The sequence below is a fragment of the Corallococcus sp. BB11-1 genome (assembly GCF_026626625.1).
Taxonomy (GTDB): Bacteria; Myxococcota; Myxococcia; order Myxococcales; family Myxococcaceae; genus Corallococcus; species Corallococcus soli.
The window spans coordinates 57,672-115,342 of record NZ_JAPNJY010000002.1 but is presented as its reverse complement, the minus strand read 5'-3'; the positions used below and the strand labels follow the sequence as shown (position 1 = coordinate 115,342).

At 70.9% G+C, this 57,671-nt stretch carries 43 protein-coding genes and 1 tRNA gene (1 of these 44 only partly in view); 23 read left to right on the top strand and 21 right to left on the bottom strand.

The genetic code is table 11. From position 1 onward, the window contains the following. Positions 1–128: 128 nt before the first annotated feature. On the bottom strand, positions 129–1,652 hold the full coding sequence (gene hutH, locus OV207_RS04335) for a histidine ammonia-lyase (protein WP_267552874.1): 1,524 nt from the start codon (positions 1,650–1,652) through the stop codon (positions 129–131). A gap of 143 nt (positions 1,653–1,795) precedes the next feature. On the opposite strand from hutH, the gene OV207_RS04330 reads away from it, so the two are divergent. Both OV207_RS04330 and OV207_RS04325 read left to right on the top strand, forming a co-directional pair. Continuing rightward, positions 1,796–3,073 carry an aspartate kinase gene (locus OV207_RS04330; RefSeq protein WP_267552872.1) on the top strand — a complete coding sequence of 426 codons (1,278 nt, stop codon included), beginning with the start codon at positions 1,796–1,798 and terminating at the stop codon, positions 3,071–3,073. A 32-nt stretch (positions 3,074–3,105) separates the two neighbouring features. Next, positions 3,106–3,492 carry a ComEA family DNA-binding protein gene (locus OV207_RS04325; protein WP_267552870.1) on the top strand — a complete coding sequence of 129 codons (387 nt, stop codon included), beginning with the start codon at positions 3,106–3,108 and terminating at the stop codon, positions 3,490–3,492. Between the two features lie 104 nt (positions 3,493–3,596). On the opposite strand, the gene OV207_RS04320 is transcribed toward OV207_RS04325, so the two are convergent. After that, entirely contained in the window at positions 3,597–3,920 is a 324-nt protein-coding gene (locus OV207_RS04320) for a hypothetical protein (RefSeq protein WP_267552868.1), read from the bottom strand. Between the two features lie 571 nt (positions 3,921–4,491). Between OV207_RS04320 and OV207_RS04315 the strand changes: the two genes are divergently transcribed. Both OV207_RS04315 and OV207_RS04310 read left to right on the top strand, forming a co-directional pair. Continuing rightward, positions 4,492–5,703 (top strand): hypothetical protein, encoded by a 1,212-nt coding sequence (locus OV207_RS04315; RefSeq protein ID WP_267552866.1) that lies wholly within the window; start codon positions 4,492–4,494, stop codon positions 5,701–5,703. A 155-nt stretch (positions 5,704–5,858) separates the two neighbouring features. Then, positions 5,859–7,049 (top strand): glycosyltransferase family 2 protein, encoded by a 1,191-nt coding sequence (locus OV207_RS04310; protein WP_267552864.1) that lies wholly within the window; start codon positions 5,859–5,861, stop codon positions 7,047–7,049. A 243-nt stretch (positions 7,050–7,292) separates the two neighbouring features. Here OV207_RS04310 and OV207_RS04305 read toward each other — a convergent pair whose 3' ends face one another. Further along, positions 7,293–8,177 carry a CHAP domain-containing protein gene (locus OV207_RS04305; protein ID WP_267552863.1) on the bottom strand — a complete coding sequence of 295 codons (885 nt, stop codon included), beginning with the start codon at positions 8,175–8,177 and terminating at the stop codon, positions 7,293–7,295. A 134-nt stretch (positions 8,178–8,311) separates the two neighbouring features. Between OV207_RS04305 and OV207_RS04300 the strand changes: the two genes are divergently transcribed. The 7 genes from OV207_RS04300 to OV207_RS04270 all read left to right on the top strand — a co-directional run bounded on the left by OV207_RS04300 (position 8,312) and on the right by OV207_RS04270 (position 15,345). Further along, complete coding sequence (locus OV207_RS04300) at positions 8,312–9,997, top strand: HEAT repeat domain-containing protein (protein WP_193430768.1); 1,686 nt, start codon at positions 8,312–8,314, stop codon at positions 9,995–9,997. 45 nt (positions 9,998–10,042) lie between these two features. Continuing rightward, positions 10,043–12,106 (top strand): ATP-dependent helicase, encoded by a 2,064-nt coding sequence (locus OV207_RS04295; protein ID WP_267552861.1) that lies wholly within the window; start codon positions 10,043–10,045, stop codon positions 12,104–12,106. 186 nt (positions 12,107–12,292) lie between these two features. Further along, positions 12,293–13,915, top strand: a complete 1,623-nt coding sequence (locus OV207_RS04290; RefSeq protein ID WP_193430766.1) for an Hsp70 family protein — start codon at positions 12,293–12,295, stop codon at positions 13,913–13,915. A gap of 7 nt (positions 13,916–13,922) precedes the next feature. Beyond that, positions 13,923–14,348: an SCP2 sterol-binding domain-containing protein gene (locus OV207_RS04285; RefSeq protein WP_193430765.1), complete on the top strand. Its 426-nt coding sequence runs from the start codon at positions 13,923–13,925 to the stop codon at positions 14,346–14,348. Positions 14,349–14,369: 21 nt separating this feature from the next. Then, the gene (locus tag OV207_RS04280; RefSeq protein WP_193430764.1) at positions 14,370–14,654 is read left to right on the top strand and encodes a hypothetical protein; all 285 of its coding nucleotides are present in this window, start codon (positions 14,370–14,372) and stop codon (positions 14,652–14,654) included. A gap of 85 nt (positions 14,655–14,739) precedes the next feature. After that, positions 14,740–14,811: transfer RNA gene (locus tag OV207_RS04275), tRNA-Val, on the top strand. A gap of 243 nt (positions 14,812–15,054) precedes the next feature. Then, positions 15,055–15,345 (top strand): hypothetical protein, encoded by a 291-nt coding sequence (locus OV207_RS04270; RefSeq protein ID WP_267552858.1) that lies wholly within the window; start codon positions 15,055–15,057, stop codon positions 15,343–15,345. Between the two features lie 105 nt (positions 15,346–15,450). Here the strand turns inward: OV207_RS04270 and OV207_RS04265 are convergent, their stop codons facing one another. Beyond that, positions 15,451–16,386 (bottom strand): TerC family protein, encoded by a 936-nt coding sequence (locus OV207_RS04265; RefSeq protein ID WP_193430762.1) that lies wholly within the window; start codon positions 16,384–16,386, stop codon positions 15,451–15,453. Positions 16,387–16,797: 411 nt separating this feature from the next. Here OV207_RS04265 and OV207_RS04260 point away from each other — a divergent pair, with 411 nt between their 5' ends. Both OV207_RS04260 and OV207_RS04255 read left to right on the top strand, forming a co-directional pair. Then, complete coding sequence (locus OV207_RS04260) at positions 16,798–17,853, top strand: carbohydrate-binding protein (RefSeq protein ID WP_267553157.1); 1,056 nt, start codon at positions 16,798–16,800, stop codon at positions 17,851–17,853. Positions 17,854–17,980: 127 nt separating this feature from the next. Next, a complete protein-coding gene (locus OV207_RS04255) occupies positions 17,981–19,630 on the top strand; it encodes a Rieske 2Fe-2S domain-containing protein (protein WP_267552855.1) in 1,650 nt (549 codons plus the stop codon). A gap of 18 nt (positions 19,631–19,648) precedes the next feature. Here OV207_RS04255 and uraH read toward each other — a convergent pair whose 3' ends face one another. From uraH to OV207_RS04195, 12 genes are all read right to left on the bottom strand, one after another. Beyond that, complete coding sequence (uraH, locus tag OV207_RS04250; protein WP_267552853.1) at positions 19,649–19,993, bottom strand: hydroxyisourate hydrolase; 345 nt, start codon at positions 19,991–19,993, stop codon at positions 19,649–19,651. After that, the gene (gene uraD / locus OV207_RS04245) at positions 19,990–20,502 is read right to left on the bottom strand and encodes a 2-oxo-4-hydroxy-4-carboxy-5-ureidoimidazoline decarboxylase (protein ID WP_193430759.1); all 513 of its coding nucleotides are present in this window, start codon (positions 20,500–20,502) and stop codon (positions 19,990–19,992) included. The genes uraH and uraD overlap by 4 nt, the downstream gene beginning before the upstream one ends. Then, entirely contained in the window at positions 20,499–21,521 is a 1,023-nt protein-coding gene (alc, locus tag OV207_RS04240) for an allantoicase (protein ID WP_267552851.1), read from the bottom strand. Before alc ends, uraD begins: the two co-directional genes overlap by 4 nt. A gap of 27 nt (positions 21,522–21,548) precedes the next feature. Beyond that, positions 21,549–22,895 carry an allantoinase AllB gene (allB, locus tag OV207_RS04235; RefSeq protein ID WP_267552850.1) on the bottom strand — a complete coding sequence of 449 codons (1,347 nt, stop codon included), beginning with the start codon at positions 22,893–22,895 and terminating at the stop codon, positions 21,549–21,551. Continuing rightward, positions 22,892–24,334 carry an FAD/NAD(P)-binding protein gene (locus OV207_RS04230; RefSeq protein ID WP_267552849.1) on the bottom strand — a complete coding sequence of 481 codons (1,443 nt, stop codon included), beginning with the start codon at positions 24,332–24,334 and terminating at the stop codon, positions 22,892–22,894. The genes allB and OV207_RS04230 overlap by 4 nt, the downstream gene beginning before the upstream one ends. Before the next feature lie 86 nt (positions 24,335–24,420). Then, positions 24,421–25,206, bottom strand: coding sequence for a hypothetical protein (locus OV207_RS04225; protein ID WP_267552848.1), 786 nt, complete (start codon positions 25,204–25,206; stop codon positions 24,421–24,423). Continuing rightward, positions 25,203–26,327 carry a hypothetical protein gene (locus OV207_RS04220; protein ID WP_267552846.1) on the bottom strand — a complete coding sequence of 375 codons (1,125 nt, stop codon included), beginning with the start codon at positions 26,325–26,327 and terminating at the stop codon, positions 25,203–25,205. The genes OV207_RS04225 and OV207_RS04220 overlap by 4 nt, the downstream gene beginning before the upstream one ends. A gap of 33 nt (positions 26,328–26,360) precedes the next feature. Further along, positions 26,361–27,461, bottom strand: coding sequence for a hypothetical protein (locus tag OV207_RS04215; RefSeq protein WP_267552845.1), 1,101 nt, complete (start codon positions 27,459–27,461; stop codon positions 26,361–26,363). Beyond that, complete coding sequence (locus OV207_RS04210; protein ID WP_267552844.1) at positions 27,458–28,705, bottom strand: glycosyltransferase; 1,248 nt, start codon at positions 28,703–28,705, stop codon at positions 27,458–27,460. The genes OV207_RS04215 and OV207_RS04210 overlap by 4 nt, the downstream gene beginning before the upstream one ends. Positions 28,706–28,910: 205 nt before the next feature. Then, on the bottom strand, positions 28,911–36,155 hold the full coding sequence (locus tag OV207_RS04205) for an RHS repeat-associated core domain-containing protein (protein WP_267552842.1): 7,245 nt from the start codon (positions 36,153–36,155) through the stop codon (positions 28,911–28,913). Between the two features lie 423 nt (positions 36,156–36,578). After that, complete coding sequence (locus tag OV207_RS04200; protein ID WP_267552841.1) at positions 36,579–37,094, bottom strand: hypothetical protein; 516 nt, start codon at positions 37,092–37,094, stop codon at positions 36,579–36,581. 74 nt (positions 37,095–37,168) lie between these two features. Next, positions 37,169–38,374 (bottom strand): phosphatase domain-containing protein, encoded by a 1,206-nt coding sequence (locus OV207_RS04195; RefSeq protein WP_267552840.1) that lies wholly within the window; start codon positions 38,372–38,374, stop codon positions 37,169–37,171. A gap of 91 nt (positions 38,375–38,465) precedes the next feature. On the opposite strand from OV207_RS04195, the gene OV207_RS04190 reads away from it, so the two are divergent. Continuing rightward, positions 38,466–39,248 (top strand): 4'-phosphopantetheinyl transferase family protein, encoded by a 783-nt coding sequence (locus tag OV207_RS04190; RefSeq protein WP_420715172.1) that lies wholly within the window; start codon positions 38,466–38,468, stop codon positions 39,246–39,248. On the opposite strand, the gene OV207_RS04185 is transcribed toward OV207_RS04190, so the two are convergent. Then, on the bottom strand, positions 39,245–40,027 hold the full coding sequence (locus tag OV207_RS04185) for a thioesterase II family protein (RefSeq protein ID WP_193430747.1): 783 nt from the start codon (positions 40,025–40,027) through the stop codon (positions 39,245–39,247). The two genes, OV207_RS04190 and OV207_RS04185, sit on opposite strands and share 4 nt — an antisense overlap. 196 nt (positions 40,028–40,223) lie before the next feature. On the opposite strand from OV207_RS04185, the gene cysD reads away from it, so the two are divergent. The 9 genes from cysD (at position 40,224) to OV207_RS04140 (ending at position 52,868) form a co-directional block, all read left to right on the top strand. After that, positions 40,224–41,129, top strand: a complete 906-nt coding sequence (cysD, locus tag OV207_RS04180; protein ID WP_267552838.1) for a sulfate adenylyltransferase subunit CysD — start codon at positions 40,224–40,226, stop codon at positions 41,127–41,129. Further along, complete coding sequence (locus OV207_RS04175; protein ID WP_267552836.1) at positions 41,129–42,394, top strand: sulfate adenylyltransferase subunit 1; 1,266 nt, start codon at positions 41,129–41,131, stop codon at positions 42,392–42,394. The genes cysD and OV207_RS04175 overlap by 1 nt, the downstream gene beginning before the upstream one ends. A gap of 7 nt (positions 42,395–42,401) precedes the next feature. Then, positions 42,402–42,962, top strand: a complete 561-nt coding sequence (gene cysC / locus OV207_RS04170) for an adenylyl-sulfate kinase (protein ID WP_267552834.1) — start codon at positions 42,402–42,404, stop codon at positions 42,960–42,962. A 106-nt stretch (positions 42,963–43,068) separates the two neighbouring features. Then, positions 43,069–44,139, top strand: a complete 1,071-nt coding sequence (gene hppD, locus OV207_RS04165; protein ID WP_193430744.1) for a 4-hydroxyphenylpyruvate dioxygenase — start codon at positions 43,069–43,071, stop codon at positions 44,137–44,139. Beyond that, positions 44,136–45,341, top strand: a complete 1,206-nt coding sequence (locus OV207_RS04160) for a PLP-dependent aminotransferase family protein (protein ID WP_267552832.1) — start codon at positions 44,136–44,138, stop codon at positions 45,339–45,341. The genes hppD and OV207_RS04160 overlap by 4 nt, the downstream gene beginning before the upstream one ends. Before the next feature lie 26 nt (positions 45,342–45,367). Further along, positions 45,368–46,453: an alpha-hydroxy acid oxidase gene (locus OV207_RS04155; protein ID WP_267552831.1), complete on the top strand. Its 1,086-nt coding sequence runs from the start codon at positions 45,368–45,370 to the stop codon at positions 46,451–46,453. A 60-nt stretch (positions 46,454–46,513) separates the two neighbouring features. Beyond that, on the top strand, positions 46,514–48,310 hold the full coding sequence (locus tag OV207_RS04150; protein ID WP_267553154.1) for an FHA domain-containing protein: 1,797 nt from the start codon (positions 46,514–46,516) through the stop codon (positions 48,308–48,310). 36 nt (positions 48,311–48,346) lie between these two features. After that, complete coding sequence (locus tag OV207_RS04145; protein ID WP_267552829.1) at positions 48,347–52,450, top strand: TOMM system kinase/cyclase fusion protein; 4,104 nt, start codon at positions 48,347–48,349, stop codon at positions 52,448–52,450. A gap of 1 nt (position 52,451) precedes the next feature. Further along, positions 52,452–52,868 carry a BMA_0021/BMA_0022 family TOMM bacteriocin gene (locus OV207_RS04140; protein ID WP_193430741.1) on the top strand — a complete coding sequence of 139 codons (417 nt, stop codon included), beginning with the start codon at positions 52,452–52,454 and terminating at the stop codon, positions 52,866–52,868. Between the two features lie 33 nt (positions 52,869–52,901). On the opposite strand, the gene OV207_RS04135 is transcribed toward OV207_RS04140, so the two are convergent. The 4 genes in view from OV207_RS04135 to OV207_RS04120 are tightly spaced (at most 12 nt apart) and all read right to left on the bottom strand, a layout consistent with a single transcriptional unit that may run on beyond the window. Then, the gene (locus OV207_RS04135) at positions 52,902–54,296 is read right to left on the bottom strand and encodes a SagB family peptide dehydrogenase (protein WP_267552826.1); all 1,395 of its coding nucleotides are present in this window, start codon (positions 54,294–54,296) and stop codon (positions 52,902–52,904) included. Between the two features lie 10 nt (positions 54,297–54,306). Then, positions 54,307–55,464 (bottom strand): amidohydrolase family protein, encoded by a 1,158-nt coding sequence (locus OV207_RS04130; RefSeq protein WP_267552824.1) that lies wholly within the window; start codon positions 55,462–55,464, stop codon positions 54,307–54,309. 3 nt (positions 55,465–55,467) lie between these two features. Beyond that, on the bottom strand, positions 55,468–57,417 hold the full coding sequence (locus OV207_RS04125; RefSeq protein ID WP_267552822.1) for a radical SAM protein: 1,950 nt from the start codon (positions 57,415–57,417) through the stop codon (positions 55,468–55,470). A 12-nt stretch (positions 57,418–57,429) separates the two neighbouring features. Beyond that, positions 57,430–57,671, bottom strand: partial view of a TOMM precursor leader peptide-binding protein gene (locus tag OV207_RS04120; RefSeq protein WP_267552820.1) — the end only. It continues 1,972 nt past the right edge of the window; the window shows 242 of its 2,214 coding nt (coding positions 1,973–2,214); its start codon lies beyond the right edge, outside the window — the gene reads right to left on this strand; it ends in the stop codon at positions 57,430–57,432.

Sequence of the window (57,671 nt, the reverse complement as noted above, 5' to 3'; positions counted from 1 at the left end):
GCCTGGATTGCGTTTGTGGGTGTTTGAATTGTTAGCGCTGCTGCAAATGAGCCATAGTGGCCCTCATTGAGGCAGTCGTTGAACTATGCAGTCAGTAGGGTTCGTGCCGCTTCACGAGAGGGAAAATCTCAAACTGCCGACCGCACTGCCTCACGCAGCGCCCCAGACTCCACCAGCGCCGTGACCGCCGTGATGTCGTGATGCAGTTCGCGGTCCCGGTCCATGTGCGGAACCTTGCTGCGCACAAGCTCATACGCCGCCAGCACGCCCTTGCCGGGCTTCACCGGCTGACGGAAGTCCAGTGCCTGCGCCGCGACCAGCACCTCAATCGCCAGACACGACCGCGCGAACTCCGACACCTGGCGCCCCTTGAGCGCCGCCGTCATGCCCATGGACACGTGGTCCTCGCGGCCCGCAGAGGACGGAATCGAATCCACGGACGCGGGGTGGCTCAGGATGCGCGACTCCGCCACCAGCGCCGCCGCCGTCACCTGCGCGATCATGAACCCTGAGTTCAGCCCACTGTTCTTCGCCAGGAACGCCGGCAGGCCGGACAGGGACGGGTTCACCATCTGCTCCACGCGCCGCTCGCTGATGCTGGAGAGCTGCGTGAGCGCCATGGCCACCACGTCCATCGCCAGGGAGATGGGCTGTCCGTGGAAGTTGCCTCCGGAGATGATGTGCTCCGTGTCCGCGAACACCAGCGGGTTGTCCGTCCCGCTGTTCACCTCCACCTCCAGGATCCTGCGTGCGAAGGCGATGCCCTCGCGCGCCGAGCCGTGCACCTGCGGGATGCACCGGAGGCTGTAGGGGTCCTGCACCTTGCTGCAGTTGACGTGCGTCTCCACCAGCTCGCTGCCCTTGAGAATCCGGCGCAGGTGGTCCGCCACCGCCTTCTGGCCCGCGTGCGGACGCACCGCGTGGATCTCCGGCAGGAACGGCTTGTGGCTTCCCAGCAGGCCCTCCACCGTCATCGCTCCCGCGATGTCCGCCACGTCCGCGAGCATCTCCGCCCGCAACTGCAAGAGCGTCCCCACCGCGCACATCGCCTGCGTGCCGTTGATCAGCGTCAGGCCTTCCTTCGCCTCCAACACCACCGGCTTCAGGCCCGCCTTCTCCAGCGCCTGCTTCGACGGCATCCGCACGCCCTCGAAGAACGCCTCGCCCTCGCCAATCAACACCAGCGCCAGATGCGCCAGCGGGGCCAGGTCTCCGGACGCGCCCACGCTGCCTCGCTCGGGCACCACCGGCACCACGTCCCGGTTCAGCATGTCGATGGCCAGGCCCAGCGTCTCCATCCGGATGCCGGAGAAGCCCTTCGCCAGCACGTTGCACCGCAGCAGCAGCAGCACGCGCGCTTCCGGCAGGGGCAGCGGCTGACCCACGCCGCACGCGTGCGACAGGATGAGGTTGCGCTGCAGGTCGCGCAGGTCCTTCCGGTCGATGCGCACCTCCGCCAGCGTGCCGAAGCCCGTGTTGATGCCGTAGGACGGCGTGTCCCCCGCGGCCACCCGGTCCACCAGGGAACGCGAGGCCTGCACCCGCTTGGCGGCGTCGGGGGCCAGCTCGACGGTGACTTCGTGGCGGGAGACCTGGAGGATCTCCTCCAGCTTCAGGGTGTCACCATCGATGAGGAGGCGGGGGCGGGACATGTCGGGGTGCTCCGGATTGGCGGCTTGAAGTCGGTTTCGCCGGGACGCTAGCGGAATCCCGGCGGGGTGGCAGTGGCCCTTTACACCCGGGGCCTGGGGCCCATATAGCCTGCGCCCGTCCGTGCAGGGAGGTCGTGAGCCCCTTGGCCCTTATCGTCCAGAAGTACGGCGGCACCTCGGTGGGTGACACCGAGCGCATGAAGAACGTGGCCCGACGCTGCCTCGCCGCCCAGGAGGCCGGCCATGACGTCGTCGTCGTCGTCTCCGCCATGTCCGGTGAGACGAACCGCCTGCTCAAACTCGTCGCCCAGATCACCGACCGGCCGAACGAGCGCGAACAGGACGTCATCGTCGCCACCGGGGAGCAGGTCTCCATCGGCCTCGTGGCGCTGGCCATCCAGGCGCAGGGCGGGGAGGCCGTGAGCTTCCTCGGCCACCAGGTGCGCATCGTCACCGACAGCACCTTCTCCAAGGCGCGCATCAAGAGCATCGATGCGCAGCCCATCCGCGCAGCGCTCGCGAAGAAGCAGATCGTCGTCGTCGCCGGCTTCCAGGGCGTGGACGAGACGGGCAGCGTCACGACGCTGGGGCGCGGCGGCTCCGACACCACGGGCGTCGCGCTGGCCGCGGCGCTCAACGCGGACGCGTGTGAGATCTACACGGACGTGGATGGGGTCTACACCACCGACCCCAACGTGTGTCCGGCCGCTCGCAAGCTGGACCGCATCACGTACGAGGAGATGCTGGAGCTGGCGAGCCTGGGCGCCAAGGTGTTGCAGATCCGCTCGGTCGAATTCGCCATGAAGTACAAGGTGCCCCTCTGGGTGAAGTCTTCCTTCACCGAGGATCCCGGCACGCTCGTCTGCGAGGAGGACGCATCCATGGAGGACGTGCTGGTTCGAGGTGTCGCCTACGACAGGAACGAGGCGAAGATCACCGTGGTGGGCGTGCCGGATCAGCCGGGCGCCGCGGCGAAGCTCTTCGGGGCGCTCGACGCGAAGCACATCGTGGTGGACCTCATCGTGCAGAACCTGTCGCGTGATGGCCGCACCGACGTCACCTTCACCGTGGCCAAGGCGGACTTCGCCAAGGCGCATGACGTTGTGAAGCTCGCGGCCCAGGAGGTGGGCGCCACCGGCGTGGAGGTGGACGACACCATCGCCAAGGTGTCCATCGTCGGCGTGGGCATGCGCAACCACTCGGGCGTCGCGGCCCGGATGTTCCAGACGCTCTCCCAGGAGGGCATCAACATCCAGCTCATCTCCACGTCGGAGATCAAGACGTCGTGTGTCATCCACACGAAGTACACGGAGCTCGCGGTGCGCGCGCTGCACACGGCCTTCGGGCTGGATGCGCCGCCCCCCGTGAAGGACCACCCCACCGTGTCCGAGAACGACGCACTCCACGGGCAGAAGGCCTGAGGCGGCCGGGGCGCACGTCCGCGCTCGCGGCGGTGTCGCTGGGGCTGCTCGCCCTGGGCGTCGTCGCCCGGGCGCGCTGGCCGGATGAGAGGCCCTCGCTCGACTGTCCGCCGGAGGCCGTGCGGATGGACGCGGCGGGCCTGGCCACCTGCGGCCCGGGGACCGTGCCCACGGGGGCCCGGGCGCTCGCGCTGGGGCTCAAGCTGGACCTGAACTCCGCGTCCGAAGCGGACCTGGCCCTGCTGCCTGGGGTGGGGCGGGACCTGGCCCGGCGGCTGGTGACGGCGCGCGAGGAGCAGGGCCGGTTCACGAGCTGGGATGACGTGGACGCCGTGCCCGGTGTCGGCGCTGCCAAGTTGCAGACCCTCCGGGCAGCCGCGGTGTTGGAGTCGGCGGCGGCCAGTGGGGGCGTGTGGTAAGCACGGCCGGTGCAGATCTCCTGCCCGCAATGCTCGATGCAGTACGTGCTGGATGCCCGACTCCTGCCGCCCGGCGGCGCGTCGGTGCAGTGCACGCGGTGTGGTCACGTCTTCATGGCTTCGCCCCAGGGCGCCGCTCCGCCCCCGCCGAAGCCTCCGCCCGCCGCTGGGGTGGACCGCTCGGGGGCCCAGTCCTCCACCCAGATCTTCGGCGGTGATGCGTCCGGTCTGAAGTCCACGCAGCTGTTCGCGGGGCAGACGACATCGACCGGGTCGTTCGTCCCGCAGCCGACGCCGCCCTCCGGGCCGCTGTCCTCGTCCGGCGTCATTCCGCCTCCGCCCACCATCGCGCCCGTCGCGGGTGCGGCCCGGCCTCCGGCGAGCACCACCGCGTCCGGCGTGCGTCCTCCCCAGCCGATGGGCCACACGCAGGCGTTCGGTGCCGTGGGGCCAGTGTCCAGTGGGGCAGGGCCTTCACAGGTGCCCGTCTCGGGACAGGGGCTCGCGGGGCCCGGAAACAAGACGCAGGCGTTTGGTGCCGTGTCCGCGGCTCCCGCTGGTGGGGGCAGCCTGTCGGAGCCGGTGGGCTCGACGCGGGCGTTCGGCGCGGTCCCGGGTCCTTCAGCGGCTCCTCCGGCGGAGTCGGTGGGCTCGACGCGGGCGTTTGGTGCGGTCCAGGGCCCTCCTGCGGAGTCGGTGGGCTCGACGCGGGCGTTCGGCGCGGTCCCGGGTCCTTCATCATCCGGCGCGTTCGACGCAGCCAGTGGATCCACCCGCGCGTTTGGCGCGGCTCCAGGTCCCACGGGTTCATCGGCGGGTGGTGCCGGGCCGGGCGGATCCACGCGGGCTTTCGGTGCGGTTCCGGGACCCTCGGGGGCTCCGTCGGCCGAGCCGGTCGGATCCACCCGTGCGTTTGGCGCGGTGTCCGGTCCTCCGGAGCCATCCGCTCCCCGCGCTCCACTCCGGCCCTTTGGTGACATCTCGCCCTCGGGTGAGGCGGTGGGGCCTTCCTGGTCGGGCGCCCCGGGCTCCCGGTCCACGCTCGCTCCGGAGGGCCACGGCAGCGCGCCGTGGGCGACCTCCGCGCCGACGTCGACCGTCTCGCTGCCGGACGACGATGCCGCGCCGTTCGCGCACACGGTTCCGTCGCGCCCCGCCGCGTCCGGTGAGTCGTTGCTTGGGGGCGGCCTGGAGCGGCCCCTCCCTTCGCGCAAGCCCGCGGTGGAGCTGCCCCCGGAGCTGCTCGGGGCCTCGCGTTCCGACCCCGTGGTGACCGAATACGGGCCCGGAGAGGGCTCGTCGTCCACGCTGGTGCGCGCGCTCCTCGTGCTCGTGGTGCTCGCGGGCCTCGGGCTCGCCGGGTACCTGGCGTATCCCGCCTTCCGCGACCGCCACTCCGCCATGCCGGCCGCGGCCGTGGAGGAGAAGGAGCGTGCCGTGGCGCTCCTGCGCCGCGATGACGCGACCTCGCGCGAGCAGGCCATCCAGAGCCTGGAGTCCCTGGTCCAGACCCACCCGAAGTACGCGGAGGTCCAGGCCGAGCTGGCCGTGGCGCTCACCCTGCAACTGGCCGACCTCAACGCGGAGTTCGACCGGTTGCGACGCCAGTCGGATCAGCTCAAGAAGCAGCTCGATGAGATCACCGCCGCCCGGACCCCGGCGGACTGGGTGAACCGCGCGAACGCGCTGCGCGCCCAGATGGAGGCGCTCGCACGCGAACAGGAGCCGCTGCGGGGTGACATCGATGCGCGCCGCGAGCGGCTCGACGCGCAGATGGGCACCGTGCGCACCGCCCCGGAGGTGGAGCCCGCCGCGACCGTGGCCGCGCGCCTGAAGGCACAGGCGCTCTACGCCGCCGTGACGGGCGCTCCCGATGCCCTGGCCCTGGCCCAGCGGCTGCGTCAGGCGGAGCTCTCCCCCGCCTGGAGCCTGCTCGCCCACGCCGAGTTCGCCCTCAGCTCGGGGTCGCCCTCGGTCACGGTGCGGAGCGTTTCCCAGGAGCTGGAGGCGCTGCGCTCACAGGATCGCACCCTCATGAGGGCCTACGTCCTGGGCGCGCGGCTGGCCCTCCGCCTGGAGGACACCGAGACCGCCCGGACGCTGCTGGATGAGGCGGTGGCCTTCAACGGCAAGCACGAGCTGGCCCGCCGCATGCTCGCGCAGCTCCCCGTCGCCAACGCCTCCGGGCCCACGTCGGAGCCTGTGCCCTGAAGCGTTGACCGGATCACTCCCCGGCCACCCTGGAGAATCTCCAGTCCTACCCAGGGGAGGGCAGGCACCTCCGCTCCAGACACCCCCTGAACGCCAAGGCATGGCTCTTGCTGAGTCCCCCGTGCAGCGAGGACTCGGGTTCGGAGGGTAGGTCGATGGCGGAGGTCTTCTTCTGGTGCGCGGCGCTGGCACTCGTGCACACGTATTTTCTCTATCCCCTGAGCCTGTTCGCCCTGGAGGGCATGGCGCAGGTCTTCCAGAACGCGCGGCGGATGCGCTCGGGAGAAGCCGCTCGGGCGAGCGCTCCCGCGCAGCCGTTGCCGTCGGTGAGCCTGGTGGTGGCCGCCTACAACGAGGCGGACTGCATCGAGCAGAAGCTCCAGAACAGCCTGGCGCTGGACTACCCGGCGGACCGCTTCGAGGTGGTCATCGGTTCGGATGGTTCGTCGGACGGGACGGACGGGCTCGTGCAGAAGTGCACGGATCCTCGCGTGCGGCTGTCGCCCGCGCCCCGCGCCGGCAAGACGACGGTGCTCAACCGCTGCATCCCCTCCGCCCACGGCGACATCGTGCTCCTGTCGGATGCGAACACGATGATTGAACCGGACGCGGTGCGGAAGCTGGTGCGCCACTTCGAGGATCCGGAGGTCGGCGCGGTCTGCGGCAAGCTGCGCCTCTACAACCCCACGAAGCAGGACTACGAGGAGAGCGCCTACTGGAGCTACGAGTCCCTCATCAAGATGTACGAGGGAAAGCGCGGCGCGGTGGTGGGCGCCAACGGCGGCCTGTACGCCATCCGCCGCTCGCTCTTCACGCAGCTGCCCGCGTCCACCATCGTGGATGACTTCGTGATCCCGCTGCGCATCATGGAGGCGGGCTACAAGGTCAACTACGAGGAACTCGCGGTCGCCCACGAGGAGACGACGGAGGACTACGGCAAGGAGTTCGGCCGGCGTGCTCGCATCGCGGCGGGCAACTTCCAGAGCCTGAAGCTCGTGCCCGGACTGCTGCTGCCCACCGCGGGCTTCCCCGCGTTCGCCTTCTGGTCGCACAAGCTGCTGCGCTGGTGCGCGCCCGCGCTGATGGTGGCCGCGCTGCTGGCGAACCTGTTCCTGCTCGACAGCACCTTCTACCAGGTGACGCTGCTGGGCCAGACGCTGTTCTACGCGCTGGCGTTCCTGGGCAAGTCGGGCGTGTTCAAGAGCGGCGCCGCGAAGAAAGCGGCGTCCGTGGCCTACTACTTCGTGACCATGAACATGGCGATCGCCGTGGGCTTCTGGCGCTTCCTGCGCAACTCGCAGCGCGCCGCGTGGGACCGCACCGCCCGGGTGACGACCTCCCCGTAGCCGTCGGACTTTTTAGAAGAGGCAGTGCAGGCCCGTCGGTCTCTCCCGGGGTGCTCCGGCTGGTTCCGGAAGTGCTCGGGTCGCGACCGACAGGCCGTCGGACTCCTTGATGCAGGCAGTGCAGCCCGTCGGTCTCCCTGGCGGCGCTCCGGCTGGTTCCGGAAGCGCCCCGGTCGTGACCGATGGGCTTTCTTCGTTCAGCGCGGCCTCCGCCCCGTCCAGCCTGGAGCAGGGGAGGGCGCGCTACCGGGCCGCGACCGCCACGGGCTTCGCCTTGCTCGCGGGCAGCACGCTGCCGAACGCGGCGAAGAGCTGGCCGGTGAGGACGTGCGTCTGGCCGGGGCCGGGGCTGCGCAGCATGTCGTTGAGCAGCTCGCCCGTCTTCGGATCGCGGGGCAGGTGGGGGCGCGCCAGGTTCATCCGGTAGCGCACGACGCCGCGCTTTACCCGGTGGATGACGGTGACGGTGCCCTCCGCGTCCACCTTGTCCACGAGGCCCACGTGCGTGAGGCCGTCGTTGCGGCGCCCATCGCGGTTCTGATCGTACGTCTCGCGGAAGAACACCAGGTCCCCCGGCACGGGGCGGCCCTCCGTGTACACGCGGCCGTTCGCGCGGGCGTAGCGGTAGAGCGCGGTGACGCCGTTGTCCCCAGGCTTCAGCGTGCCCCGGAACGTCACGCCCGCCTGCGCATACGTGGCCTCCACCAGCGCCGTGCAGTCCGTCCGGTAGCGCCGGCCGTTCACCTGGATGGAGGACTCACCCACCAGCGAGCGCGCCGTGGCGAGCACCTGCTCGCGCGGAGCGCCGGAGGCCGGGCTCGCGGCGGTCTTCTTCACGGGCGCGATGGCGGGGCGCGCCTTCGCGGGGGCCTTGTTCGCGGGGGCCTTCGCCACCGCGGTGCCCTTCGTCCCCGAGTCCGGACGGGCCCTGGCGGGACGCTCGGCGGAGGCGGGAGCGCGGGAGCTCTCACGCGGCGCCACCGACGCGGACAGCGCGGCGCGGGGGAAGGCCGGCGGCGAGGCGGAGTGGTAGCGCACCGACTCCGAGGCCACCCAGCCGCCCACGGGCGACCCGGTCGCGCAGCCCGTCGTCATCGCCAGCATCGCCATCCACGTGCCCAGCTTCATGGCCACCTCTCCCTGTAGCGTCCTGGGGCACAGGCTCCCCCCTCCAGGCCATGTGGTCAAAAAAACCACCCAGGCAGCCGGGCGGGGCGGCTCGGGTTTTCGCCGGGGGGCGGGTGGGATATTGCTGGAGGCAGATGCCCACCTTCCGCCGCGCCCTCGCCCTGCTGCTGCTGGCCACCGGTTGTTCGCACACGACCTTCGAGCGGGCCAGCGAACTGGACACCGTCCAGGCCTACCGCGACTTCCTGCGCGAGCACCCAGAGGATCCGGACGCGACGACGGCGCAGGGGCGCATCGAAGGCCTGGAGTTCGACGAGGCGAAGCGCCTGCACTCGGTCATCGCCTACAAGCGCTTCCTGGAGACGTACCCGGACGCGACGCAGACGCGGGTGGTGAAGTCCCTGCTGGAGGGCCTGCGCTTCAACGCGGCGAAGCAGGCCGACACGGAAGCCGGGTGGCGGCAGTTCCTGGCGGATCACCCCGACGGCGCCCACAAGGACGAGGCGAAGGCGCTGCTCCAGGTGGCCGAGTCGCGCGACGTGCGCACGACGACGGACCTGGCGCGCATCGCGACCCTCCTGAAGGGACAGGGGGAGGGCGTGCCCCGCGAGGAGCTGGAGCGGAGGCTGGACGACGAGACCCATGCCCAGGCCACCGACGCCGGCAAGCTCTTCGCCTACCTGCGCGACTTCCCGTCGGGCGCGCACCGCGAGGAGGCCCGCGTCCGGCTGCTGGAGCTGGAGGTGGAGGGCCTGCTCGTCTCCGGGCTCGTGGACGAGGCCGAGGCGAAGGTGAAGGTCCACCCGCTGGGGCCCAAGCTGACGGGCTTCCCCGCGCGCCTGGCCCGCGCCCGCGTCGAACAGGGGGCCCTGGCCCGCACGGAGCCCGCCGCCCGCGCGATGCAGGTGGGCCACTACCTGCGCGACCTGGAGGACCTGAAGCGCGCCCTCGTCGCGCCGGATCCGCTGGACCGCTGGCAGGCGGCCCAGGAGATGGGCCAGCACGTCTCCGTGCGCGCGGTGGATCCGCTGCTGGAGGCGCTGCGCACGGCGCGCAACCCGCTGATCCGCCAGAACGCGCTGGAGTCGCTGCGCACGGTGCTCTCCTCGCTGCCCGCCCCCGTGGCCGGCTACGAGGTGGCGGTGCGGCTGGAGTCCCTGCGCGAGCGCGCCAGCAGCCCGGAGCTGTACCTCACCATCGCGGCGCTCCTGGATCTGAACGGTCAGCTGGAGCAGGCCGCCAGCCAGTACCAGCGCGTCTATGAGTCCGGCGGGACGGATCCGCTGGTGCTCTGGCGCTGGGTGCAGCTGCGCGAGCAGCGCCACCAGGCCTTCTCCGCGGCGGTGGCGGCGCGGCAGCTCGCGGTGTGGGCCCAGACGACCGCGCGGGAAGAGCTGGTGTCGGAGGAGGGTGGGGTGCCGCTCGCGGCCGCCCGGCAGCTTTGCGCGGCGGTGGTGGATGCCCGGTACGCGGCCCAGGCCATCACCCGGGCCCGCTCCGCGAAGACGGAGTTCCCGGAGGACCTGGCCACCTTCGAGCGCACCGCCCAGGACGCGGTGCGCCTGGCCGAGGCGAAGCTCGCGGACGCGGAGCTGCTGCTGCGCCAGAAGCACCCCGGCATCCGCACCTGCGCGGATCAGCAGGTGTCCGAGCGCCTGTCCCAGGGCGTGAAGGAGCGCACCCAGGCGCTCCAGGCGTCCAACGCGAAGCTGCCGAAGCCCGTGGGCACGCTGCTGCTGGAACTGGCCCGCGAGCGCGATCCCTCCCCGGAGGTCCGGGCCGCGGCGGCCTCCCGGTTGGCTGGATCCACCCCTCCCTGAGACGGACTGGCACCCCCGGTCGCGGCGGTTAGAGTCCTGCCCCCCATGACCGCCCCCTCGCCGTCAGGCCTCGCCCTCCCATCCTCCGCGCCCACGCGCCTGGAGCTGGACGCGGCGCTCGCCACCTCCCTCAACGAGGAGCAGCGCGCGGCGGTGGAGGCGGGGGAGGGCCCGGTGCTCGTCATCGCCGGGGCGGGCTCCGGCAAGACGCGCACGCTCACGTACCGCGTGGCGCGCATGCTGGCGCGGGGCGTCCCCCCGGACTCGCTGCTGCTGCTCACGTTCACCAACAAGGCCGCGCGCGAGATGCTCCGCCGCGTGGAGGAGCTGGCCGGCGGCTTCGCGGACGTGGGCCGCCTGATGGGCGGCACCTTCCACCACGCCGCGCACGTGCTCCTGCGCGAGCACGCGGGTGCGCTGGGCTTCTCCACCGCCTTCACGGTGCTGGACCGCGAGGACTCGCGCGACCTGATGGCCACCTGTCTGGCCGAGCGCAAGCTGCGCAGCGACAAGCGCTTCCCGCGTCCGGACGCGCTCCTGGAGCTGGTCTCGCTCGCCACGAACCTCCAGCAGCCGGTGTCCCAGGTGCTGGTGGAGCGCCGCCCGCGGATGCTCCCCGTCGCGCCCGAGGTGTTCGCCACCGCCCGCCGCTACCAGCAGCGCAAGGCGCAGATGCACCTGATGGACTACGACGACCTGCTCGCGCACCTGAAGCGCCTGCTGGAGGAGCACCCCGCCATCCGCGCGGAGCTCTCCGCGCGCTTCCAGGGCGTGCTCGTGGACGAGTACCAGGACACCAACCGCCTCCAGGGCGACCTCGTGGACCTGCTCGTGGGCGAGCGCCGGAACCTCACCGTCGTGGGCGACGACTGCCAGTCCATCTACAGCTTCCGGGGCGCGGAGTTCACCAACATCATCGACTTCCCCCAGCGCTACCCCGGCTGCGGCATCTACCCGCTCACGCGCAACTACCGCTCCACGCCCCAGGTGCTGCGGCTGGCCAACGCGGTCATCGCGCGCAACACCCGTCAGTTCCCCAAGGCCCTCGTGTCCGACGGCGCCCCGGGGCCGGTGCCCCAGGTCGTCCCCACCCGGGACGTGAAGGGCCAGGCCGCCTTCGTCACCGAGCGCATCCTCGCGCTGCGCGTCCAGGGCCAGCGGCTGGAGTCCATGGCGGTGCTCTACCGGGCCCACCTGCACTCGCTGGAGCTCCAGCTGGAGCTGGCGCGCCACGGGCTGCCATTCCGCGTGCGCTCCGGGGTGCGCTTCTTCGAGCAGGTCCACGTCAAGGACGCGCTCGCGCACCTGCGCTGGGTGCACCACCGCGCGGACGAGCTGGCCTTCAAGCGGCTCGTGCGCCGGCTCCCCGGCGTGGGCGCCGCCAGCACCGAACACCTGTGGACCGCCCTGGAGGCGCTGCCCCCGGAGCTTCCCCTCCCGGAGGCGCTGACGCATCCGGACGTGCTGGCCCGCGTGCCGCGCAAGGCGCAGGCCGGCTTCCAGCGCTTCCAGGCCCTGATGATCAGGCTGGACGCCGGAGGCCCCCGGGGCCCGGGGGCCCTGCTCGCGGACGTGCTCGCGGCGCGCGAGTCCCCGGCCGCCCCGGACGCGGACGACCTCCGCGCGGAGGACCTGCGCCAGCTCCAGGAGTTCGCGGAGCGCTTCGAGGACGTGCCCCGCTTCCTGTCCGACATCGCCCTGGTCTCCGAGTTCTCCGCCCAGGGCGCCCTGGACGGCGAGATGCCCGACGATGTGCTCACCCTGACCACGGTCCACCAGGCCAAGGGCCTGGAGTGGCGCTCCGTCTTCGTCCTGGGGCTGGTGGATGGGCGCTTCCCGCTGTCGCTCGCCACCCGGAACCCGGAGGACGAGGAGGAGGAGCGCCGACTCTTCTACGTCGCCGTCACGCGGGCGCGTGAAGCGCTCTGGCTTGTGTATCCCCACACGTCCCTGCGCCGGGAGGACGGCCGCATGCTCCTGACGCCGTCGCGCTTCCTGGCCGAGCTGCCCGTGGGGCCTGACGCGGTGTGTGAATCGCTGCCGCCCCCCGAACCCGACGGGCCGATCCGCGTCCGGGAGCTGGGGCCGGATCCCGAACCCGAGCCGTAGGGGCCTCCCCCGGGGGCGGGCCCGGGGCCGCGGTGTCCGGCCGGGAGGAGGGGGCCCTGGCTTGCTGCCCGGCTGGAACTACAGCCAGGGAGGAAGCATCCGCCTAGAAACGCGCACGCGACGGCACGACGTGCTAGAGAGTCAGGACGGGCGCGGCCTCCCCCTGGCGTGCGCTCGCTGAACTTCATGGCGGACAGACCACGCATCGTCGGGATTGACCTGGGCACCACCAACACCCTGGTGGCGTCCGTGCGCAACCGCATCCCGAAGATCGTCCCCACGGATCGCGGCAATCTCATCCTGCCGTCCGTGGTCGCGCTCTCGTCCAAGAATGACCTCCTGGTCGGCGGCGTCGCCAAGGACCAGATGGTGACCAACCCCAAGAACACGCTCTGGGGCACCAAGCGGTTCATCGGCCGCAAGTTCCACTCGAAGGCGGTGGACGACCTCAAGGGGTACTTCCCCTACGACATCGTGGAGGACGCCAACGGGGACGCCGCGGTGACGATGGGCGGCAAGCTGTACTCGCTGCCCCAGGTCTCCAGCTTCGTGCTCTCGCAGCTGAAGACGATGGCGGAGCAGTTCCTGGGCGGCCCCATCGACGCGGCCGTCATCTCCGTCCCGGCCTACTACAACGACAACCAGCGCAACGCGGTGAAGGAAGCCGGGCGCCTGGCGGGCTTCGACGTCAAGCGCATCGTCAACGAGCCCACCGCCGCGGCGCTCGCGTACGGCTTCAACCGGGGCCTGGACCAGAAGATCCTCGTCTATGACCTGGGCGGCGGCACCTTCGACGTCAGCGTGCTGCACCTGGCCGGCAACGTCTTCGAGGTGCTCGCCACCGGCGGTGACTCGTTCCTGGGCGGCTCGGACTTCGACAACCGCATCATGGAATACGTGATGGAGCGCTTCCGCGACGAGACGAAGGTCGACCTCGCGGACCACCCCATCGCCCTGCAGCGCATCAAGAACGCCGCCGAGGCGGCGAAGATCGACCTGACGCTGATCCCGAACGTCGTCATCGACCTGCCCTACATCGAGGAGCGCAAGGGCAAGCCGTTGGACCTGCGCATCCCGCTCACCCGCGACTATCTGAACAACCTCACGGGCGACCTCGTGGACCGCACCTTCGAGATCTGCGACCGGGTGCTCGCGGAGAAGGGCATCTCCCGCTCGGAGATCGACGAGATCATCCTCGTCGGCGGCCAGAGCCGCATGCCGCTGGTGCAGCAGAAGATCCAGGCGCACTTCGGCAAGGCCCCGCGCAAGGGCGTCCACCCGGACGAGTGCGTGGCCCTGGGCGCGGCGCTCCTGGGCGACTCGCTGGGCAGCATCGACGCGGTGACGCTGCTGGACGCGCTGTCCATGCCCATCGGCTACGCGATGCCCAACGGCCGCGTGAAGCGCATCATCGAGAAGAACTCGCTCATCCCGATGGTGAAGAGCTTCCGCCTGCCGCCGCCCAAGGACGCGGGCTCGCCCTTCATCGAGCTGGACATCTTCCAGGGCGACAGCGACCTGATGGTGGACAACGAGTACCTGGGCACGGTGCGCGTGCCGGCCGCGTCCGCGGGCCGGAAGATCGACTTCCGCCTCACCGAGGAGTGTCTGCTCCAGGTGCAGGTGGAGGACAACACCGGCACGCTGCGCAAGGTGGACCTGGCCACCCGCGACACGCCGGAGCAACTGAAGAAGGCCCTGCAGGAGGTGTCCGCGCGCAACGCGCAGCCGGCCCCCGCCAGCAGCAGCGCGTCCAATGACGACCGCGGCCTCTTCTCCAGCATCAAGAGCATCTTCCGCAGGGGGTAGGGGCGCGATGCCGAAGTTTCCGTCGAAGGAATGGCTGGACGAGGCCGTCCGGCTCACGAACTCGGATCCCGAGTGCGCCATGGCCGGCAAGGGCTGGAAGGGCGACTTCGGGGCCATCATTGAAGCGGAGCCGGGCAAGCTGGCGAAGCCCTTCGTGGTGCATGTCGTCCCCGGGGACTGCCGCATCGAGAAGGCCCGCGTGCTGTCGGATCCGGACGACCTGGACGAGCTGGAGCCGGTGTACCTGGCCCGCGCGCCCTATTCCGTCTGGAAGCAGCTCCTGCTGGGCACGCTCGACCCGGTGGAGGCCGTGCTCAAGCGCCGCATCTCCATGCGCGGCGACCTGCAACCGCTCATCGAACGCATGCGCTACAAGGGCATCGCGGACCGCGTCTTCGCCGCGCTGAAGACCGAGTTCCCCGACGGCCCCTGAGGCCACAGGAGCGCGCACCCCATGGGCATCCGGGACACGTTGAAGAAGCAGGCGCTGGGCCTCTCCGGCAAGGCGATGGAGAAGCTCATGGGCGACGAGAAGCGCGCCATGGCCGTCGCCACCGCCATCGGCCGGGTCCAGCGCGGCAAGCAGGCGCTCGACCGGGGGCAGGACGAGGTGATGAAGGCCCTGAACTTCGCGCCCAAGAGCGAGTTCAAGGCCGTGGGCAAGCAGCTGGCGGGCCTCAAGCGCCGCCTGCGCGAGCTGGACGAGAAGCTGGAGTCACTGTCGGAAGGGTCCTCCTAGAAATTGCGTTGACACCCACGCGGACGAATGGCACTTATCGCCGCGTCCGTTGCGCAGCGGTGGGGCGCGGCGGCACACCGAAGTCGGGCGCATAGCTCAGTGGTAGAGCACTGCCTTCACACGGCAGGGGTCGCAGGTTCAAGCCCTGCTGCGCCCACACGAAGCGAAAGAGGCCGTGAGTCCTTCCAGGGCTCACGGCCTTTCGCTTTTCCAGCTCCCAACACTGTCACGCGGTCGCCGGGCAGGGTCCCCGTCGGCTGCTTCACGGCAGGGGGCCGTCAGTGTTGGGTTCCAGCGCAAACGGCACCGGCGGCCCTGGGGAAAGATCCAGCCGCTGTGTCACCGTCACGGCGTGCCCAGGACATTGCGATTCACGTGGGATCAGCAGGGTCGTGCGGTCGTGAACGGCCTTCCTCCGGACGACGTGCTGGCGGACTACCTGGCCCAGGAGCTGGGCTTCGAGCCGGCCCGGGCGCAGAAGATGCTGCGCGTCCTCAACGCCGTACGGCAGGGCAAGCGCGAGCGCTGGGACGTCACCGGCGACGCGTGGAGCCTGGAGCTGTCCCGCCTGCGGGCCTCCATCCACAGCGAGCAGACCATCCCCGGGCGCTCCCAGGTGCTGCCCCTGGAGGAGTTCGAGCTCGTGGTCCGCTCCTGGCTGGAGTTCATGGAGCTGTCGCGGGCCCACTGAAGCAAAAACGCCCGAGCCCCCACGCGCATCGGGGGCCCGGGCCTGGAGCCCCACACCCCATGGGACCCACACTGCTTCAAGTTCTCAGGGACGGGCCCGCGCGGCTCAGTTCTTGGTCGCGGGCGTGAGCTTCGTCGGATCGTCCGGCGTGTGGCGGGCCTTCACCAGCGAGGCCACGATGCTGGCGCCCAGCACCAGCGCGATGACGCCCAGCGACACCGCGGGCGACAGGTGCACCACGTCCACCAGCGCCATCTTCGCGCCCACGAAGATGAGCACGCCGGACAGGCCCACCTTCAGGTAGGTGAACTTCTCCATCGCCCCGGCCATCAGGAAGAAGAGCGAGCGCAGGCCCAGGATGGCGAAGATGTTGGACGTGAAGACGATGAACGGGTCGCGCGTCACGGCGAAGATGGCCGGGATGGAGTCCAGCGCGAAGAGCACGTCGGACGCCTCCACCAGCAGCAGCGCCATGAGCAGCGGCGTCGCCAGCCTGCGGCCGTTCTCCACCGCGAAGAAGTGCTGCCCGTGGAAGTTCGGCGTGGAGGGGATCACGCGCCGCGCGGTGCGCATGAGCCAGCCGTCCTCCGGGTGCTCCTCCGCGTTGCGCTGCACGAAGAGCTTGATGCCCGTGAGGATGAGGAACGCGCCGAAGACGTAGATGAGCCAGTGGAAGCGCTCCAGCATCGCCACGCCCGCGAAGATCATCACCGCGCGCAACACCAGCGCGCTCAGGATGCCCCAGAAGAGCACCCGGTGCTGGTAGAGCGCAGGGATCTTCAGCGCGGAGAAGATGACGACGAAGACGAAGATGTTGTCGACGGAGAGCGACTTCTCGATGAGGTAGCCGGTGAGGAACTCCATCCCCGGCACGGAGCCGAAGCGCCACCAGAGGACGGCGTTGAAGGTGAGCGCCAGGCTCACCCACACCGCGCTCCACGCGCCGGCCTCCTTGAAGCTCACCGCATGGGCCTTGCGGTGGAAGACGCCCAGATCCAACGCGAGCATCGCGATGACGAAGGCGATGAAGCCGGCCCACATGGCGGGGCTGGCGAGTGTGTGTATTGAGCCTGAGTCCAAGTCGTTCACCTGAAAGGGGGGGCTGGAAAGCCAACCCTCCTCAGATAGGAGTCACAGGACTCTTCGGCAAATAGGGAATCCGGACACGACCCTTCGGGAAAACCGAAGTGTTCCGGAGGAGGCATGGGGACGCCAGGGGGAGGCGGGCAATCGGGGGCCGCTGCCACTGGGGCCGTGATGGGAAGTGTTCACGATCGCCGCGGTTTGCAAAGACCCCGGCTGAGAACGCCTTCACCGGGCCCGTGAGACCAGCCAGGCGCTCGGACCCCCCGTGGCACGCGAGCCCGGGGCGCTGGGCGTGGGGAGGAAGCCGCCGGCGATGGCGTCGCGGCGCCTCCCGTCCCAGGGCCCCAGCACAAGGACACCCCCCTCCTGATGCGAAACCGCTTCGTCTTCACGTCCAGCGCCCTGCTGCTGGCGCTCCATGCTTCTGGCTGCGGCGCGAGCCCCGACAACGAGCCGCTCCCCACTCCGGAGGCCAGCGCCCCGGCGCCCGCTCCCGGCATCCCCACGGTTCCCCTCCCGGTCCCCGAACCCGAGGGCACGCCGGAGCCCGTCCCGTCGCAGACCGAGCCTCCTCCGGGCCCCACGTCGCCCGCCCCCACGCCGACGGCGCCGCTCCCGGAGCCGACGCCCGCTCCCGCGCCGTCGGGCGTGGATGGCTTCGGCGTGACGATGCTGTACCCGTCGAAGGCGGGCGGGGAGCAGTGGGCGCTCGCGGAGGACGCGACGGCGGATGCGCGCTTCGTCCCCCAGGGCAACATCACCCGCAACGCGGATGGCTCCTGGAAGATGAAGAGCTCCCAGGTGCGCATGAGCGCGTACCCGTCCACCGGCTACGACGCGAAGCAGATCGCCACCTATGATCGCGACGTGCTCGCGAGCCGGGGCTACATGCAGGCGGCGAACGACTGGAAGAACGTGGAGATGACCGGCTTCGTGAAGGTCAACGCGGCCTCCAACACCCAGGACAACTTCGCCTGGTACGCGCGGGGCGGGAAGCACAACAACAACAGCCAGGGCTGCGAGGGCAGCAGCTACAAGGGCGGCCTGCACTACGACGGCCGCGTGCGCTTCGAGAAGGAGACGTGGCACGTCTCCTACGACCAGGGGGCGTACAGGCCGGCCACCACGCCGCTCTTGGGCCGCTGGGTGGGCTTCAAGGCGGTGATGCGCAACGTGCCGGACGCGAACGGCGCGGAGGCGGTGAAGCTGGAGCTGTACGTCAACGAGAACGCCGACAAGGTCACCTGGAAGAAGGTCTACGACATGACGGACGCGGGGGACTGGGGCGGTGACGCGCAGCACTGCGGCGGCTCCGTGGGCGCCATGCCCATCACCTGGGGCGGGCCCATCGCGACGTTCCGGTGGGACAACGCCAACGACGTGGACTTCAAGTGGATGAGCGTCCGGGAGGTCCAGCCGTAGTCCGGTCTCCGACAGGGGCTTCGCACCCGGGGGGCCGTGGTCTTGGACGTTCCAGGTTCGCAGCCTTGCTGACGCCAGGGCGCGGGCCTGAAGCCCGCGCCCCCTACCGTCAGAAGAGGCCTCGTTCATGCGGATCACCTTCCTGGGTCATGCGGGCTTCGCGGTGGAGACCGCCGGGGCGCTCGTCGTCATGGATCCATGGCTGTCGCCCCAGGGGGCCTTCGACTCCGCGTGGATGCAGCTGCCGCGCAACCACCACCTGGCGCCCCGCGTGCGGGAGCTGCTGGAGACGCCGGGCAAGGAGCGCTTCCTCTACGTCAGCCACGAGCACAAGGACCACTTCGACCCGGAGTTCCTGGCCACCATCGCCCGGCGTGACTTCACCGTGCTGGTGCCCAGGTTCAGGCGCCCGGAGCTCCAGGAGCTCTTCGCGAAGTACGGCTGCAAGCGCGTCATCGCGTGCGAGGACTCGCGCGAGATCCCCATCAAGGGCGGCTACATCAAGCTCTTCGTCTCCGAGCAGGGCACCAACCGCGACTCCAGCGTGATGGTGCGCGGCGACGGCCAGTGCTTCCTCAACCTCAACGACTGCAAGATGCATGACCGGCTGGCGCGCGTCATCGCGGAGGAGGGGCCCATCGACGTCTTCTCCGCGCAGTTCTCCGGCGCCATCTGGCACCCCACCTGCTACGAATATCCGCGCGAGCTGTACGCGGAGGTTTCGCGCAAGAAGCGCGACAGCAAGTTCGAGGCGGTGGCGCGCGCGCTGGAGTCGGTGCAGCCGCGGGCCTACATTGCCTCGGCGGGCCCGGCGGCCTTCCTGGACCCGGCGCTCTATCCGCTGAACTTCGAGGACGTGAACATCTTCCCGCGCGCGCCGGACCTCTTCTCCTTCCTGGAGAAGCGCCTGCCGTCCGCGCCCACGCGCTACCTGGAGCCCATGCCCGGGGACGTGCTGGACGTGGGGACGCTGGAGTTCGTCTCCCAGGCGCCGGAGCGCGTGACGCCGGGGAACTTCAAGGCGTACGTCGAAGCGTACGCGAAGGACATGGCGCACCTCTTCCAGGAGCGCCACCGCGACCCGCCGCCCGAGGAGGTGGAGGCCATCCTGGCCCGGCTGCGGGAGGAGCTTCAGCGCAAGCTGGACCTGCTGGACCTGCATGGGCGGGTGGGCATGCCCCTCTACGTGGAGCTGGCGGAGGCGCCCACGCGGCTCTTGCGCGTGGACTTCACCGCCCGCCGCGTGGACGAGGTGCCGGAGCAGCGCGACACCTTCCGCTACGCGATGAAGGTGCGGGCCCGCGACATCGCGCGCGTGCTGGAGCGCAAGCTGAACTGGGAGGACTTCCTGCTCTCCTTCCGCCTGCGCCTGAGCCGCACCCCGGACGTGTACGAGCCCGTGCTGCACGGCTTCCTGGGCGTGGAGGTGGAGGACCTGCGCGAGTTCTGCGAGGGCATCCGCGCCACCGAGGCCCGGACGGAGCGCACCGTGGTGGAGGCCGGGGGCCGGCGCTTCTCCATCCAGCGCTTCTGCCCGCACCAGGGCGCGGACCTCTCCGAGGGCTGGGTGGAGGAGGGCCGCTACGTGGTGTGCCCGCGCCACCGCTGGCGGTTCGACCTGCACCAGGCCGGCGAATGCAAGACGAACAACGCCACGCTGTGCGCGGAGCCGCTCACGGACCTGCCGGAGCACGGGAAGCCGGCCCGCGGCGGCGACAAGGCCCCGGCCGACAGGGCTTCCGTCGACAAGGCCCCCGTCGAGCCGCCGCGCGCGTGAGGCCCGGCCCGGTGCGCCTCAGCTCCCCCGGTACGTGGAGAAGCCGTACGGGCTGAGGAGCAGCGGGACGTGGTAGTGCTCGTCGGTGGCGGTGATTTCGAACACCACCTGCACGTACGGGTAGAAGCCCTTCTGGCCCCGGGCCTGGAACCAGGCCCCGGTGTCGAAGGTGAGGCGGTAGACGCCGGGGGCCAGCGTGGAGGCCGTGCCCAGCAGGTCCTTCACCCGGCCATCCGCGTTGGTGGTGCCCCGGGACAGCTCCAGGAAGGACTCGCCCGTCGCCCGGGCTTCCAGCACCAGGGTGAGCCCCTCGGCGGGGCGGCCCGTGCTCGTGTCGAGGACATGCGTGCTGAGCGTGCTCATGGGGCGAGGAGCTTCTCCAGGCGGATGCGGGTGATCTTCGCGTGCTCACCGGCGGCGATCCGCAGCTCCACGTCGGTGGGGTTGTTCATGCGGCCCTGGAGCAGCGCGAGCATCTGCGCCGCGCTCTTGCCCGTGGCGCACACGAGGAAGATGAAGCCGTAGCGGGCCTCGTAGTCGCGGTTGCCCTGCGCCAGCGCCTCCAGCACCTGCTCGTCCGCGGCGGCCACGCCCTGCTGCTCCTGCGAGGACCACTGCGCGGTGGCGGCGTACTTCTCCCGCAGCCTGGACACGTCCCCGATGCGCGGGTGGTGCGTGAAGGCCTCCTTCCAGTCCTCCGGCCCGGTGCGCTCCCAGGCGGCGGAGGCCTCCGCGTAGAGGTGCTCCGCGTCGCGGAACGGGCGGACGGCGAGCATCGCCTCCACCCAGCGCCGGCTGCCGCAGCAGCGGGTGAGCGCCTGGGTGGCGTCCTCCGTCGTCGCGGTGTTCAGGCGCTCCAGCGGCGTGCTCACGCCGGCTCCCCGAAGAGGCGCAGCCGGCTGACGCCGCCGTCCGGGAAGATGTTGAGGCGCACGTGGGTGATGGGGCCCACGTCCTTCAGCTCCTTCTCGAAGACGTGGCAGTGGTCCGCCTGGAGCTTCGACTGGGGCAGCAGCTCCTTCCACTGGAGGTGGGTGGCGTTGGCGAAGTCCAGCAGCGGCTCCTCCAGGTGGATGCCCTCCAGCGAGCAGCGGTCCGGGAAGTTGCCCTTGAAGTAGTGGGTGTCCACCTCCGCGCGGCGCAGGGTGCCGGCCGTGGCCAGCTTCACGACGATCCAGTCGAAGCCCGGCACGCGCTTGCGGCGCGTCTCCCAGCCCTCGCCCATGTTGGCCGCGCGGCCCGGGAAGATGAGGTTGTCCTTCGTCCCGAAGAACTGGTCGTTGCAGGTGACGACGGAGCCGCCGTTCGCCGCCGCCGCCAGGTCCACCAGCCCCGCCTGCTTCAGCGCGTGCCAGTCCGGCAGCACCATGCCGTGCACGCGCAGGCGCGCCACGCCGCCGTCCGGGAAGATGTTGAGGCGCACGTGCGTGAATCTCCGCTCGTTGGCCACCGGGAACAGGTTGCGCGAGCCGCCGCGCAGGCGCGAGCGGGGCACCAGCTCCGTCCAGCGCGACACGTCCTCCGCCAGCGACTCCGCGGAGGGGTCGCCGTCCACCTCGCACGCCTCCAGGGAGGCGTACTCGGGGAAGTTGCCGAGGAAGTGATTCGTGTCCACGTCGATGCCGTGGATGGCGCCGGGCAGGCCCAGCTTCACGATGCACCAGTCGTAGCCGGGCACGCGCTTGCGGCGCGTCTCCCAGCCGTCCATCCACTTGCCGCGCTCCGTGTACTTGTCCGCGATGAAGACGCCGCGCCCGGGCTCCAGCATCGACTCCTTGGGCGCGAAGAACTCGTCGTTGGCCAGCAGGGCCCTGCCGCCCACCTTCGCGGCGGCCAGGTCAATCAGGTCGGCGAATGCGACGTGCATCGCCCCGGGTGCTTCGGCTTGCATCGGTGTTCCTCTCCTGGACGGGACGCTTCAGCCGCGCGGCAGCCACTGGCCGATGCGCGGGCCCGTCAGTCCCTCGGTGACGTCGAAGATACGCTGGCCGCGCAGGTATGTCCTCAACACCCGGCCTTCCAGCTCACGCCCCGCGTAGGGCGTCAGCCGGTGCCGGTGGCGGATGTCCTCCGGGGCCACCTTGAAGCGCGCCTCCGGGGCGAAGACGACGAAGTCCGCGTCCCGCCCTGGCTGGATGGCTCCTTTGCGTTCCGACAATCCCGCCAGTCGCGCGGTGCGTCGCGCCATCCGCTCCACCAGCACGTCCAGCCCCAGGCCGTGGGCGCGCATGCCCGTCCACACCGCCGACACGCTCAGCTGCAACCCGGCGATGCCGCCCCAGGCGCCGGAGAAGTCCCCGGCCTCCAGCTTCTTGAGCGCGGGCGTGCAGGGCGAGTGGTCGGACACCACCAGGTCGATGAGGCCGCTGGCCACCGCGCGCCACAGCCGCTCGCGGTTCTCCGCCTCGCGGATGGGCGGGGCGCACTTGAAGTGGGTGGCGCCCGCCTCAATCTCCTCCGCGCTGAAGGTCAGGTAGTGCGGGCACGTCTCCACCGTGAAGGGCAGCCCCTCCGCCTTCGCCTTCGCGATGTCGTCCAGCGCGTCCGCCGCCGACAGGTGGACGATGTGCACGGGCGCCCGGTGCTCGCGGCACAGGTCGATCATCATCCGGATGGCGTCCACCTCCCACGCGGCAGGGCGCGACGCGAGGTAGCTGGCGTACGCGCGCACGTCCCCGGCGAAGGGCGGCTCGTGGTCCGTCAGCTCCGCGTGCACCAGCAGGGGCACGCCGGCCTTCGCCAGCAGGGGCATGGCCACGTCCAGCACGTCGCGCGTGGCGGCGGGGAACTCATCCACGCCCGAGTGCACCAGGAACGCCTTGAAGCCGGGCGCGCCCGCGTCCACCATCGCCTGGAGCTCGCCCGCGTTGCCGGGGATGACGCCGCCCCACAGCCCGTAGTCGATGGCGCACTGGCCCGACGCGGACCCGGCCTTGGTGCGCAGCGCCGCCAGGGACGTGGTGGCCGGGATGGAGTTGAGCGGCATGTCCACCACGGTGGTGATGCCGCCCGCCGCCGCCGCCGCGGTCGCCGTGGCGAAGCCCTCCCAGTCCGTGCGGCCGGGCTCGTTGATGTGCGCGTGGCTGTCCACGATGCCGGGCAGCAGTGCGTCGCGGCCCACGTCCACCACCTGGGCGCCGCGCGGCACGTCCACCGTGGCGTCGATGCCTTCGATGCGCCCGTCGCGCACCACCACCGCGGCGGCGCGGATGCCTTCGGGCGTCACCACGCGCTCGCTGCGAAACACGGTCAGGGAGGTGCTCACGGCTCGAACTCCGTCAGGGCGTAGTCGGCGAGCGCGCGGAAGTGCTGCTCGCTGTCGTCGGTGTAGAGCTGGCGGGTGATGCCGCCCACCAGCCGGGGCAGGCTGTACTTCATGCCGGAGATGCTCGCGCCGCCGAAGCCCAGCGAGAGCAGGCACCCGAACGTGTAGTTGAACACGCCGTGGATCCACGGCGCGGCGCCCGGCGTCTTCTCCTGGAACTCGAAGGAGGGGCCCAGGTACGGGTGGCGCATCAGGTCCGCGTGCCGCTCGTTCTCCGGCGGGGTGAAGCGGTCCTTCCACAGCGCGATGTGCGGGTGCAGCTCCGCCAGCTCCGGCCGCATGGACAGGTCGGTGGTGAAGCCCGACGCGATGATGAGGAAGTCGAACGTGTGCGTGCCGTGCGGGGTGCGCACGACGGCCTGACCGTCCTGCTGCTTCACCTCCAGCCAGGGGCTCTCCGCGTGCAGGTGGAAGGCGGCGGAGCGGCGCGCGCGCTCGAAGGTGTCCTTGGGGGGGAGCTGCCCCATCTCGATGATCTGCCGGATGAAGCGCCAGCGGTCCTTGTCCGGCAGGTCTCCGTGGTGGCGCAGGAAGCCCGCGAACTCCGCCCAGCGGTAGGGATTGACGTTGGGCAGCTTCTTGCGCCGGTAGAACAGGTCCACCCGGCCCGCGCCCGTCTCCAGCGCCACCGACGCGTTGTCGAACGCGGAGGCCCCCGCGCCGAGCACGCCAATGCGCTTGCCGCGCAGCGACTCGAAGTCGATGGGGTCATGGGTGTGCGCCCACAGCGCGCGGGGCAGGGGCTGCACTTCCGGCGGCGCGTCCCAGCGGCCGGAGCCGTCGATGCCGGTGGCCAGCACCACCTTGCGCGCGAGCAGGGTCTCCGTCTCGCCGGCGTGCGTGACGGGGACCTGGAAGCAGTCCAGGTCCGCGCGCCAGTGCAGGGCGCCCGCCCGGGTGCCGCAGCGGATGGGGATGGCCAGCACGCGGCGATACCAGAGCAGGTAGTCCGCCCACAGCTCCTTCGGGATGAGGGCCACCTGGCGGAAGCCCTCCTCGCCGTGCTGCGCCTCGTACCAGGCGCGGAAGGAGAGGTTGGGGATGTTGTAGTCGGGGCCCGTGAGGTACTTGGGCGTGCGCAGGGTGATCATCCGCGCGAAGGTCTTCCACGGCCCGTGGAAGCCGTCCTTGCCGTCGTCCAGCACGAGCACGTTCGTCACCCGCTCGCGCATCAGCCCGAACGCGGCGCCCAGCCCGCTCTGGCCTCCGCCCACGATGAGCACGTCCAGGACGGGCCGGCCGTCCGGTGTCGAGCGGCGCGGCACCCAGCTCCGGGCGGGGTAGGAGAGGATGTCCAGGTCGCGCCGGAGGGCGTCTTCCAACGCCTCCAGGCCCTGCGGGGGACGGAGCGGCGAGGCCAGCGGTTCGCGGTCTTGCATCGGAGGGCAAGGAACCCACGCCCGGATGCTTCATGCAAGGGGGCGGACGGCCAATCGCCTCCCGTGGACGTCGGCCTGGAGGGCCCTCAGCGCCGCGAAGCCGTCCCGGTCTCCCGGGGCACCAGCAGCTCGAAGCGCACGCGCGCGTTGTCCGTGCGCATGCCGGCGGGCCCCTGCAGGGTGAGCGCTTCGGCGGGCAGCACGCCCTCCCAGACGCGCTTGCCGTCCACGTAGACGGTCAGCACGTCCGCGTCAATGCGGGCGCGCAGCTCATGCGGTTCGCCCTGCGCCAGCAGGTCCAGCGGCTCCATGAAGCGTGGCCGGACGGTGGTGTAGCCGGCATTGCCACACTCGCCGCTCTGGCGGTCGTCCGGGTTGCGCTTGTAGTTGACGACGATGCCCGCCGAGGGCGCGATGCGCCACATGGCATAGATGACGTTGCAGCCGTCCTGCGCGCGCAGCTTGAGCCCCACCTGCTGGCGCTCCACCCCGGAGGCCAGGGGCGCCACCGGCTCCGTGATGCCCAGCCAGGTGAAGCGCAGCCCGACGTCGTCACCCGTGGTCTCCGGAGCCACCGCGCGCTGCTTTGGCACTTCGATGCCGAAGCGCGTCCCGCCCAGGACGGCGCGCTGGAGCTCCACCACGTTGCCCTGGGTGACCTGGATCCGCTCCAGGGGGACGGGCTCCAGTGCGTCCGTCGGCGACGGGGTGTCCCGCAGGGCCTGGGGCGCGGGCGCGACGGGGGTGGGCTTCATCACGCTGTCGCGGGGACCGTTGCAGGCGCCATGGCTGAAGAGCAGGCCTCCCGCCCAGAGGATCAACACCGCCGACGACCCCAGCGCGATGATCCACCGTCGGCGCTCCTCGTTCATGGTTTCACCTCGCCCAGCAGGGCCTGCAGCGTCTCCAGGTGCGCCCCCAGGTACGCCTGCTCCGCCTTGAGGCGCGCCAGCTCCAGCAGCAGGTAGTCCCGGAAGCGGCGGACCTGCCGCGTCTCCAGCCGCTCCACCTCGCGAAGCTGCCCCTCCAGGTCCGACACCAGCGTGGACACCTCGCGCAGCCGCTGTTGTTCGCCCTGCTCGGTGATGCGCAGCTCGCCCAGCAACTGGCGCACCTGGCGGGGTGCGCCGTCCACCGCGTCGCGCGTCTCCTGGCGCCGGCCCTCGCGCGCCTGGGCGTTGGCCCGGCCCTGCCACAGGTGGCCCAGGTTGTAGCCCAGCGTGAGCTGGCCGAAGAGGGGCGTGTCCTGGTCCACGTCGAAGACCTCGTCGTAGCCGCCGCGCACGCTCAGCCGCCACGCCCGCGCCTTGCGCAGCCCTCCGGACAGCGCCTCCACCTGGTCGTCCGCGGACTCGAAGGCCATGAGCAGCGCGCCCAGGTCCTGCCCCTCGGGCAGCGCGGGCTCCAGCGCCAGCCGCGCCCGCGCCTGTTCGGTGTCGCGGGCCAGCGCGCGCAGGTGATCCAACCGCAGCTGCACCGCGTTGAGCTCCTCCAGCGTGGCGCCGCCGTCGCGCAGCTCGTCGCGCAGCTGGGACACCAGCGTCTCCGCGCGGGGCAGGGACTCCGCCAGGGCCTTCGCGCGGGCCTGCAGGGCGGCCGTCTCCCCCAGCCGCGTGCCCTGCTGCACGGCGCCCTGGAGCGCGGCGAGCGCCTGGTAGCGGCGGCACTCGGCCTCCGCGCGCGAGCGCAGCGTGTGGCCCCGGTAGATGCCCACGAAGTCGTAGCCCAGCCCCGCGGTCAGCCGCAGCTTGGGCGTCCCCAGGGGCGTCTCATCCGAGCCCCCCTGCGCGTCGCCCGCGTTCACCGCGCCGATGCTCGCGAAGACCTCCGGCGCCAGCTCCAACGCGGCCTCCGCGCGCGACGTCCCGCGCACGCGCTCGCAGTAACCCCGCGCGGGATCGCTCCGGGCGCGCACCGCGCCCGCGTCTTCCGCCGCCAGGGCCACGCCCGTCCACATCCCCACCAGGACCCCGCATGCGAGGGTTGTCCGCATCCACTGCTCCATGTCCACACTCCGGGGGGGAACTCACAGCATCAGGGGAGGACGGCCCAGGTGCAGCAGCTCCTCCCGAGCGGTCGGCGCGTCGCGAAGCTGGAGCTCCACCATCACGCCCCGCAAGTGGTACTGGCGGATGGGGTGCTGCTGGGAGACCTCTCCCTCCAGCACGGGGCCCACCACGCCCACCTCGCGGCACCACACCACCTTGAGGGCGCACGCGTAGAGCGGCGTGCCCTCGCGGGCGTGGGCCAGGTTCTCGTACGGCACGAAGGCCACCGTGAGGTTCTGCTCCACCGCCTTCAGGTACGGCGACCCGTGCACCACGCGCAGCAGCTGGTCGAAGCGGCGCAGGCTGTCGTCCAGCGCGCGCAGGTCCGCCTCCAGGCTCTTGCGCTGCGCCTCCGCCCGCGCCTGTTCGAGCACCGACAGCGTGTATTCACGCTCCAGCAGGAGCGTGTCCGTCGTCAGGCCCTCGGGCGCGTCGTCCTTGCCCAGGCCGTTCTCCGCGGCGGTGAGCCCCTCGCGCTCGCGCTTGAGGGTGTCCAGCCGCATGTCCAGGTCCACCGTCTCCTGCGCGAGCGACAGGTTGCTCTGCGCCATCTGCGCCAGGTGGTGGTTCAGGGTGAGCACCTCCTCGCGCTCCATCAGCTTCGCGCCGTAGAGCGCGCCCGTCCGCGTGCGCGCCAGGCCGCTGTACGCGCGGTTGGATTCGGCGATCTCTCCTCCCGCGCGCAGGTACTCCTGGCGCAGCGTGGACAGCCTGCGGGCCAGCCGGTCGCGGGAGGTCTTCTCGCCCTTGAGGGCCACGACGAAGCGCTGCTGGAAGGACCGCTCCGCGGCCAGGATGCGCTCCGCCTCCTGGAGGCGGTTGGCCACGTCGCGCCGCTTCGCCTGGAGCGCGTCGCGTTCGGACTCCTGCTGCGCCGCCTGCGCGTTGAGCTGCAGGACGCTGGGGTCGGTGGGCGACAGGATGGTGGGCGACACCCAGCGCGTGTTGGACAGGAAGAAGCCCTGCACCGACAGGAAGGACAGGAGCCCCACGAGGATCAGCGCCAGCAGCACCGACCCCATGAGCTTGTAGGCGGACACCGCGAGCGAGTTGAGCCGGTTGGCGACCTGTTGGTTCATGACGGGTTTCCCTCGCCTGCGGAGTGGGTGGAGAGCTTCGCGGGGGTGGGGGAATCAGCGGGGGCCGTCGTGGGGCTGCCACGCGTCTCCCAACTTCCGGAGTCCAGGGTCAGCAGCGCCAGCGGGGTGAACAGCGCGTACGTCACCGGCATCAGCAGGGCCATGGGCAGGAAGCTGGCCCCGGGCACGCGCCGGTCCTCGGGGAGGTGGCGCGTCTCCATCCGGTAGATGAAGCCCAGCAGGCCAATCACCAGGAAGTGGAACGCGAGGATGTCCCAGAACTCTCCGTTGAGGAGGTTGTGGACGATGACCAGGGGGTAGGCCAGGAGCAGCGCCAGCTGCGACACGTAGTGCACCGTGATGACCGGGTGCAGGCGCCACGCGTGTGACAGGCCGCAGAGCAGGTCCACCAGGTTGGAGCGCCGCCACCGCAGCTGCTGGGAGAAGTAGCCCGCCAGCGTGGACGGCGCCGCGGTGAAGCAGAACGCGTCCAGCGTGTAGACCGTCTCATAGTCGTGCTTGACGATCTGCCGGGTGAGGAAGCGGTCCTCGCCGTACTTGATGGGGATGCCCGCGATGGCGCGCGCCTCCAGGATGGGCTCCAGCTGGAGCAGCACGTGGCGGCGGTAGGCGGTGAGGCAGCCGGACAGGCACATCACCTGGCGGAACGAGCGCTCCAGGTCCTTCAGCCACTGCTGGGCGAAGTGGAACTTGATTTCAATCATCCGCGTCATCCAGTTCTGATGACGGTTGGTGACGAAGGTGCGCCCGCCCACGGCGGCGACGTTCGGGTGGACGAAGCGGCGGATGAGCTGGCGCACGGCGCTCCTGTCCACCACCACGTCGGAGTCCACGGAGACGATGATCTCCGCGTCCACCGCGGCGCGGACGCCCCGGTTGATGCCCTTGCGCTTGCCCATGTTCTCCGGGTTGCTCATCACCCGGACGTTGGGGTGCCCTTCAGCGGCCTTGTTCGCCCAGGCGACGCTGTCGTCCCGGGAACAGTCATCCACGACGATGATCTCCAGCAGCTCGCGCGGGTAGTCCTGCTCCAGCAGCGCGCGCACCGTGTGGTAGATGCCCTGGCCTTCGTTGAAGAGCGGAACGACGATCGCGACCCGGGGACGGTACGTGTCGTCCACCCGTTCAAACCGCCTGCCCTTCAGGCGCCGCAAGAAGGGGCCCAGGATGTAGCGGTTCATCAGGACCACGATGAACAGCAAATGGATGGGAAACAATTCCATCGGCCCCGCCCCCCCTCACGCCCACGCCTGCACCCCAACCCAGACGGCCGCTCCACCCATGTGAAGCGTCCGGAAGGTTGGGGGCCCTCGCACGTCGCGCCAACTGCCCCGGACCTGTGGGCAGTCGGCTGACGGGAAATGGGCAGGGGCTACGGGGACCGGGGCAGGGTGGAGGACGGTGACTCCACCCCGCCGGGCATCAGGCTCAGGGCAGTTGCATCAGCATGTACTTGGTGCCTCTGGCGAACTTGTACGGCCGCAGGCTCCCGGGCTCGATGAAGTAGACCTGTCCGGCGTACTTGCGCACCAGGGTGACATGGTTGAGGGCGGGGTTGTTCCTGTGGATTCCGGCGACAATGCCAATCGACCCGTCCTTCCACGTGGCCACGGTCTTCGCGATGCCGCGCAGGCTCCTCGCCGGTACCGCCACACTGCCGGGGAAGTGCTGCTCAAGCTGAGCCAGGCGCATCCCTTGCCCGCTGTTGTGGGAGGCGCTCGCTGGCGATCCCCGTATCGTGTGATAGCCCGCGATGCACCTGTTGCCACAGTTGTTCGTGTAGGCCAGCTTGTTGCGAGCGAGCAGTCTCCCCATGCCGACCTGGCTGGTTTCAGCGGCCAGCGCCGGACCGCTGTCGACCCTGGGCGGCCTGATGATGGACGTCGGCTTCGGGGCCGCGATGGAGCCGGCGATCCCGGTGATCGATCCAATCAGATAGTCCGTGGAGCCCGGGTCCACGTTGCTACCGATGTTCCAGGTCGAACGCATGTTCTGAGTACAGCCGGGACACCAGAAGATGACGCTGTCGCCAACGCCCGAGGAGAAGTTGGAGATCCGGTCGAGCCCGGCGTTCTGGCTCGCGACGAGGGCCTCGGCGCCTTCGTCGGTGTTGGCGATGGCGTCGATCGCGGCCGAGAGCGGGGCTCCCGTCGCGGCGTAGGTGTCGAAGTCGAAACCCTTGGAGGTGAAGCCGCTGCTGACCGCGACCATCACCATCAGGTGGTGGCCGGCGACAGTCCGTGTGCCGCCGGACGCCTGGGAGAGCACGGCGCCAGGCGTAGGCCGGATGGTGGACTGGGGATTGGCGCCGCCCGTGCCCTGCTGCCCAGGGCCCGGCACGTAGATTTCAATGGGATTGATCTCCGTGGGCCCGCCATTCCCGCCCGGGAAGCCACCCCCACCGCCAGGGCCCTCCTCCCCCGAACCGCCCACGTCCAGACCCGACGGGTCGGACAGGTTCACCGGATCGTTCATCGCGAAGGCGTAGGGGTGGGTGCTGGCCGCGGTGCGGGGAAGCAAGAGCGGATCCCGGCTCAGGAAGCGGCCCAGGACAGGGTCGTAGATGCGCGCCCCCAGGTTCGACAGGCCGAAGGCCGCCAGCGCGTCCCCTCCGTTCCATTGCGCGGACGTGTAGAGGCTCGTGCCCGGGGTCGCCGTGCCGGACGACGAGGCTTCGCCGAAGGGCTCGTAGTGCACCCGTTGCACGAAGTCTCCATCGCGGTCCATGAAGTGACGGCCGCCGCGCGACTCGCCGAACGGATAGACCCAGTCCTGCTTGTAACCCCTGCGGCTGGCGACGATGCCGCCCGCGCCCGGGATGTTGCGCGTGATGACCGACTCCACGGTGCCGTTCACCACCCGGTCCCGGCGCTCGAGCAGGTTCCCCATCTGCCACTCATGCCGTGCGTCGACGGCGTTCGCTCCCTGGAGGTCGATTTCGAACAGGGTGCCCAGCGCGCCATGGTGGAACGTGGCCTGGCCGTTCAGGTCGGAGATGGAGCGAACGGCGCCGGACGGGAAGTAGCTCAGCGTGCGCATCCCCCCGGGCGTGGGCTGGGACACGACGTTGCCCCGGGCATCATGGAGGATGTTGCAGAGCGTGCCCCCCAGGCCCCCGTTGCCGTAGCCGACGCGACAGATTTGATCGCGGTCGGTGGAGCGATAGCTGAGCGCGGTGTCCCTGTCCGCCGTCAGGTCGTTCTTCGTGACGACGTTGCCGAGCGCGTCGTAGGTGAAGCCCCACCGGGACAGCGTCAGCAGGCTGTTGGCGCGCACCGAGCCCGCCAGCCGCCCCAGCGCGTCGTAGGTGTGCGTGGTCGTGACGCCCTTGGCCAGGCCGTTGTCCAGCTCCACCCGCGACTTCTCACGGCCCATCGGGTCATAGCCCTGGCGGACGATGCGACGGGACCCGATTGAGGAGGCGATGCTCGCTTCGCGCAGCATCCGCCGGCCCACGTCGGCGTAGACGGTGTAGGACTGGGTCGCCCCGCCGTGCAGGGCCTTCCGGACGCGCCCGAAGACGTCGATCTCCTCCGCCAGGTACAGCTCCTGGTTGTCCGAGTAGCGCACCTGGGTCAGCCGGTTCGCGGAGTCGTACTGATAGACGGCGCCCTCGTAGTCGTAGTCGGTGTCGGGCAGGTGGAAGCCGACCTCCGCGAGCGCGCCGTCCGCGCGGTAGCGCATCTTCTCCACGTAGGTGGTGCCCGTGCTGTCGATGAACGTTCGCGCGTTCGCCCGACCCTGGGCGTCGTAGCTGTAATAGACGTTGCCGGCCGTGGACTTCGTCCAGGCAAGCCGCCCCAGCACGTTCGTCGGGAGGATGAGGGACGTGGCGCTCACCCCGACGTCGTAGAAGTAGTCGTGCTGCGTCCCGGGCTCCACCACGCCGTTGGTCAGCTCCTCCTGGTGCTTGAGTCGGCCCAGGGCGTCGTACTGGCTGATCAGCCGGTGGAACGCGGTGGGCGAGCGGGTCGCGTCGGTCCAGCTCACCTCCAGGGGGTCGCCCCAGTGGCTGTACGTCGCGCTCTGGAGGGCGCCCTCGGGATCCTTCCATTCGATGGGCTGCCCGAAGGAGTCATACGTCCAGGTGGACTGCACGGGGCTGCCCGGCGCGACCGGCTCCAGGAACCGGGTCATGCTGGTGAGATAGCCCAGGCGATCATGGGTGAAGGTGGCGTGCTCCAGCCGCGCCGTGCCCTTCATCGTGGAGCGGGACAGCACGCGGCCCGCGGCCGTCATCGTGGCGGTCCGTGTCACGCCCGCCTGCGCGCTGCCCGCGAGCAGGGAGGACGCGTCGCTGACGGTCACGACCTCCTGGTTGTTGGCGAACGTGCGGGTGTAGCAGGTGGGGTAGCGCTCCGCGGCCTCGTCCGTCGCGGTGGCGAGGGTCTGGGGGCCATGGCCCTGGATGTTGCAGAGCGGCGTGCCGTCCGCGTTGAAGTAGGCCGTCGTCCCGTAGGCGGTCGCCGCGGCCTGTGAGGTGGGGTACGGGTCGGCCGCGAACTTCACCCGGCCGAAGCCGTCGTAGGTGCGCTCGCCGATGATCATCTTCTCGTAGGCGTAGTCCCCGCCCAGCTCCAGCACGGTGCTGCGCTCGCGGCCGAGCTCGTCCACGAAGCCCGTCGCGGTGCGGCCCGGGGCGGAGGCCTCGGTGCCGGGGAGGACGGGCTCATTGAAGACCTTGGCCACGACCCTCCGGCCGAGCGGGTCCGTGCCGGAGAAGCCCAGGTAGGTGGTCGTGGACGTCACCCCGAGCGTGCCCCCGGGGGGCGTCAGGGTGGTGCGCACGGGCCGGCCGTAGCCGTCGTAGTCGGTGCCCTCCCGGGTCTGGTTCTCATCCAGCGTGCTCAGCGCGGCCAGGCTGATGGGGTCTCGCGTGATGGTGGTGATGAGGGCCGGAAGGCCCGTGGCATCCGTGCGCTGCGACACCGGCAGGAGCCCGAACGCATCATGGGTGAGGGTCTCGACGCGCAGGGCGCCGTCCTCGCGCTGGCGGGTGACGCTGGTGACGTTGCCTGTGAGGCCGTCGTAGCTCGCGTCGTAGAGGCGCACCGACCCCAGGAGGGCGCCGGTCTTCGTCTGGTAGCGGTCGCGCGTGTGGGAGGTGGGGCGGCCCGCGGAGACGCTGCCCGAGGGCAGGTTGTCATAGGTCCAGGAGTCGGACGCGTACGTCAGGTACGGGGTCTTGTCGCAGTACCAGTACCGCCGTGACCGCAAGGCGTGGAGCACCCGGGGGCCCGTGCCCGTGGGCGTGGCGTATTGCGTTTCGATGCAGATGTCGTCGTCGCTCTGGGCGAGGTCGTTCTTGTGGAGGACGTTGAGGATGCGCCCCTGGTCATCGATGGCGCGCACCTCCGACGCGCTCTGCACGTTGTTGGTGGACGGCGGCGCGGCCTGGCCCCGCCACGAGCGGGTGGCGGTCGCATGGAGGAAACCGTGCGCCGAGCACGTGAAGAAGTCCGTGGAGGAGCCCAGGGCGTCGCCCACCGACTGGTTGTAGTCATAGGGATAGACCATCTCGATGCAGTCCACGACCGACGTGCCGCTGCCAGGGATCTCCTCGAAGACCTTCGAGGCCCAGTCGTAGTGCGTGGCGCCCAGCCGGCGCGGGTCGGTGTTGACGTCGAGCCCGAGCAGCACCCAGGGATCGGTGCCGATGGCGCTGAACGTCGTGATGTCACGCACCTTTCCGGCCCGCAGGTAGCGATTGAAGCGGTCGTTCTTGGTGGTGGCGTCCGCGGGGGTGAACTCTGGCAGCGGGTAGGTGTCCGTGAGGGTCGCGGTGCCCTCGTAGTGGATGACCGCCTTCAGGTACGGGCTCTGCTTGACGGTGGAGCGCAAGGCGACGGAGCGCTGATAGCCGGGCAGGGCGAAGGACTGGAGCACCGAGTTGTACTTGAGCTCCGCGCCGCCATACGCGTAGCGCGTCGCGACCAGCGTGCCCCCCAGGCCCTGGGTCCCGGTGGTCTCCACCGACGTGGCGACGATCTCCGGGAAGGGCACCTGGTGCGCCATCAGCGTGTCCTCCTTCGCGGAGCGGTAGCCGACCGTCGTCCTCGCGCCGTAGCCGTTGTCCATCTGGACGAGTCGCCCCGCTTCGGGCTTGCCGGGCCGGCTGCCGCCGACCAGCTGGTACACGTTCAGGTTGGAGCCACTGAGCCCCACCACCTCCGGCATGCCGTCCCCGTCGAGGTCGTAGAGCCCGCTCCTCGTGAAGGACTCCCAGCCGTCACAGCGCTCCCGCTCCGACGAAAGGGAGAAGCCCTGGACCGAGCCATCCACTTCGATGTTCACGGGCGGGGCGAACCCGGCGCCGGTGCCCACGGAGACGAACCACTCGCCGGTGGACCTGTCCTTCTCCATGAAGTCGGGGATGCCGTCGCCCGTGAGGTCCCGCATGCCCATCTCGTGCCAGGCGAAGAACGTCGAGTCTCCTGGCGGACGCGGGTTGGGGGTGAGGCAGGACTGCTCCTGGATGCTCTTCTGGAGGATGATCATCGCCTGCCGCGAGATGGATGGCAGGATGAGCTGGACCTTGGTGAAGCCACTGCCCGTGCCCAGGGAGACGTACTTCCCGCTCTGGACCCGATCAACGAGGGCGTCGCCATTGACGTCGACGAGGGCACAGCTCATTCCCTGATGGTTGACGGAGCCCTGCGCGACGTACCAGTTGCCGACACCGCAGGAGGCGTGCGCCTGGATCGTGATGGGGGCTGAGAAGGGATTGTTGCCTTGGCCGCCGGCCGGGCCGCCGACGTTGATCACGGCCTCGATCTGGTTGTCGGCACCCGCGAGCGGCCGCAGGTTGAAGGCGCGGGGGATGTTGATGACCAGTCCTTCGGTGTCATCGGGCTCGGGGTTCGGCGGAGGGTCGGGCACCACGGCGACCCGGGACGAGTTGAAGACCAGGTCCGGAAAGCCGTCACCATTGAGGTCCTTCAGCTCCCATTCGGTGAACGTCTGCTCACTGTCGGCCTCGAGCAGCCCGTTCGCGTATCGCTCACCGCAGAGGCCATTGCCCCAACCGTCGGGATAGTCCTTCCATCGCCCGCCGTCGAAGCGCCAGCAGGCGCCGCGCTTCTGGCTCCGTCCGTTGGTGCGGCTGGCAAGGGGCAGGTAGTTGCCGCTGAGGGTGTGTCCCCGGGCGACGAGGACGTTGTAGAGGGCGCTGACGTTGAAGGTGCGCTGCAACCACGTGACGCCGGAGGCGCCGGTTCCCGGGGTGTTCAGGTAGACGACCCAGTTGCCGGGCTCCTTGCTGGCGTCGATGACGTCCACGCGACCGTCGCCATTCACGTCAATGGCCTGTCGCCACGTCCGGTTGTGGTTGATGGCGGTGGGGTCGGTGGAGAAGCGTCCGATCGCCGCGCCATGGACCTCCCAGGGGCCGGTCGCGAAGGTGGCGTCCGCGAGCTGGGCGATGCCCGTCCCCGCGCCGAGCGTGGTGGTGCCGCCCGCGGCGGGGCGGTTGAGCGCCACCCACAGCTTGTCGTTCTTCTTGAAGACGACGTCAGGCCGTCCGTCGCCCGTCACGTCGGTCAGGCTCTGCCAGGTGATGAAGCCCGTTCCGCCGCCGGCTGGCGGGCTGTAGTGGGTGTCCAGGCTGGTGCCGGAGATCTGCCCGGTGTGCACGCCAGCCGGCTGCGCCACGGTCTGCGTCAGCTGGTACTTGAGCTTGTTGTCGGTCGTCGCGCTCCCGTAGCCGAAGCTCGCGACCGGCAGCGCGACGGAGGCCTCCGGGGTGCCCTGCCGGCCCGACTGATGGACGGCGCTCAGGCGCGGTTGTTTCGTGTCCGCGTCCGGCAGGTAGGTGAAGGAATAGCGGCTCAGCCGCGTGAGCCCGCTGGCGCAGGTCGCCCGGCTGCTCACGTCGAGCGTGCTCAGGGTGCGCAGCCGCGTCACCACGCGGTCCGCCATCATGGACAGGCGCAGGGGCAACGCCTCGTTGGGGCCGTAGGTGAAGGTGAGCTCGTGCTTGTAACAGCCCTCCTGCGGGTGCTTGTTGTAGCGGACGGACTTCAGGTCCAGCGTGACGCCGCTGGCCCCGGTTGCCCCCGGCAGCTCGGGCGTGGAGAGTTCGTATTCAAGCTGGACGGTGTTCCCGTTGGTGCCGGTGATGGAGGTGAGCAGCCACAGGCCAACTCCAGCGAGGTTGATGTTCTCGTGGAAGGTCCAGGTGCGGCCCTCGCCGTCGTACATCACCCAGGCGACGCCCTCCTGTTTGAGGGAGAGGTCGGGCGCGTCCGTCCGCGCCACCCACGTCGTCCCCTTGGGCACCAGGTCGATCATCTGCCCCTGGAGTGACAGCAGGACCTGCTCACGCCCCACCGGCGCTTCGCCTCCCCAGCTGTGCTTGGGCCGGCGGTTCGCGAAGGTGGTGTCCCGGCGGATGTACGTGAGCGGGATGTCCCAGCCCAGGCCCACCGCGCCCACGCCCCGCGCCCCGGACCCGATGGCAACCGGCACAGGCAGGCCGCCGCGCGCGTTGGGGAAGTCCAGCGGAACGGAGGCCGAAAAGCCTCCTGACGCGTTCACGCTGCCCGGCTCCGTGCCGGTGTCCGAAGCGCGCCCGCCGTAGTGGCCGCCCATGGGCGAGATCTGCGCTCCGCCGAAAACCGGCCACATCACCGCGACAAGACCCATGGCCAGACCCAGCCAGGGACTCCGAGACATCCTCTTCATGTGTGTACCCCCTCAGGTACGACCTACACGTTCGCCGTTGCCGGCGCCCCGAGGAGGCTAATAAAGGAAAATCAGGATAAGTGGAAGACCCCGGGGTGAGACCCCAGCCTCCGTCCGCGATGGCTTCTCTTCAGGGCCCGTGTCGGGGGCGGGCGCCATGTCTCACGTCCCCTGTGCACATGTCTGTCTTCAGGTGCGACGGAGTTGAGGCGGGTGTTGGTTTGTGCGGGGCTTCGTGAAACCTGGCGCCTGGATTTGCAATTGATTGTCCAGGCCCCATTTCATGTAGCGCCAGGAGGCCGGTGCCTTGGGTTCGGGGGCAGCCCATGACGCGTTCGAAAGTCATGCCGTGGCGGGAGCAGGGGTTGGCTCCTCCGGCCTGGTTGCGCTGGCGTCCTGCGCCCGCGCGGCGCTTCAGGTGCCCACGATTTCGATGGTCAGGGGCAGGGAGAGGGGGAAGGGCACGACGTCGCTGCAGTTGATGCTGTACGTGCCGGAGAGGGTGGCCTGGAGCTTCGCGCCCGACTCCCGTCCGCCGGTCCCCTGGGTGACGGAGAGCTGGACGGAGCAGGACCCTGCCTCGCCTTCCCCGCCTTCGGTCGGAAACGCCAGGTCGCAGGAGCCCGGGTTCACCTTGAAGGTGGACTCGCCTGTCATCGCCCCGGTCAGGTCGCAGTCCAGACCGACGATGGCGAAGCGCAGGTCCGTCTTGGAGTTCGCCTCCTCGGTGATGGCGAGCGTGGTGGCGATGGGGTCGGTGGCTTCGGGGACCCCCGTCACGATGAGGCTCAGCTGGACGGGGTGGGTGCCCGACACGTTGGAGCGCGTGTCCTTGAGCTCCGGGGTCGTGTCTTCGTCGTCCCCACCGCCACACGCGGCGCAGACGAGGGAGAGGGCAGCGGCGGAGGTCAAGGCAAGCGTGCGGAACATGGAGGTCATCTTCTTTCGGTACCCGGAGGAAGTACATCGGGCCGCCCGTGTGGACGCGAGCCATCCATCGCTATTCAAACAGACGGGGCGCGCGGCAGCGCCCGGGCCCGGGCCAGGTCGCGCGCCAGCTCCGCTTCCCGCGTCTGCCGTTGGGCGGGGGAGGGGAAGGTGATGGATGCCAGGGATTCGACGGCGGCGGTGGCGATGCGGTCCACGCCGTCCCGGGACACCACGCCGGCCTGGAAGGCATCCACCGCCGCGCCCACGTAGGTGTCGAAGAAGTAGACGTGCTGGGCGCGCCATTCCTCGCGCTTGTCCTCCGGCGTCGCCACCACGTCGTGGATGAACACGGCGCGCACTGTCTGGGGTTGGGCGGCGCGCATCCGGGCGCCGAACTCCACGTCCCCCTGGCCGCTGTCGCCCACGAAGACGAAGCCGTACTCCGGGAAGAGGCGGGCGTAGCGCTCGAAGTTCTCGAACTTCTTCTGCGCGATGCGGGTGTTGCCCACCAGGTGGAAGAAGCTGCCGGAGAGCATCACCGCCAGGGGGACGCCGCGCTCGCGCAGGGACTCCAGCGTGGCGTTCTCAATGAGGCCCAGCGGATCCTGCGGTCGCGCGCTCACGAAGGTGAGGTCGCCCGCGCGGCCCGGGATGAGGCCCGGCCCCCGGTCCAGCTCCTGGTAGAACGCGAGCACGCCCGGGTACACCGTCTTGGACGGGTAGCGCTTGTCCACCCAGTTGGCGAAGAACGTGTCGTCGATGTCGCTGAGCACCTTGTTCTCGCCGCTGGGGACGGCCTCCGCCTCACGCTGGAAGTGCTTCAGCACGTCGCCGCGCACGGCCGCGTCGTCCACGTCGCCGAACACCAGCTGTTGCAGGTCGTGATGGTCGCCCCCGGCGTCCAGCAGGTTCTTGAACGCGGTCAGCTCCCGGCCCTTGAGCCCGAGGAACAGGTCGCGCAGCCGCCGCTCCGCCTGCGCGTGCGTGGCGCCCTTCTGGAGCGCGGTGGCCAGGGAGGCCCGCACGGGCAGGGACAGCTCCGGGGCCCGGTGCGTGCACAGCAGCTCCAATAGCGCGGTGTGGTGGTCCGGCCCCGCCAGCCGGTCATCCAGGTCCGACAGCAGGCGCACCAGGTCCACGTTGGACAGCAGGAAGTTCAGCTCCTCGCCGGTGGCGCCCCGGAGCAGGTCCAGGATGCGAAGCTCGTCGTCCCGGTCCGTGTGGCCGGTCATGTCCTTGCGCAGTGCCTGGAGCTTCGTCGTCGCGATGGAAAGGTCCACTGGGGATCCCCTGGCGGCGGGCCCGGTCCGGGCCGTGGAGCGCGAAGCCTACACCGTGACATGCGCGGCGGTTCCTGCTTCCCTTGCGGACATGACGCTGGCCTCTCCCTTCAAGCCCCTGGAGCTGCGATCCGACGAGGTCCATGTCTGGCTCGTCGAACCCGAGCGCATCGACGACCCGAGCCTCCTGGCGGCCTACCTGCCCCTGCTGGACGCGCAGGAGCGGGAGAAGCAGCGGCGCTTCCGCTTCGAGCGCCACCAGCGCCAGTACCTGGTGTCACACGCGCTGGTGCGCCTGACGCTGTCGCGCTACGCGCCCGTCGCGCCGGAGGCGTGGCGCTTCGTGCCCAACGCGTACGGCCGTCCGGCCATCGTGGGCCCGGAGGGGCAGTGGCTGCGCTTCAACCTGAGCCACACCGACGGCATGGCGCTCATCGCGGTGGGCCGGGACGTGGACCTGGGCGCGGACATCGAGGACGCGCAGCGGCCGGGGGAGACGGTGGAGATCGCCGACCACTACTTCGCCCGCACGGAGGTGCAGGCCCTGCGCGCGCTTCCGAAGGAGCGTCAGCGGGAGCGCTTCTTCGAGTACTGGACCCTGAAGGAGGCGTACATCAAGGCGCGCGGCGCGGGCCTGTCCCTGCCGTTGGATCAATTCGCGTTCGACCTGGTGCCGGGCCAGATGCCCGCCATCACCTTCGACCCCCGCATGGGGGACGTGCCGGACGTGTGGCAGTTCGTGCAGCACCGGCCGTCCGAGCGTCACCAGGCGGCGGTGGCCTTCCGCCGGCCCCGGGGCGGGGCGCTCACCGTGCGCTGGCAGCACACCGTGCCGCTCGCCGGGGACGCTCCGCCGCGCTTCGTGACCGTCTAGGGGACGGCCGTCGTCCAGCGCGCCAGGTCTTCACGCACGGCGGCCAGCACCGCGGGCGCGTGCGAGCGGATGAAGAAGTGGCCCCCGTCGAACTGGCGGATGCGCACGTCGGCGGTGGATTCTTCGCGCCAGTGCTCGATGAGCTCCGGGCCCACGTGCTTGTCCGTCTTGCCGCTGTAGACGGACAGCGGGATGTCCAGCTTCGCGGTGTCCAGCCCGTCTCCCGACCACGCCAGCCCGAAGTCCGCGCGCAGCGTGGGGATGATGAGGTCCAGCAGCTCCTTGTGCTGGAGGACCTCCTCCGGCGTGCCTTCGTATTCGCGCAGCTTCGCGATGAAGCCCGCGTCATCCAGCTGGTGGATGGGTTCGCGGTCGTTGTGCGAGGGCGGCGGCGCCGCGGCGGCGATGAAGCCCAGCGGCCGGGGGCCGCCCTGGCTGCGCAGCTTCCGGACCACCTCCAGCCCGATGCGCGCCCCCATGCTGTAGCCGAACACCACGAAGGGCCGGTCCATCAGCGGCAGCAGCACCGGCATCAGCGCCTCCAGCAGCTCCGGCAGCGACCTGTACGCCGGCTCCATCAGGCGCCGCTCCCGTCCGGGAAGCTGCACCGCGCACAGCTCCACGCCCGCGGGCAGGGCATTGGCCCAGGGCGTATAGATGGCCGCGCTCCCGCCGGCGAAGGGCAGGCAGAACAGGCGCAGCTTCGGCTCCGGCAGCGGCTTGCGGGACGGAAACCAGCGATCAGGGGAGGAGGGCGTCGGAGGGGTCGCGCTTCGCATGGGGCGGCCGTCTATACCATGCGCCCCCGTCCTGGAATGGCCTCCCGTACCCGGGGTGAAGCCCGCGCGCGGCCCCCGGCGCACGCCCGGTGAGACATCCCTCCGGACAGGGGGACGGCCCTGTCTCATCCGGCGTGTTTCAAGGGGAGGGGAGGCCCGCTGGAGGGCCTCATGGCTGTGCTACCTTCCCATCCCCTTGCGCTACGAGCTTTCACCTCTTGAGGCACTGGAAGCCGAGTCCCTCTTCATCCTCCGGGAGGTCGCGTCGGAGCTGGACCGGCCGGTGCTGCTCTTCTCGGGGGGGAAGGACTCCGCGGTGCTGTTGCACCTGGCGCTGAAGGCCTTCTGGCCGGCGCCGCCGCCGTTTCCCCTGATGCACGTGGACACGGGGCACAACTTCCCGGAGGTCCTCCGGTTTCGCGACGCGCGCGTGGCCACGCTGGGCGCGCGGCTCATCGTGGTGTCCGTGCAGGAGGCCATCGACGCGGGGCGGGTGACGGAGGAGAAGGGCCCGCGCGCGTCGCGCAACCGCTTGCAGACGCAGCCGTTGCTGGAGGCCATCCAGGCGCACGGCTTCAACGCCGTCCTGGGGGGCGCCCGCCGCGACGAGGAGAAGTCCCGCGCGAAGGAGCGCGTGTATTCCTTCCGCGACGAGTTCGGCCAGTGGGATCCCAAGAACCAGCGGCCGGAGCCGTGGGGGCTCTACAACGGCAGGCTTCACCGGGGCGAACACCTGCGGGTCTTCCCGCTGTCCAACTGGACCGAGCTGGACGTCTGGCACTACATCGCCCGGGAGGGCGTGGCGCTGCCGTCGCTCTACTTCACGCACCCGCGTCAGGTGTTCCACCGCGACGGGATGCTGATGGCGCACTCGCCTTTCCTGCCCCTGCTGCCCGGCGAGACGGTGATGACCCGGGCGGTCCGCTTCCGCACCGTGGGGGACATGACGTGCACCGCGTGCGTGGAGTCCAGCGCGGCCACGGTGGAGCAGGTCATCGCGGAGGTGCGGGCGTCGCGGGTGACGGAGCGCGGGGCCAGCCGCGCGGACGACAGGTTCAGTGAGACGGCGATGGAAGAGCGCAAGCGCGAGGGTTACTTCTAGTGGAGCTGTTGAGGTTCGCGACCGCGGGCTCGGTGGACGACGGCAAGAGCACCCTCATCGGGCGGCTGCTGTTCGACACGCAATCCCTCCTGGAAGACCAGCTCGCCGCCGTGGAGCGCACCAGCCACGCGCGGGGCGATGAGTACGTCAACCTGGCGCTGCTGCTGGACGGGCTGAAGGCCGAGCGCGAGCAGGGCATCACCATCGACGTGGCGTACCGCTCCTTCGCCACGGCGAAGCGCAGGTTCATCATCGCGGACACGCCGGGGCACCTCCAATACACGCGCAACATGGTGACGGGCGCGTCCACGGCGGACCTGGCGCTCATCCTGGTGGACGCGCGCAAGGGGGTGGTGGAGCAGACGCGGCGGCATGCCTTCCTCGCGTCGCTCCTGCGGGTGCCGCACCTGGTGCTGTGCGTGAACAAGATGGACCTGGTGGGCTACGACGCGGACGTCTTCGAGCGCATCCGCGAGGAGTTCCGCCAGTTCTCCATGAAGCTGGACGTGACGGACCTGGCGTTCATCCCCGTCTGCGCGCTGGGCGGGGACAACGTGGTGACGCGCTCCGGGAGGATGCCCTGGTATCAGGGCCCCACGCTGCTGCACCACCTGGAGAACGTGCACATCGCGTCCGACCGCGACCTCATCCACCTGCGCTTCCCCGTGCAGTCCGTCATCCGGCCCGCGTCCACGAAGCAGTTCCACGACCACCGCTCCTACGCCGGGCAGATCCTGGGCGGCGTGATGCGACCGGGCGATGAGGTGAAGGCGCTGCCGTCCGGCTTCACTACCCGCATCCAGTCGCTGGAGGTGGCGGGCAGGCCGGTGGCGGAGGCGTTCCCACCCATGTCGGTGAGCGTGACGCTGGAGGACGCGCTGGACGTCGGCCGCGGCGACATGCTGTGCCGGCCGGGCAATCCGCCCACGGTGGGTCAGGACGTGGACGCGATGGTGTGCTGGCTGTCGGACGCGGCGGTGCTCGGCGCCGGGGCGCGGCTGGCCCTCAAGCACACCACCCGCATGGCGCGCGCGATGGTGAAGCGGCTGCACTACCGGCTGGACGTCAACACGCTGCACCGTGACGTGGGCAGCCCCGGCCTGAAGCTCAACGAGGTGGGCCGCGTCACGCTGCGCACGACGGTGCCCCTCTTCTTCGACGCGTACCGCCGCAACCGGGGCACCGGCAGCTTCATCCTCATCGACGAAGGCACGAACGCCACCGTGGGCGCCGGGATGATCAACGGCCCCGCGGTGGAGGGGTAGACAGACGATGCGACAGGGTCCGGGGTTCATCCTCTGGTTCACCGGCCTGTCCGGGGCGGGCAAGAGCACGCTGGCCACCGCAGTGCTCCGGCGCCTTGAGCCCGTGCAGCGCGTGGAGCTGCTCGACGGGGACGAATTCCGCGCGTCCCTGTCCCGCGGCCTGGGCTTCAGCCGCGAGGACCGCGAGGAGAACGTCCGGCGCATCGGCTACGTGGCGCGCCTGCTGGCGAAGCACGAGGTGGGGGTCCTCACCGCCGCCATCTCCCCGTACCGCGGCTCCCGGGACGAGCTGCGCGCCCAGGCCACCCGGGCCGGCATCCCGTTCCTGGAGGTGCACGTCCACGCCAGTCTGGATGCCCTCATTGCCCGGGACGTGAAGGGGCTCTACAAGAGGGCCCTGGCGGGGGAGCTCTCCCGCTTCACCGGCGTGTCGGACCCGTACGAGCCGCCGGAGTCGCCCGAGGTCGTCGTCCGCTCCGACGCGGAGACGGTCGTGTCAGGGGTGGAGCGCATCCTTGAAACATTGAGGAATCACGGCCTGTTGGCACCCAGCGTCAGCGTCGCTTGAGCGGATCCGCTGGGAACGGAATCAAACAGGTGGAAAAGCACTCCCGTCTTCTCCTGAATCGTTTATCATCCAAGCAAGTTTGATTTCACCGGGACAGGGTCAACTCATGCATTTCGATGATATCGAGTACGTTGAGCTGTGCGTCGCCGACGTCTCGACCGCATCCGGTTTCTACACGGGCAACCTGGGTTTCCGTCGGGTGGCCGAGGGTGGACCGGAGACGGGGCTCACCGGAAGGCGCTCTGTCTTGTTGCAGCAGGGGACGCTGCGGCTCTTGCTGACGCAGGGGCTGGAGGCGGGTGACGTCTCATCCACGTACGTGGAAGCGCATGGCGACGGCGTCCGGGACATCGCGCTGCGCACGAAGGACGCGGTGGCGGCGTTCGGGCACGTCACGCAGCGCGGCGCGCAGCCCCTGCGGGAGCCGGTGGTGGGCAAGGACGGCGCGGGGCGGCGGATGCTCCAGGCGACGGTGGGCACGGTGGGGGACCTGGTGCACTCCCTCATCCAGTGCGACGCTCCGGTGGGCGCGTTCCTGCCGCCGGGCATGGTGCCGTGCGAGGCGCCGGTGCAGCTGGACTTCGAGCCGTTCGCCGGCCTGGACCACCTGGCCATCTGCCTGGAGCCGGGCACGCTGGACGCGACGGTGCGCTTCTACGAGCACGTCTTCGGCTTCCGGCAGTCCCACCAGGAGACGGTCCACACGGACGCCAGCGGGATGAACTCCAAGGTGGTGCAGAGCCTGTCCACGCGCATCTGCCTGCCGCTCCAGGAGCCCCTGTCCCGGGAGAACCCCGGCCAGATTGGCGAGTTCCTCCGCCGGCACGGCGGCCCCGGGGTGCAGCACCTGGCGCTGCTGACGAACGACATCGTGGGGTGCGTGCGCCAGCTCCAGCAGGGCCTGTCGTTCCTGGCCATCCCTCCGGCGTACTACGAGCGGCTGGAGTCACGGCTGGGCGCGCTGGCGTTCGACCTGGAGCCCCTGCGCGAGCTGGGCATCCTGGTGGACCGGGACGAGTGGGGCACGCTGCTGCAGACCTTCACCCGGTCCGCGCACCCCCGCCAGACGCTGTTCTTCGAGGCCATCCAGCGCCAGGAGGCCCGCGGCTTCGGAGGGGCCAACATCCGCGCGCTGTTCGAGGCGGTGGAGCGTGACTACGCGCGGGTCCAGGCGTGAGCGCGGCCACGGGTGACGCGGGGACGCTGCCGCTGGCGGCGTGGGCCCGGGAGCTGAAGCCGTCCGCCATCCAGGACATGCTCCAGCGCATCCACCGGCCGGGCATCCTGTCGCTGGCGCTGGGCCTGCCGGCCGCGTCGCTGTTCCCCTCGGCGGGGCTGGCGGAGGCCGCCGCGCGGGTGATGGCCGAGGAGCCGCTGGCGCTCCAGTACCGCCCCACGCTGGAGCCGCTGCGCCGGCAGGTGGTGGCGCTGATGGCCCGCCGGGGCGTGACGTGCGCGCCGGAGCAGGTGTTCCTCACCGCGGGCGGGCAGCAGGGGATGAGCCTGCTCACGCGGCTCCTGTTGGACCCGGGCGGCACGGTGCTCCTGGAGGACCGCGTCTACTCAGGCTTCCAGCAGGTGTTGGATCCGTTCCAGCCCAAGCGGCTCACGGTGCCCACGCACCCGGAGACGGGCATCGACGTGGACTCGGTGCGGGCGCTGCTGGAGCGCGGTGAGCGGCCCGCGCTGCTCTACACCATGAGCGACGGCCACAACCCGCTGGGCGTGAGCATGCCGCTCCAGGCGCGCGAGCGGCTGGTGGCCCTGGCGCGTGAACACCGGCTGCCCATCATCGAGGACGACGCCTACGGGCTGCTCCAGTACGAACCCCACACGCTGCCGGCGCTGCGCGGGCTGGAGGACCGGTGGGTGTACTACGTCGGCTCCTTCTCCAAGGTGCTGGCGCCCGCGCTGCGCGTGGGGTGGGTGGTGGTGCCGGAGGCCATGGTGGGGCGGCTGGCCACGGTGAAGGAGGCGAGCGACATCGACACCACGACGTTCGCCCAGCGCGTGGTGCTGGCGTTCCTGGAGTCCGGTGGGCTGCCCGCGCACCTGGAGCGGCTGCGCGCCGGCTACCGCGAGCGGCGGGACACGCTGCTGGCCGCGCTGGAGCGCCACCTGGCGCCCCGGGGGGCACGGTGGACGAAGCCCGCGTGCGGCATGTTCGTCTGGGTGGAGTTCCCCGACACCGTGGACACCACGGCGCTGCTCGGCAGGGCGCTGGAGGAGGTCCAGGTGGCGTTCCTGCCCGGACAGGCGTTCTCCGTGGCGGGCGGCCGCTCCGCGGCCCACGGCCTGCGCCTCAACTTCTCCCACGCCGAGCCCGCCGTCATCGAGGAAGCCGTCGCCCGGTTGGGCCGGGTCCTCGCGCACGGCTGAAGCGCCGCGCCCTGGAGCCTTCCGCCATGCGTCCCCTGTGCCTGGACGAGTACGAGCAGCAGGCCCGCGCGCGGCTGCCCGCGGACGTCTTCGACTACGTGTGCGGCGGCAGTGACGACGAGTGCTCCCTGCGCGACAGCCGGAGCGCCTTCGACGCGTGGTGGCTGCGGCCCAACGTGCTGGTGGACGTGTCCCGCTGCGACACGTCCGTGACGCTGCTGGGCACGACGCTGAAGCACCCGCTGGGCGTGGCGCCCATGGCGTACCAGTGCCTGGCGCACCCGGACGGGGAAGAGGCCACCGCGCGCGCGGCCGGCTCGCTGGGTGGGCTGATGGTGGTGAGCACCATGGCCAGCCGCTCGCTGGAGGACGTGGCCCGCGCCGCCACGGGGCCGCTCTGGTTCCAGGTGTACTGCTTCCGCGAGCGCGCGGTGACGGCGGCGTTGATCCGCCGCGCGGAGGCCGCGGGCTACCGGGCGCTGGTGCTCACGGTGGACACGCCCCGGCTGGGGCGCCGCATGCGGGACATGCGCAGCGGCTTCGGCCTGCCGGCCCACGTGCGCGCGGCCAACTTCGACACGGACGTGAGCCAGGCGCTGGCCACCCGCGCGCCGGGTGAATCCGGCATCGCGTCGCATGCGGCGCGGGACTTCGACGCCGCGCTGACGTGGGAGTCGGTGGCGTGGGTGCGCTCGGTGTCGCGGCTGCCGGTGGTCCTCAAGGGCGTGCTGACGGCGGAGGACGCGGAGCGCGCGGTGGCGGCGGGCGTGGACGGCCTCATCGTCTCCAACCACGGCGGGCGGCAGTTGGACGGCGCCATCCCTCCGCTGGAGGCGCTGCCGGAGGTGGTGGCGGCGGCGCGCGGCCGGTGCGAGGTGCTGGTGGACGGCGGCATCCGCCGAGGCACGGACGTGCTCAAGGCGCTGGCGCTGGGCGCGAAGGCGGTGCTGGTGGGGCGCCCGGTGTACTGGGGGCTCGCGGCGGGCGGTGAGGAGGGCGTGGGCCACCTGCTGTCCATGCTGCGCGAGGAGCTGGAGCTGGCCCTGGCCCTGTCCGGACGGCCCACCCTGGCGTCGCTGGACGGGTCGGTGCTGCGGCGCCGCGCGCCCTGACGCGGTAAGCGGTCGGGCTTTTCGGTTAGGCTTTCGCCCCGGAGGGGGTCCGCCGTGCCGATGCTCGTCTACAACCCAGGCCAGCCGGATGAGCTGTCCTATCCGCTGGGGGACGCGCCCGTCACCCTGGGGCGCGCGGATGACCAGACCATCTGCATCCCCCACCGCAGCCTGTCGCGCCAGCACGCGCGCATCGAACGCTCCGACGGGCGCTTCTTCGTCACCGACCTCCAGAGCAAGAACGGCACCTTCGTCAACGGCGAGCAGATCCGCCGCAAGGAGCTGCGCCCCGGCGACACGCTGACGCTGGGCGAGCTCGTCTTCCTGCTCACCCCCGAGGCGCCCCCACCGGTGGCGCCGGGCAGGGCGGGGGAGCCCTCCTCCGACGAGCCCCGTCCCCAGCTCACGCGCGCGCTCACCCGGGTGCCGCTGAAGACGCTGGTGCAGGCGGTGCCCGGGCCGGAGCAGTCCGCGTCGGAGGCGGCGAGCGCGGCCACCCGCGCGCGGGAGCGCCTGCGCATCCTCCAGGAGGTGGCGAAGCTGCTGTCCGTCACGGACGACTTCGACACGCTGCTGGGCAAGGTGTTGGACCTCGCGTTCCAGATCCTCCACGTCGACCGGGGCGTCATCCTGCTGCTGGATGAGCAGACCGGGAAGCTGGAGCCGCGCGTGTCGAAGACGGCGGAGGGCACGCCCGTGCGCGGGCCCATCTTCAGCCAGAACATCGTGGACTTCGTGCTGCGCCGCAGCGTGGCGGCCCTGTTCTCCGACGCGGTGAACGACCCGCGCCTGGACGCGGCCGACTCCATCATCTTCAGCTCCATCCGCGCCTCCATGTGCGTGCCGCTCAAGCCCCGGGACGAGGTGCTGGGCGTGCTGTACGTGGACAACCTCTCCACGCCCAACCGCTTCTCGGAGGACGACCTGGACTTCCTCGTCGCGTTCGCGGGGCAGGCGGCGCTGGCGCTGGAGAACGCCCGGCTCTACCGCCGCATCGAGCAGGAGACGGTGCAGCGCATGCAGCTCATCATGGACGCGAAGCTGGCCTCGCTGGCGTCCATGGTGGGCGGCATGGCGCACGAGCTGCGCAACCCGCTCAACTTCATCAGCAACTTCGCCGGCCTGTCGGTGGGCCTGACGGAGGACCTGGCGGGCGTGATGGCGCCGCAGCGCGAGCGGCTGGACGCCGCCTCCGTGCGCGACGTGGACGAGGCGCTGGACTGCCTGCGCACCAACGCGCGGAAGATCAACGAGCACGGCCGGCGCGCGGACGCGCTCATCCAGGGCATGCTCCAGCACGCGCGCCGCTCGCCGGGGCCGCGCGAGGCGGTGGACCTGAACGCGCTGGTCGCGGAGAGCATCGCCCTGGGCCAGGGCGGCGCTCGCGGGGAGCCGGTGCCCGTGCGGCTGGACGTGGAGTACGACCCCGCCGTGGCGGGCGTGGAGCTGGTCCGCGCGGACGTGGGGCGCGTCATCATCAACGTCGTGGACAACGCGCTCTACGCCCTGCGCCAGAAGTGGGCCGCCCAGGGGGCCGGGTACGTGCCGGTGCTCAAGGTCCGCACCCTGGCGCGGGCGGAGCAGGTGGAGGTGCGCCTGCGCGACAACGGCCCCGGCATCCCCGCGGCGAGCGCGGAGCGCATCTTCGACCCCTTCTTCACCACGAAGCCACCGGGGCAGGGGACGGGGCTCGGGCTGTCACTCAGTCATGACATCATCGTGCAGGGACACCAGGGCACCTTCCGCATGGAGACGGTGCCGGGCGAGTTCACGGAGTTCGTCATCACGCTGCCCCGGCGGGGGGCGCAGGTCGGTCGGCCGGTGTCCACGCAGGGGACCGGCTCGGGACGTGGTTGAGGCGCTGTTCGCAACGGTGTGAGGCTCGGGAGCGCGATGAAGAACCCCATGGACCCCAACCTGCTGGAGGCCTTCCAGGGCCGCTACGAGCTGCTGTCGGAGCTGGGCGAGGGCGGCTTCGGCCGCGTCTACAAGGCCCGGCAGGTGACGACCGGCCAGAACGTGGCGGTGAAGCTGCTGCGGCTGACGGAGGGCGCGACGCCGGAGTCGGTGGAGCGCCGCGGCGCGCGCTTCGAGCGGGAGATGAAGCTGTGCGCGCAGATGCACCACCCGAACATCGTGCGGCTCATCGACTCCGGGCGGGCGCAGGGCGGCGCCGTCTACTCCATCTTCGAGTTCGTCCCGGGCAAGAACCTGGCGCAGGTGCTCGCGGAGGAGGGCGTGTTGGATCCGGTGGAGGTGCGCCACCTGATGCTCCAACTGCTGGACGCGCTGGCGTGCGCGCACGCGCAGAACGTGGTGCACCGCGACCTGAAGCCCGCGAACGTCATGGTCGTGCCCACCGGCGCGCGCCGCAACGCGCTGGTGCTGGACTTCGGCATCGGGTCGGTGACGGATGAGCTGACGCGCGCGGAGCCGCAGCCGCGCATCACCTCCACCAACGAATCCCTGGGCACGCCGTCCTACGCGGCGCCGGAGCAGCTTCGCGGCCAGCCGCCCACGCCGCGCTCGGACCTGTACGCCTGGGGGCTGGTGTTCCTGGAGTGCCTCACCGGCAAGCGCGTCTTCGAGGGCGCCACCGTCGCGGAGGTCATCTTCCAGCAGCTGTCCGCGGAGCCGGTGCCCATCCCCGCGACCATCGCCGCGCACCCGGTGGGCAAGCTGCTCCAGCGCGCCACCGCCAAGGACCCGTCCCAGCGCACCGTCTCCGCGGAGGTGCTGCTGCGCCAGCTGGAGGCGGTGGACCTGTCCAACCTGCCGCGCAGGTCCGCGCCCGTGCGCATCCAGCCCGCGGCCCCCAACGCGGAGACGGCGACGGTGGAGCTGAGCAGCCGCACGCCCAACGCGCTGTCCACGCGCGCGCGCCGGTGGGCGGAGGGTGAGCGCCGGCAGCTCACCGTGGTGTGCTGCACGCTGTCCGCCACGGCGATGGCGCCGGGCCCGGTGGACATCGAGGAGCTGGACCACGTGCTGGGCGCCCAGCAGGAGGTCTGCATTGAAATCGCGCGGCGCTACAACGGCCACATCGCCAGCGCGCTGGGCGACATCGTCCTCTTCTACTTCGGCTATCCGGCGGCGCGGGAGGACGACGCCCGGCGCGCGGCGCAGGCGGCGCTGGACATGGTGGCGGAGGTGCAGCGCCGGGCCCGCGCCATCGAAGCCGAGCGCGGCACGCGGGTGGAGATCCGCGTGGGCCTGCACACGGGGCTCGTGGTGTCGCGCGAGCAGCGGGATCCCACGCTGTCCGGCCTGGGCTTCGTCGTGGGCACCACGCCGAAGCTGGCCTTCCGCCTGAGCACGTCCGCGCCCCCGGGGGCCATCCTCGTCACCGGGGACACGCAGCAGCTCGTGCGCAAGCACTTCCCGCTGGAGCCCGGGCCCGCGCCCGTCCACGACCTGCTGCCCCCCGGCCTGGAGACGTTCGTGCTCCAGGGCGCGGACGCGACGTGGAGCGGCACCGACGAGGCGCTCTCGCTGGTGGGCCGCACCCGGGAGCTGGACCTGCTCCTGTCGCGCTGGGAGCAGGTGCGGGCGGGGCAGGGGCAGGCGGTGCTCGTGTCCGGCGAGCCGGGCATCGGCAAGTCGCGCCTCACCCGCGAGCTGGGCGACAAGCTGGGCGTCGACCCGCATACGTGGCTGGAGGCCCGCTGCACGGCGGACAGCTCCAGCCAGGCGTACTTCCCGGTGGTGGACCTGCTCACGCGGATGCTGGATCCGAACCGCGACCTGTCCCCCGAAGGCCGGCTGAAGGGCCTGGAGGCGCTGCTGTCCGGCTACAGCTTCGACCTGCCGGAGTCGATGCCGCTGTTCGCGCCGCTCCTGTCCCTGCCGCTGCCGCCGGAGCGCTGGGCGCCGCTGGACGTGTCGCCGCTGAAGCACCGGGAGCTGACGCGCGACGCGCTGCTCGCGTTCCTCGCCGCGCTGGCGGAGCGCCAGCCGGTGGTGCTGGCGCTGGAGGACCTGCACTGGGCGGACCCGTCCACGCTGGAGCTGCTCAAGGCGCTGGTGGCGGAGGTGGCGTCGTCGCGCCTGTTCGCGGTGTTCAGCGCGCGTCCGGAGTTCGAGCCGCCGTGGCCCTCGTCGTCGGTGATGCAGGTGCAACTGGGCGCCCTGGCGCGCGCGGAGGTGGAGCGGCTGGCCTGCGCCGCGGCGGGTGGCCCGCTCTCCGCGGAGGCGCTGGAGGAGATCGCCGCGCGCACGGACGGCATCCCGCTGTTCATCGAGGAGCTGGTGCGCACGCTGCTGGAGTCCGGCGCGCTGGTGAAGCGCGAGGGCCACTTCGCGCTGGAGGTGGGCAAGGGGGGCCCGGTGGTGCCGGGCACGCTGCGCGACCTGCTCGTCGCGCGGTTGGATCGGCTGGGGCGCGGCAAGGAGACGGCGCAGGTGGCGTCGGTGCTGGGCCGCGAGCTGTCGCAGGAGCTGCTGCGCCACATCAGCCCGCTGACGCCGGAGGCGCTGGACGCGGACCTGGAGCGGCTGGTGGGCGCGGGGCTGCTGCACCGCAAGCGCCGGCCCAGGGGGCCCGTGTACCTCTTCAAGCACGCGCTGGTGCGCGACGCGGCCTACGACTCGATGCTCAAGCGGCACCGGCAGCAGGTGCACGCGAAGACGGCGGCGGCGCTGGAGGAGCACTTCCCGGAGGTGGTGAACGAGCGGCCGGACCTGCTCGCGCACCACCACGCGAGCGCGAACCTCAAGCGCAAGGCCATCGTCTACGCGCAGAAGGCCGCCTTCGCCGCGCTCGTGCGCTCCGCCTACGTGGAGGCCATCCTGTTCTCCCGGCTGGGCCTGTCGTGGCTGGACGCCATCGAGGAGCCGTTGGAGCGCGCGCAGTTGGAGCTGAGCCTCAACGGCGTGCTCGCCCCGGCGCTGATGTCCACGCAGGGCTGGCGCTCGCAGGACCTGCGCACCGTGGCCGAGCGGTCGCTGGAGCTGCTCTTCACCGTGGGGGAGAGCCCCTACGCGGCCCCGACGCTGTGGGTGCTGTCCATCTACTACCACCTGGGCGGCGACCAGCGCCGGGTGCGCGGCCTGCTGGACAGGCTGGTGGCGCTGGCGCAGCGCTCCGGTGACGCGGGGCAGGAGGCGGTGGCGCTCACCATCCTCTCCAACATCGAGCTGCTGGAGGGCCGGCTCGGGGAGGCGAAGGCGAAGGCGGAGCGGTGCGTGGCGCTGTTCGACCCCGTCGCGCACCGCATGCACCGCATCCTCTACGGGCAGGACACGCGCGTGGGCGGCGAGGTGGTGCTGTGCCGGACGCTGTGGCTCTTGGGCTTCGCGGATCAGGCGAGGGCGCACGGCGAGGCCGCGGTGGCGTGGGGCCGCGAGCTGAACCACGGCACCAGCATCGGCCTGTCGTTCATCTACCTGCTGCTGATGGCGCAGGAGCACGGCGACCGGACGGAGGTGACGCGGCTCCTCTCGCAGCACGCGGAGCTGTCGCACCGCTACGGGCTCGTGGAGCAGGCCGCCTACGTGGGCATCCTGCGCGGGTGGGCGGCGAAGGACCTGGAGGCCATGCGGCGGGGCGTGGCGATGCGCGAGGCGTTCGGCACGGAGATGGATCAGCCGGCGTACTACGCCATCCTGGCGGAGCTGGAGCTGGAGCTGGGCCACCTGGACACGGCGCTCGCCACGCTGGAGCGAGGCCAGGAGCGCGCGCGGGCCCTGGGTGAGGGCTACCACGAGTCCAGGATGCTGCGGGTCAAGGGCCGGGTGCTGCTCGCGCGGGACGGCGCCACGGCCCCGTCCGCGGAGGCGTGCTTCCGGCAGGCCGCGGACGTGGCTCACGCGCAGGGCGCGCGGATGCCGGAGCTGCAGGCCGTCACCGCGCTGGCGCGCCTACTCCAGACGTCGGGTCGACAGGAAGAAGCGCGGCAGCGGCTCCAGATAATCTACAGTACCTTCACCGAGGGGCTGGGAACGCCGCCCGTCATGGAGGCCCGCGCGCTGCTGGAGGCGCTGGGAGGAGACTGCTGACATGAGCAAGAAGAAGCCGGAGTCGAAGGCCGCGCCCACCAAGGCCCGCCCCGTGGCGCGCAAGCCGTCCTCGCCGGGGCTGGGTGCGAAGGCCACGGTGAATGACTGGCAGTCGGTGTGGATGCGCGCCGTCGCCCTGGCATGGAAGGAGCCCTCCTTCGAGAAGGCCCTGCTGGCCGACCCGCGTCAGGCGCTCAAGGAGCGCTTCGACTTCGAGATGCCCGCCGCCATCCAGCTCAAGGTCGTCCCGGCCACCGGCGCCGAGGCGGGCACCCCCAACGAGTGGAAGCTCGGCGGCGCGGAGGTGGAGCTGCCCCTGCCGAAGAAGCCGGCCAACGTGGCGGACCACGCCGTGGCCCTGTCCAGCCTCACGGACACGTACAACCGCTCGCACTGCTGCGGCAGCCCCTGCTGCTGAACCCGGCGTGACGCCCGCGTCCCCTGGGCTGGCTCAGGGGATTGGCGTCGAGCCACCGGACACCGCGAAGGCGCCCACGGACGCCTCCGCGAAGCCGTCCACCCCGGCCACGCGCTGGAAGAGGTCCGGGTCGCTGCGCCCCAGCGCGTAGGGCCGCAAGGCCAGCGCGGTGGACACCAGGTAGAGCGTCTGCACCAGCGCTCCGGTGTCCTGCAACACCAGCGAGTACGCCAGCGTCTCGTACTTCCACGCGAGCCGGGGCACGCGCGCCGCCACCACCATCAGCACCTCCGGCCGCTCGAAGGGCTCCACCGGCGAGCGGGCCTCGTCCAGCAGGGCCTGGAACTCCTGCGTGGGGCCGCTCAGCTTCTCCAGTTGGTGGCCCAGCGGATCGTAGTGGTACACGCCCGGGGGCAGGCCCTGGCACTCCCCGACGAGCGGGTACAGCTCCAGCGCGTACGCCGCGCCCGCGCCAGGGTAGGGCCGGTCGGTGACGTCGCCGTCGAGCGTGCTCCTCACGTCCCGCACGCGCGCGGCGCGGTACAGCAGCTCCCCCAGCTGCTTCACGGTGAGCGGGGTGGTGCCCCGGCCCCGGAGGCTGCGCCGGTTCTCCAGCACCTCGGTGAAGGACGCGTCCCCGGTGCGCAGCGCCTCCATGTCCGGGCGGTACAGCGCCACCGTCTCCTGCGCGACGGACGGCTTGAGCGCGGGCGGGTTGGGCAGCTCGCCCCGGAAGCGGTAGGTGGCGCCCGCGCGCGTCTGGTGGCCCCAGCCCCGCGAGCGCAGGTGGAAGAGCAGGTCATGCGGCTCCCACTGGCGCAGGGCGGTGAGCGTCGCCTCCGACGCCGGCACGTCCAGCCCCTCCGGCACCAGGATGCCCGTCTCCGCCAGCAGGCGCACCAGCTCCCGGAGCGTCACGGATTCGATGCCGGTGTTGAACTGGTTGAGCCGCGCCAGCAGCGTGGGGCGGGCCATGTCGAACAGCAGCGACACCACGCGCCGGTCATGCAGCACCGCGGTGGCGTGCACGGTGGGGCAGTCCAGCACCGCGTGCCCCGCCGCCATGCGCGTGTGCGCGAAGCGGGACAGTTGCAGGGGCACCAGCGCGTCGAACGTCGCGCGCCGGCGCAGGAACGACGCGGAGGCCGGCGTCAGCGTCATGAGCAGGTTGCCGCGCTCCTCCACCGTCCACGACAGCAGGCCGCCATCCCCGGCCAGGTCCAGCCAGTACCACGCGAGCGAAGCGTCCGTGCCCGCCGCGGCCGGCACCTCCGTCTCCTGGATGCCTCCGTCCGCGAGCGACTCGAAGACGGCGCGCACACCCGGGGCCAGCAGGCCCAGCCGCAGCGAGCGGCCCTGACCTTCCACGCGCGCGTCCTCCGCTTCGGGACAACGCAGCGCCACGCCTTCGGCGAGCGACAATCTCATGCGAGCGGCCTCACGGTTCCGCACCGTAGAACCGAGTCGGGTTTTCCCAGAGAACCTTTCGTAGACGACTTTCGGGTATCCGGTCACGCAAGGACAGCAGGGAACCCAACACGTCCTCTCCGTGGTCCAGATGGGGGAAGTCGCTGCCGAACAGCAGGCGCTCCTCCGGCAGGTGTCGCATCATGTCGGGCAGGTAGGGTTCATCCGGCTCCACCGACACGTAGCAATGGCGGCGCAGGTAGGCGGATGGAGCTTGTCGGAGGGTGGCGGAGACCTCGGCACCCACGGCGCGGTACTCCTCATCCAGGCGCCAGGACCAGTAGGGCAGCCAGCCGCAGCCGGCCTCCATCGCGCCGATGCGCAGGCCCGGGTGGCGCTCCAGCACGCCGCCCTGGAGCAGCGCCAGCAGCCCCATCATCAGCTCCATCGGGTGGGCGCAGGCGTGGTTGGCGAAGCGCGTGTCGAAGCGGTCCGCGCCCGCGGACGGCACGTAGACGTGGCCGCTGCCGTGCAGCACCACCGCCATGGAGCGGGCCTCGCACTCGGCCCAGAAGGGCTCATAGGCCGCGTCCGACAGGAGCCGCCCGCCAATGGGGTTGGGCCGCACCATCACCGCGCGCCAGCCGAAGCCGGCCACGCGGCGCACCTCCGCCACCATGGCCTCCGGTTCGTGCCGGCTGATGAGCCCCACGCCGCGCAGGCGCTCCGGGTCCAGCGCGCAGAAGCCGTGCAGCCAGGTGTTGTAGACGGACGCGTAGGCGGTGGCCACGCGCGGCTTCAGCGGCGAGAAGCCCTCCAGCAGCAGCGCGTAGGTGGGGAAGAGCGCCGCCCGGTCCACGCCCGAGCGGTCCATCTCCGCCAGGTACACGTCCGGCTGCGCCAGGAGCTCATTGCGGCCCAGTTGCTGGTAGGAGCGCGCGCAGAACGCCACCCACGCCCGCTCCGGCATGTGGTTCCACAGCGGCTTGCCGTCCACCTCCGGCAGGGGCTGCACGGGCAGCAGGCCCTGGGGGCCCAGCCGCTCCAGGCGCTCCTGGAGGGGTTCGTCCGGGAGGCGCCCGGGGCGGGGCGCGTGCTTGCGCAGCGCGGGCTCCAGGTGCTCCGCCCAGAGGCCGAGCGGCTCCAGGACGTGGCGGTCCGCGTCGAAGATGGGGAGGCCGTCACGCATCGCTCACCGTCCCCAGCTCGCCAACTCGTCGCGCACGTCCTTGAGCAGCGCTTCCAGCAGGCCGGTGCGGCGCGCCTGGGTGCGCAGGGCCTGCTCCTCGTCCGCCTCCAGCGCCCCGGCGTGTCCGCCGCGCGCCGCCACCGCCGCGTCGCACAGCTCGCGCAGGAACTCGTGGTGCTGCGGCTGGAGGGCGTGGAAGCCCTCGCCCCAGCGGGAGACGAAGTCCACCAGCACCTCGCGCGAGGCCTCGGGCACGTCGCGGCGGTCCGGCAGGTCGCGGCTCAGGCGCACGTACAGGTCCGGGAACACGTCCCGCATCGCCGTGGCGAAGGTGGCCGGCACGTAGACGGGCTGGGTGTCCGGGATGAGGTCGCCCTGGCGCTCCGCGTCCAGCACGGCGTCGAAGTCGGTGAAGAGCCGATCGTGCCGGCGACGCTCGTTCTGGTTGCGCGCGAGGAAGAACACCGTGCGCGGCAGCATCGCAGGCGCGGTGCGGCGGACCTCCTGGAGGGTGTCACCCAGCGCGGCGCGCTCGCCAGGCGTGAGGGCCCAGGCGCCGGTGGCCTCGCGGAGGAAGCGGTCGGTGACGGCCTCCGGCCACTCGGGCTCCACCACGCGCGGCGGGCGCTGGATGCCGGCGACGAAGCCCCGGATGCGCTCGCAGGCGGCGTCCCAGGTGGACAGCCGCTCCACCAGGTCGCGGAACCCTTCGAGCAACTGGGGCCGCGTCATGCCCAGGGGCATCACGTTGAGCACGATGGCGCCCCGGTCGCGGGACTGCGCCTTGCGGGGCGTGGCGAGCCGGCCCTCCGCGCGCAGCCGCGTCCACAGCTTCGTGCCTCGCGGTGCCTGGAGGGGCGCCACCACCACCCACGGCAGGTGCGCGCGCTGGATGTTGGCGTGCAGCGAGTTGAACACGGCGGGCGTGTCGTGATCGAACCCGACGATGAAGCTGCCCCGGGGCCCGATGCCGTGCGCTTGAATCTTCAGCAGGTCCCCGATGAGGTCCGCGCGCACGTTCTGGTGCTTCTGCGCTTCCTTGAGGGCGGCGGGATCGAAGGACTCGATGCCGAGCACGACGGTGTAGAAGTTCGCGTCCGCCATGCCCTCCAGCAGCTGGGCGTCGCGGCTCAGGTTCATCGTCACCTGGGTGAAGAAGCGCAGCGGGCGGGGCAGGGCGCGGTTGAGGGGCACCAGCCCCGCGAGCACCTCCTTCGCGTAGGCCGCGTCGCCAATGAACTCGTCGTCCGCGAAGAACACGCCCTCCGCGCCGAGCGCCGCGTGGCCCCGCACCTCCTCCAGCACCTGCGCCACGGGCTTGTGCCGCTGCTTGCGGCCGTACAGGTAGATGACGTCGCAGAACGAGCAGTCGAACGGGCAGCCGCGCGTCGTCTGCACGGAGCCCCAGGCGTAGCGCGGGAGGTCCGCCGCGATGCCGTCCCAGCGCGGCGGGGGGCTCTCGCTCAGGGCGGGCTTTTCAATCTGCCGGTATTCGGGGGCGTACTCACCCTGGAGGTAGTCCGCGAGGAAGCGCGGCCAGGTGCGCTCGGCCTCGTTGACGAAGAGGGCGTCGAAGAAGCCCCGGTAGTCCTCCGGCGCGGCGGAGATGGCGGGGCCTCCGGCGACGACGGTGGCGCCCCGGTCGCGGAAGAGGCCCCCCAGGAAGCGCGCCTGGTAGGTGAGGGCGGAGTACATCACCGACACGCCGACGATGTCGTAGTCCGGCAGCTCCGAGTCCACGCGCAGCTGCCCGTGCAGCTCCTCGTCCCAGATGTCCACGCGGAAGGTGTCCGGCGTGAGCGCCGCGAGCGTCGCGCAAGCCAGCGGCGTCATCGTCGCGCGCTTCACGAGCCCGCGCTCAGGGCAGAAGTCCTCCGTCTCCCGGTCGACGTGGCGTCGGTCCGGGCCGCATTGGATCAGCAGGATGCGGGGCTTGGGAGGGGAGGGCGACACGCGGGGGAGCGCTCAGAAATAGAAGGGGACGGGGTTGAGCTGCGCTTCGTTCAGCGGCGCGGACAGCCAGCCCATCCGCACCGGGACGTCATACAACCGGCCAGGGCCCAGGCGGGGCCAGAAGTGTCGCAGGCCCGGGACGATGACCTTCACCGCGGACATGCCCACGTCCGGGCGCCCCTGGTCCACCACCAGCACCTCCAGCCCCGCGCGTGAGGCGCGCGCGACGCACTCGATGACATCCTCGCGCAGGT

Coding starts and splice junctions, on each gene's coding strand:
- OV207_RS04215 (WP_267552845.1), bottom strand. CDS start 27,461: ATGAACCAACAGGTCGCCAACCGGCTCAACTCGCTCGCGGTGTCCGCC.
- OV207_RS04300 (WP_193430768.1), top strand. CDS start 8,312: ATGCCCACCTTCCGCCGCGCCCTCGCCCTGCTGCTGCTGGCCACCGGT.
- hppD (WP_193430744.1), top strand. CDS start 43,069: ATGCATTTCGATGATATCGAGTACGTTGAGCTGTGCGTCGCCGACGTC.
- OV207_RS04310 (WP_267552864.1), top strand. CDS start 5,859: ATGGCGGAGGTCTTCTTCTGGTGCGCGGCGCTGGCACTCGTGCACACG.
- OV207_RS04225 (WP_267552848.1), bottom strand. CDS start 25,206: ATGAACGAGGAGCGCCGACGGTGGATCATCGCGCTGGGGTCGTCGGCG.
- OV207_RS04135 (WP_267552826.1), bottom strand. CDS start 54,296: ATGAGATTGTCGCTCGCCGAAGGCGTGGCGCTGCGTTGTCCCGAAGCG.
- OV207_RS04285 (WP_193430765.1), top strand. CDS start 13,923: ATGCCGAAGTTTCCGTCGAAGGAATGGCTGGACGAGGCCGTCCGGCTC.
- OV207_RS04220 (WP_267552846.1), bottom strand. CDS start 26,327: ATGCGGACAACCCTCGCATGCGGGGTCCTGGTGGGGATGTGGACGGGC.
- OV207_RS04230 (WP_267552849.1), bottom strand. CDS start 24,334: ATGCAAGACCGCGAACCGCTGGCCTCGCCGCTCCGTCCCCCGCAGGGC.
- OV207_RS04190 (WP_420715172.1), top strand. CDS start 38,466: ATGACGCTGGCCTCTCCCTTCAAGCCCCTGGAGCTGCGATCCGACGAG.
- uraH (WP_267552853.1), bottom strand. CDS start 19,993: ATGAGCACGCTCAGCACGCATGTCCTCGACACGAGCACGGGCCGCCCC.
- OV207_RS04210 (WP_267552844.1), bottom strand. CDS start 28,705: ATGGAATTGTTTCCCATCCATTTGCTGTTCATCGTGGTCCTGATGAAC.
- OV207_RS04255 (WP_267552855.1), top strand. CDS start 17,981: ATGCGGATCACCTTCCTGGGTCATGCGGGCTTCGCGGTGGAGACCGCC.
- OV207_RS04290 (WP_193430766.1), top strand. CDS start 12,293: ATGGCGGACAGACCACGCATCGTCGGGATTGACCTGGGCACCACCAAC.
- OV207_RS04140 (WP_193430741.1), top strand. CDS start 52,452: ATGAGCAAGAAGAAGCCGGAGTCGAAGGCCGCGCCCACCAAGGCCCGC.
- OV207_RS04205 (WP_267552842.1), bottom strand. CDS start 36,155: ATGTCTCGGAGTCCCTGGCTGGGTCTGGCCATGGGTCTTGTCGCGGTG.
- alc (WP_267552851.1), bottom strand. CDS start 21,521: ATGCAAGCCGAAGCACCCGGGGCGATGCACGTCGCATTCGCCGACCTG.
- OV207_RS04305 (WP_267552863.1), bottom strand. CDS start 8,177: ATGAAGCTGGGCACGTGGATGGCGATGCTGGCGATGACGACGGGCTGC.
- OV207_RS04150 (WP_267553154.1), top strand. CDS start 46,514: ATGCTCGTCTACAACCCAGGCCAGCCGGATGAGCTGTCCTATCCGCTG.
- hutH (WP_267552874.1), bottom strand. CDS start 1,652: ATGTCCCGCCCCCGCCTCCTCATCGATGGTGACACCCTGAAGCTGGAG.
- OV207_RS04200 (WP_267552841.1), bottom strand. CDS start 37,094: ATGTTCCGCACGCTTGCCTTGACCTCCGCCGCTGCCCTCTCCCTCGTC.
- OV207_RS04295 (WP_267552861.1), top strand. CDS start 10,043: ATGACCGCCCCCTCGCCGTCAGGCCTCGCCCTCCCATCCTCCGCGCCC.
- cysC (WP_267552834.1), top strand. CDS start 42,402: ATGCGACAGGGTCCGGGGTTCATCCTCTGGTTCACCGGCCTGTCCGGG.
- OV207_RS04280 (WP_193430764.1), top strand. CDS start 14,370: ATGGGCATCCGGGACACGTTGAAGAAGCAGGCGCTGGGCCTCTCCGGC.
- OV207_RS04185 (WP_193430747.1), bottom strand. CDS start 40,027: ATGCGAAGCGCGACCCCTCCGACGCCCTCCTCCCCTGATCGCTGGTTT.
- OV207_RS04155 (WP_267552831.1), top strand. CDS start 45,368: ATGCGTCCCCTGTGCCTGGACGAGTACGAGCAGCAGGCCCGCGCGCGG.
- OV207_RS04265 (WP_193430762.1), bottom strand. CDS start 16,386: ATGTGGGCCGGCTTCATCGCCTTCGTCATCGCGATGCTCGCGTTGGAT.
- OV207_RS04145 (WP_267552829.1), top strand. CDS start 48,347: ATGAAGAACCCCATGGACCCCAACCTGCTGGAGGCCTTCCAGGGCCGC.
- OV207_RS04130 (WP_267552824.1), bottom strand. CDS start 55,464: ATGCGTGACGGCCTCCCCATCTTCGACGCGGACCGCCACGTCCTGGAG.